The organism is Streptomyces sp. NPDC048639 (assembly GCF_043199075.1).
Lineage (GTDB): Bacteria > Actinomycetota > Actinomycetes > Streptomycetales > Streptomycetaceae > Streptomyces.
This window is the reverse complement of record NZ_JBICVP010000010.1, coordinates 1-55,874: the sequence shown is the minus strand read 5'-3', so window position 1 is coordinate 55,874 and position 55,874 is coordinate 1. Positions and strand designations below refer to the sequence as shown.

Sequence of the window (55,874 nt, the reverse complement as noted above, 5' to 3'; positions counted from 1 at the left end):
GCGTGCAGTTCGCCGCGGCCGGCGAGGATCAGCAGCGCGTCGGCTGCCGCGATCCGCTCTGCCACGGAACCGCAGCACCCGCTCGGTCGGCGCCTCGACGGTCACACCCTCATCCGTTCCACGGATCCAGGAACGAATCCGTCCGCAATATGCGGAAGGCTGAACCCATGACCGACCAGACCTGGAACCTCCACCTCCGAAACCGGCCGCTCGCCTGCCACCGGACCAACGGGCTGCGCCGGCACGCCGAACGTCCTCCGGCAGCGCCCGTGCTGCACATCCACCGCGAGCAGACCCACCATCCGGCCGAGGCGTGCCTGCCCCTCGACCACCACCGGCACACCCACCAGCAGACCCGGCAGGAGGCGAGCTGACATGGCCCGCGACATCCAGATCACTTTCGACTGCGCCGACCCGGCCGGGTTGTCCGCGTTCTGGGCCGAGGCGCTCGGCTACCAACTGCAGGATCCGCCCGAGGGCTTCGAGTCGTGGGAGCAGGCCCTCGATGCGATGGGCGTGCCGCCCGAGAAGCGCAACGACGCCTCAGCGGTGGTCGACCCCGAAGGCTCCGGGCCGCGGCTGTTCTTCCAGCGGGTGCCCGAGGGCAAGCAGGCCAAGAACCGCGTGCACCTCGATGTGCGAGGCGCCCCCGGGCTCGAGGGCGACGCGCGGATGGCCGCCCTGGAGGCGGAAGCCGAGCGGCTCGTCTCCCGCGGCGCCACCTGGCTCCAGCGCCACGAGCCCGCTCCCCCGCTCGGCGCCGGTCACATCGTGATGGCCGACCCCGAGGGAAACGAGTTCTGCCTCGACTGATCAGCCGCACGGCGGCGCCGGCGACATCAGCGCGGTCCGGACCGGGTTTCCCAGACGGTCCGGACCGGTTTCCCTCGCCCTCCGGACCGGGCTTCCCCGGGCCACGGGTGCTCAGGGGGTGGTGACGCGGCGGCCGCGACCATCCCCGCGGCCGGACACCACATTGCACGCACCGCACCCTTCTCTGGTCCGCACGGCGATCCAACGATGCCTAGCAGGCATGCGGCACTGTGCGGTCGCCTCCCGGAACGTGAAGGAACTCGTGGGCTCCACGCAGTCGCGTGCACACGCGGCTCTGTGTGGCGCGGCCGTCGAGGCGGACGTCGAGGGCCCCGGGCAGTAGGGAGTCGGCTCGCCGCCGGGCGGGCAGTCGAGAGACATCGAGCCCGTCGCGTTGGGCGATGAGAACGCCGAGGTCGTGACGGCTGATGGCATCCGCTCCGGCGAGGTGGAACATCCCCGCCTCGTCGGACATGGCGAGTTCTCGCAATGCGGCGGCCAGGTCTTCGACATGCACCGGGCAACGGATGACGTCGGTGAACAGACCACCGTCGTGCGGGTCTGCAGCCAGGGCGTGGACCATACGCTCGTGCACGGATCGGCCGTGCCCGATGATCAATGAGGTGCGTACGACGGCAGCGGCGGGCTCCAGGAGCCGTACAGCGGTCTCGGCGGCGGCCTTTGCCGCGCCGTACGGGGTCACCGGGTCAGGCAGGCAGGTCTCGTCGTATTGGATCCGGGAACCGGAGAACACCGCGTCGCTGGAGACATGGACCAGACGACAACCGTATTTGGTCGCGGCCATCGCCGCGCGGATCGAACCGTCAGCGGTGACCGCCCAGTCGCTCATTCCGCTGGTTGCGTTGATGACAGCGACGGGGGCGATCGCGGCCAGCATCTCGTCGATGTGCCCCGGGACGCGCAGCTCGAGCCGGTGCCACGAGGCTCCGGCAATGTTGCCGGGACGGGAGCGGTATGTCGCAGCCGTCTCCCAGCCCACAGCCACCGCCTGGCGCACCAGTTCGGTCCCCAGGAACCCGCTGCCGCCCATGATCAGGATCTTCATGGCGCCCTACTGTATGGACCCCGGTTCGGCTCGGGCACCGCTTGGCCGAGCATCAGCGAAGCACGGTCGGCACCGACCGCGACCATCCGCGCGGCCGGACTCCATCTCAGGCACCGAAAGAAACCGCCTAGCGGTCCTCCAGCGCGCTCCGGCTCTGCCGCCACGTCGCTCCCAGGGTGCCCAGCAGGGCGAGTCTGTCGGCGCTCCGGCTTCCCGGTTCCGCGTGGTAGATCACGACTTGCCGGCCCGGCGTGCCCCGTACGTCGAAGGACTGGAAGTCCAGCGACAGACGGCCCACGTCGGGGTGGAGCAGTTCCTTGGCGCCATGGGTCTTGCCCCGGACGGTGTGGGAGCGCCACAGTCCGTTGAACTCCTCGCTCTCCCCGGTCAGTTCCTCTACGAGCTCGTTCAGGAGCCGGTGGTCCGGGTGCAGGCCGGTGGACTCCCGCAGCGCTGCCACCGTCGAGCGCGCCGCGTCCTCCCAGCGGGAGTGGAAGCCGCGCGCCGCCGGATCGAGAAACGTCATACGGGCGAGGTTGTCCGCCCGCCGGAAGGGCGAGAACAGCGCGGTGGCCAGGTCGTTGGCCGTCAGGATCTCCAGGGCCGGGTCGAGGACGAAGGCCGGGGTGTGCACCCAACTGTCCAGAAGGCGCCGCAGATCGGGGCTCACCGTCTCCGTCGGGCCGGACCGTGCGCCGTGGTCCGGGACGGCTCCCGCGAGCCGGAACAAATGGGCGCGGGTTTCCTCGTCCAGCCTCAGCGCCCTGCTGATCGCTTCGAGCATCTGGGGGGACGGGCGGCGCTCGCGTCCCTGCTCCAGGCGGGCGTAGTAGTCGGTGTTCATGCCGGCCAGGACGGCGACCTCCTCGCGCCGAAGCCCCGGCACGCGGCGTCGGCCGTACGAGGCGAGCCCGGCGTCGTCGGGGCGTACGCGCGCACGGTGGGCCCGCAGGAAATCTCCGAGATCGTTGCCGGTCATGCCCTCCAGACTAAGGATCTCCGCACGGGCGTGCCTGGGTGTGTGACGTCCGGTCTCATCCCGTCCTGGTCGCTCGTCCGCGTCCGCCGCAGACTCCTCCGGTGTAGCCCAGGACGACTGGTGCGGTGAGGTGTTCGCCCCGCGGCGTTGCAACTCCCGTATCCCACACGGAGGTTGAGGACCATGAGCAAGGCTGTGCTGATCACGGGTGCGAGCAGTGGCATCGGGGAGGCGACCGCCCGCCGTCTGGCCGGGGACGGGCATCGCGTCATGCTCGGGGCGCGTCGTACGGACCGGCTGGAACGTCTCGTGCGGGACATCGGCGAGCTGGGCGGCACGGCTGCGTTCCGGCGCCTGGACGTCACGGACGCCGCCGATGTACGCGCCTTCGTCGCGGCGGCGCGGGCCGAGTTCGGGCGGGTCGACGTCCTGGTGAACAACGCGGGGGTGATGCCGCTGTCGCCGCTGGCGGCGCTGCGGACGGACGAGTGGGACCGCATGATCGACGTGAATGTGCGCGGTGTGCTCCACGGCCTGGCCGCCGCGCTGCCCGTGATGCGCGAACAGGGCAGCGGGCACATCGTCACCATCGCCTCCGTCGGCGCCCACGAGGTCTCCCCCACGGCCGCCGTCTACTGCGCCACCAAGTTCGCGGTGCGCGCCATCTCCGAGGGGCTGCGGCAGGAGTCCGACGGGACGCTCCGCGTCAGCGTGGTCTCCCCGGGGGTGACGGAGTCCGAACTCGCCGAATCGATCGGGGACCCGGAGGCTCGCCGCGCCATGCAGGCGTACCGCTCGGTTGCCCTTCCCGCCTCGGCGATCGCGGATGCCGTCGCCTACGCGGTCTCCCAGCCGCCCGAGGTCGATGTGAACGAGGTCGTCGTGCGCCCGGCCGCGAGCGCGCAGTAGCCCGTTCGCCCGTTCCGTCCACTGAGCAGCGGCCGCGGAACCGGGCCCGGGACCCGGCCCGCGCCCGCGCCCACGCTGAGAAGACCCCGTGCGGCGCGCGGGAAGACCGCGTGCAGCGTGCGGGGCGGCTGTCGCCGTCCCTGGGCAGGCGCCGCCCTCGGGGCCCGCGCGCACCACCGAGCCGGCGACGCCCTGCCGCGGAACTCCCTGGCCGGCACGTTCAGGCCGCCGGGTCGGCCACGTCGCACGCCGTGGCGCGGGGGGTGCGCAGGCCGGTGACGGCGGGGCGGACGGGCTCGTCCCGCAGTGGCCGGACACGGGCGTGCCGCGGTGGAGCCTCGCCCTCCCGCTCCTCCTGCTCCCCCCGCTCCGCGTCCCGGAGTTGGGTGTCGATACGGCGCTCGCGCCACGCGCCCAGGAGCGCCGGGAAAGTGACGGCGAGTGCGAGCGCGAGGACCAGGCCGGTCTCGATGACGAAGGTGCGTGTGATGTCGTCCATGTCCACACCCTCGCCCGTCCGTCACCACGACAGCAGTGGCAGGACTGTCGCCATACCTCGAATTACTGCCATGATGGGTGGGTGCTGACGAATGTGGCCGTGGCGCTCACCCACGGGGTCAACGCCTTCGAGCTCGGCGTGATCGCCGAGGTCTTCGGCATGGACCGCAGCGAGCAGGGACTGCCGGTCCTCGACTTCGCGATGGTCGCCGCCGAGCCCGCCCCCGTACGGGCCAGGCCGGGCTTCACCATCCACACCCCGCACGGGCTCGAACGCCTCGCCGCGGCCGATCTGATCGCCGTACCCGCGGGCGAGAACTACACAGAGCGCGACTTCCCGGACGAGCTGCTGGAGGCGCTCCGGGCGGCCGTGGACCGCGGTGCATGGGTGCTCAGCGTGTGCTCGGGCGCCTTCGTGCTGGCGGCGGCAGGATTGCTGGACGGGCGGCGCTGCACGACGCACTGGCTCCACAGCGACGACCTGGCGCGGCGGTATCCCACGGCACGACTCGAACCCGGCGTCCTCTACGTGGAGGACGGGCCGGTGATCACCTCGGCCGGCACGGCGGCCGGGATCGACGCCTGCCTGCATCTCGTACGGCGGGAGCTGGGCAGCAAGGCGGCCAACGCGATCGCCCGGCGCATGGTGGTACCGCCCCACCGCGAGGGCGGGCAGGCCCAGTTCATCGACCACCCGATGCCGCGCGACCACAGCGACGACGCCATCGGCCGGTCTCTGCAGTGGATGGAGGAGCATCTGCACGAGGAGATCACGATCGAACAGCTCGCGGCCCGTGCGCATCTGTCGCCCCGTACGTTCGCGCGCCGCTTCCGGCAGGAGACGGGGACGACGCCGTACCAGTGGATGCTGGGGCAGCGGCTGCTCCTGGCCCAGCATTTGCTGGAGGACACGGAGCTCACGGTGGACGGGGTGGCGGCGCGGGCCGGGTTCGGCAACGCGGCTGCTCTGCGGCACCAGTTCCTGCGGCGGCTGGGGACCACGCCGCACACCTATCGGCGCACGTTCTGCGGACCGCAGGAGCTGCTGGCCGCCCAGGCGGAGCGCTAGGAGAGACTCCGGGCGGTCTCGATCGCCGAGCGGGCGGGGCCCGGCGACACCGCGCCCTCGGTGGGGAGCCTCGACGGGCGCGGAGCCTCGACGACGGCGGGAATCGGCGTCGACGTCACGGCTGTTCCTGTTCCTGTTCCACCGCGCGCAACCCCTGGACCAGCAGACGCAGGCCGAACTCGAAGTGGCCGGTGAAATCGGTGCTGGTGAGGGTGGGCAGGCTCGCCGTCAGGTGCGGGAAGCTGCCTGATGCCACGGCCCGGCGCAGCCGTTCGGGGTCCGCGGAATCCTCGTTCCCCGGCTGAACGGCGGCCTGTTCCTCCAGGGTGTGGCCGACGGTGAAACCGGCCACGGTCATCAGGGCGCGGGCCGCGCCCTCGTCGCCGAAGCCGGCCTCGCGCAGCACACCGGTGACGGCTTCGGCGAAGCCGAGTGTGTTCACCCCGGTCGAGTGGGTTCCGGCGAAGACCCGGGCACCGTCGCGCCGGGCGAGCAGAGCGGTGCGCAAGTCCCGGGCCAGATCGGCCAGTTGCTCGCTCCAGTCACGGGCCGCCCCTTCCCCCGGCCCGTCCCCCGCCGCGGCCGGGACGCCGGCGAGCATCCGCTCCGCCATCGCGGTGAGCAGCTCCTGCTTGGTGGCGAAGTGCCGGTACAGCGCACCCGCCTGCACACCCAGGGCATCGGCCAGGCGCCGCATGGTCAGCGCGTCGAGGCCGGACTCGTCCAGCAGCCGCAGTGCCGTCTCGACGGTGCCCGGCCGGTCCAGCCGCGCCGGGCGGCCTCGTGCGCGAGTTGACGGGGAGCTCATGGATCCCAATATAGTGAACAACGTTCCTGTGAACGTTGTTCACTAATTCATGTGAACCCATGATGAGGAGGCATCTCTGGTGAACACCGACGTCATCGTCGTCGGCGCCGGCCCGACCGGCCTGATGCTCGCGTGCGAACTGGCACTGGCAGGCGTTCGGACCCGCGTCGTGGAGCGCCGCACCGCGCCGCAGCGCAACTCCCGCGCACTGACACTGCATCCGCGCAGCGTGGAACTGATGGATCTGCGGGGCCTCGCACCCCGCTTCCTCTCCCGCGGCACGACCAGACCCGGATGGCACTACGCGGGACTCGGCACCGAGCTGGACTTCGCCGCGCTGGACAGCCGGCACGGTTACACGCTCTTCCTGCCGCAGGCCCTCACCGAGGCGCTGCTGGAGGAGCGGGCGCGCGAACTCGGCGTGGAGATCAGCCGGGGGCACGAGAGCGTCGGGCTGACGCAGGACGCCGGCGGCGTCACAGTGGAAGTGCGCGGGCCCGGCGGCGACTTCGCGACCGTACGCGCCCGGTACGCGGTCGGATGCGACGGCGGGCGGAGCTCCGTACGGCATGAGGCGGGGATCGGCTTCCCCGGCACCGAAGAGACCCTGACCGGGATGCTCGGGGACTTCGCGGTCGTCCGTACGGATCCGGCCGGGCTCGCCGCGGCTCGCGAACACGGCGTGCTCGTCGTACCGCTCAAGGACGGGCTGACCCGCATCGTCTGCATGGACCCGGAGCGGATGCGGGTGCCGTCCGGTGAGCCGGTGACCCTGGAGGAGTTCCGTACCTCGCTGACCCGGATCTGCGGCTCCGACTACGGGATCGCCGAGCCGCGCTGGCTGTCGCGCTTCGGCAACGCCACCCGGCTCGCAGCCGCCTACCGCTCCGGTCGCGTCCTGCTGGCGGGCGACGCCGCCCACATCCACTTCCCGGCCGCGGGCCAGGGCCTCAACACCGGGCTCCAGGACGCGATGAACCTGGGCTGGAAGCTCGCCGCCGTCATCAACGGCTGGGCGCCGCCCGAACTTCTCGACACCTACGACGCCGAGCGCCGCCCGGTCGGCCGTGCCGTCACCGAGAACACCGAGGTCCAGACACTGCTCACGGAACTGACGCTCGTCCCCGCGTACGAGCGCCCCGGGTCCGCCCTGCGCAGCCTCCTCGACGAGCTGCTGGGCATGAAGGAGGTCAACCGCCATCTCGCCGGGCAGGTCTCCGCCCTGAGCACGGCCTATCCTCCCGCCATCGCCGCCGACCCCCTCGTCGGGCGGCGCATGCCCGACATCGGGCTGACCGCCGCCGGTTCGGACGCGATACGGGCGTACGAGCTGTTCCACGGCGGACGCTTCGTGCTCCTGGACCTCTCCGGGGATCCGGACCTGCCGGCGAGCGTCACCGCCGGGTGGGGGTCGCGCGTCACCGCTGCCACCCTGACCGTGCACGACGGGCATCCCGACCTCGACGGGGTGACCGAGGTGCTCGTTCGACCCGACGGGCACATCGCCTGGGCCACTCGCAGCACCGACCGCAGCACCGACGAGAACACCCGGCGCAGCGAACGTGCCGACGCCCTGTCCGCCTGGGCCGGGGCCCCTTCGGAAGGGAACAGCTCATGACCGTGACCCGCATCAATCCCCCCGGCCTGCTCAACCCGGCCGACCACATCGGTCAGGTCGTCAGGGCCGCCTCCGTGGGGTGAGCGGGGCCGGACCGGCCCGGGCACCGACGAGTGTCCGGGCCGCCCCGGCGCGTCGCCCCGACCGGCCGCTCAACTCACGGACCTGCGTGACGGTCATACTCGGCAGGGCGAAACGGGATGGCCGCGCGAGGCCGGTCGCGTACGCGACCGCGCCCGGCAGCCACCGGCTCGCACAGCTCGCACAGCAAGGAGTGGGGTACGTGCCCTGGGAGACCCCCGACGAGGAGATCGTGCGCCTCGCGGCCGAACGCCACGACTACAGCGTGGAGTTGAGCGAGACCGCCGCATCCGACACCGCCCGGCGCGCGCACCTGCGCGATTGGACGGAACGGCGTACGGCCCGGATCCGCGAACTGCACGACCGCAGGCCGCTGGGCATCCGGGCGGAGATCACCGTCGGCGCGGGCGCCTGCGTCTCCGCGGGAGCGGCCTGGCTGCCCGGATTGTGGTGGGGAACCGCTCCCCTCAGCCTGGTCGCCCTCGGTCTCGCCCAGGCAGCCCGGCCCGGCGCGCCGGCCATGCGGGCCCGTCGGTTCGTCCGCCGGCTGACACGCCGCCCGCACCCCGACGAGGCGTTCGCCGACACCTCCGGCGAGGAGGTCCGCTACGCCCCGCCCTCCTCGCCCCCCGTCCCCTCCTCCCCTTCGCCGGGGGGACCGGTCGGTCTCCTCGACAGCACTGGGCACGCCCGGGCGGGCAGCGCGGCGCAAAGGGAAGCCACGGGGTTCGACCGGCGCCGGGCCATCGAAGCCGAGCACGACGCGGTGCGCGAGGCGTACGGCAGCTACGTGATCGATGCCCTCGCCGTCCTGGACCGCCCCGCCCTCGACGACGTCACCGTGCCGCGGACCGCCGACTTCCTGCGCGCCATGGACGCGGCCGAGGACGCCCGTCGCGGCGGAGACCTCGACGCCTACCGTGCGGCCGTGAGCACCCTGAAATTGGCGTGGCGAGCCGCCGACGAGCACGCCCGCCGTACGGGCACGGGGCATCTGTCGCCCAGGGAGAGCGGCGCCGTCACCAAGGCCCGCGCGCTGCTGGAGCGAGCCGTCGACGGCGGAGGCGGAGAGCACGAGCGTCGCGCCGCCTACGCCAAGGCGCGCGAACTCCTCGACGGCGTCCTCGTCCTCCCGCGGCAGGCCGTCGCCCGGCTCGAAACCGAGCACCGGCTCTCCCTGCCCTGACGGACCCGGCTGCCCAGGCCGTAGGAGCCACGCTCACCCTGACCGTGGAAGCCACGCCCACCGGGCCCCGGAGCGAGAGAGACGGCCCACCAGTGTCCAGGCTTCAGGGGGTCCGGGCTTCAGGACGTCCCGGCTTCAGGACCGGTCGCCGAAAGGGTGCCCTACTCACGGTGCCGGGTACGAGCCCTCGGGCCGGCGATGGACCAGGTCCACGGTGTTTCTCCAGCGACATCAACTGCCGCACCCTTCCGCATGCCCTGAGTGCCGGATGACGTACGCGCCGTAACGCCGTGCGCGCGGGCGGCGTCCGGCTTCTCTCGGGGACGTCACGGCCGTTCGCCGGTTCTCGCACCGGGCTCACCTGGTTCCGGCGCCCGCACGGGCTCACCTGGTTCCGGCGCCCGCACCGCCGTGCCACGATCCTCGCGGTCCCCCATTGCTCACCCGTCCTGCACGCCCCACCCGTCACAAGCGCTCCGCCACGTGGCGGAGTCCGGACCGTGCAACGCCGACGACTCGGGCGGAGTCGCGCGGCCGCGGCTCGACGGGCCGCTCCGCATCGGCATCCGTGAAGCGCGTACGCGGCCGGATGCCCTCCGTGCACGCACCGCTCCCACCTGCGCGGAGGCCCGGCCGGGCCGGCGAGGAAGCCCGGGTTGCGCAGCCGGGGACGTCGGACCGGGGCGCCCGACATCTGGCCAGTTGGCGGATATAAAGCGCGCGGCGGAAATCCCAATCTGGGACGCGCCGCTCAACGAACTCGGGGCGACGAGATGGAGGTTCGCGGCACAAATTCACGACCGTCTGGATCTGCTGAAGAAATGGACGGATTCCAAACCGTGCCACGTTCTCGAAATCCACGACCTGCAAGGACCAGCGATCATTTCCACCACCGCCCGGATATCCACGGCGACCGGGCCACGGGCTCATCGGGCCGCACCAGCGACTCCGTCGTCGCCGGGCACTTCGCGCGAAGGAAGGCGTCTTCGCCGGTGCCCGCTCCCGTGGCATCCAGTGCCGAATATCGTGAATATTCCACGCCCGCCGAGGTCTCGACGGGACGGTCCGCTTATGGCCACAGTAGGAAGCACTCGACCTCTCCACGGTGAGAGCGAGATCGATCGGCAGCCGTACGGAGAGGAGTTCATCGGGAGAACCCGCAGACGGAACCGTAGGAACCGTGGTCCGCAGTACGGCGCGCACGGGGCTTCCCGGCTACCGAGCCGCACCCGTGGACACCATTGCCCGCACGGCGGGCACCGCAGACATCGCAGGCACCGGGACAGTCGCAGGCACCGAGGTCGGCTCGCAGGCCCGTCGTCCCCCATGGCCCCGGGAGGAAGTAGCGTATGAGCACGTCACGTTACGGCGGGCCGGGCCAGGCGACACGCAAGCTGACCATCCTGCCCGGCAGCCCTCTCGCGCCCTCCACTGCCCGTAAGTTCGTCCGGTCCTCACTGGCGGACTGGGCCGGTCTCTCTCCCGCGAACGCCCATCTCACGGGTCAGCTGACCGACGACGCGGTGCTCCTGGTCAGCGAACTCGTCACCAACGCCGTCATGCACGCGGGGACCATGGTGGAGTTGCGCCTCCACCTGGAGGGGCCGGAGGAGGACGCCCGCGCCTACAAGTGCCCGGCCGCCCTGGTCGTGGAGGTCTGCGACCGCGCCCCCAACTGGACGGCGGCCGACCATCAGCACGCTCCCGGTGAGCACGGCCGGGGTCTGCGCATCGTGGGAACGGTGGCCGAGAACTGGGGAGTCACCTACGGACACGAAATGAAGACCGTGTGGTTCCGGCTCGCGGTCCCCGCACCCGACGCCCTGGAGATCCCGCCCCTCACGCAACCCGATGTGACCCTGCCGCATCCGGAGCTGCCCACGGCCGTCTTCGTCCCCCGGCAGTCCACGGGCCACGAGCACATGCCTCCCCGGACGACCGTGGAACGCTGGTCCTTCCTCGCCGAGGCATCGGACCTGCTCGCGGGGCAGTTCGACGAGGACAAGCTGGCGTCACTCGCGGCACTCCTGCTCGTACCGCGGCTCGCCGACTGGTGCGCCATCTGGATCGACACACCGGCGGGCTCCGGGGCCGCCCCCCGCCTCGCCCGGGTGTGGCACGTCAGCGAGAGCCGCATCGGTGAACTGCGGGCCTCGCTGGAGATGAACGCCGCCGAACTCGTACGGGCAGGAGTGCAGTGGCCGGTCCCTGTGCCGTGGCCGTCCCTGGAGCCCTCACCCCTCAGTGCCGGCACCGGCGCCGCCGGCGGTGCGGCACTGGCCTGCCGTCTGACCGACGGCGGACAGCAGGTGGGCACGCTCGTCCTGGGGCGCCAGGGCGTGGCGAAGATGCCCGACGAAGTGACGGCCCTGGTCGGGGACTTCGCGCGGCGCTTCGCCAAGGCGCTCATGGGCGCTCGGGACTACACCCGCCAGATGGTCACCAGCACCGTGCTGCAACGCGGCCTGCTCCCCACCAGTCTCGCCTCGGTGCCCGGGGTGGACACGCACGTCGTGTACGAACCGGCGGGCGAAGGCGCGTGGGCGGGCGGCGACTTCTACGACCTCTTCCGCGCGGGCGACGGACGGTGGTGCTTCGTCCTCGGCGACGTCTGCGGCAACGGGCCCGAGGCAGCCGTCGTCACCGGACTCGTCAGGCCGCTGCTCAAGGCACTGGCACAGGAGGGGTACGGCGTGGCGCGAGTGCTCAACCGGCTCAACGGCATGCTCGTCGACGAGGCGCGGGCGGTGGAGGCCGCCGCGGCAGCCGTCGTCGCCGCGGGCCACCTCACGCCGGAGGCCGACGAGCCGTCCCGGTTCCTGTCGCTGCTCTTCGGCGAACTGGCCCTCACCGGGGACGGCAACCGCATCCGGTGCACGCTCGCCAGCGCCGGACACCCCCTCCCGCTCCTGCTCAAGCCCGACGGACAGGTACGGCACGCGGCGGAGCCGCAGGTGCTGCTGGGGGTCGTGGACAACACGACGTACCAGCGGCAGAGCTTCGAGTTCGAGCGCGGGGACACGCTCCTGTGCGTGACGGACGGCGTGACCGAGCGCCGCTCGGGACGCCATCTGTTCGATGACCACGACGGCTTGGCGAAGGTGCTGAGCACCTGCGCCGGGCTGAGGGCGGCCGGGGTCGCCGAGCGTGTCCGGCGAGCGGTGCACGCCTTCGGCGACGCTCCGCCCAGCGACGATCTGGCGCTGCTGGTGCTTCAGGCGCAGTGAGGCCGCCGGTGTCCGGACGCCGGCGGCCGGTTGTTGCCGGTCGGGAAGCCGGGGGCCGGTTGTTGCCGGTCGGGAAGCCGGCGGCCGGTTGTTGCCGGTCGGCTGTTGTCGGGCCGTTCGGCACCTTCGCGGGCGCCGCCGCCTGCCGCGTGGGGGCGCGGGCGGCGGCACCGCGTGCCGTCTTACGTGTCGCCGTCCTGTGTGCCGTACGGCTCAGGAGGAAACGGGGGCCGGGGCGGGGGTCGGGACCTGAGGCTCGGGCTCCTCCGTCGCCTGTGCCTCCCGCGCATAGCGCCTCAGGGCATCCTCCAGATCGCTGACGATCGGGCGGAAGAACTCCCTGCGCGCGCTGTCATCGGTCATGGTGCTGACCGCGAAGTTCGTCGCTCCGAAGCCCGCAAGCAGTGCCGCGCAACGCAGCAACGCCTGCGAGGCGCCGGGAATCATCGACGGCTCCGGCTTCTCCCCCACCCATGTCTCCACCGTGACCGGATCCACGGCGATCATGCCGAGGACCGTGAAGAAGGCGAAGACGGCCACGCCGACGACGGTGGCCTGGACGAGCTGACGAGTGGCCAGCACGGTCAGGACGTTCCGTGTCTGACGCCGCGTGAGCGTCACCTCGTCCACGGCATCGAGTTCGTCCCGCAGGTGACTGGCGCTGGCGGCCGTGGTCACCAGGGCGAACAGGCACATGACAAGCACAGTCCGCCCCCATGTGATGTGGGCGCCGAGTTGCCACATCTCGCCCGCGAAGAAGGCGAGGAAGGTGACGAAGAGCATGGTCGGCAGAGCGCGACCGTGCAGGCGGCCGGAGTTCCCGAGATCCCGCCAGGACTGCCTGAAGGCGATCCGGACCAGGGCGACAACGCCGAGTTGCACACCGGCGTAGCAGAGGAAGAGCCACACGAAGGCGCCGAGCGTGCAGGTGATCACAGCCAAGATCAAGATCTCGGACGGGAGAAACCCATCACCCTTGTCCTCGCTTGCCCAGCTCGGGTCATCCAGGTAGGAGAGCGCCACCAATGTCCCGGGAAGAGCAAGGAAGACGATCGTGATCAGGAGTGCCGCCCACCGGGGAAGAGTCCACCGGCGCCTTCTCAACCTGCCGCACAATCCCCACACGATCGCGGATACGCCCGCAGCGGGGAGGACCCCGCCCACATCTCCCACTGCGCCTTCGGGCGTGTACCCATACACCAATGCGAAAACCGGAAGGAAGGTCAGAGCCGGCAACATCCGCGGCAGCACATGAGTGCGTATGCTCCATCCAGGCACCAGTTGCGGCAATCCACTACGTATCAGGAATCGCTCGACGGCGAGCCTGTCCCTTCTGCTGTTCATGCGCGGCATTAGAGCACAAGCCCGTATGCGAGAAGCGGGGGCACACCCCGGGTACGGCGCGTGGCGGAAAGTTGAGTAGCGATTACTCCTGACGCTACGGGCATCTCTCCCTAAAATTCCGGAAGAATGGCCGAGCAGGCGCCAATGCGCCATGGGCTTTCGGTTCTTGTGCGCTCCGCTGGTCGCGACGGTTCGCGCAGCGTGAGGGTCCGGTTCGTGTCGACGCCGAACAAGGAGAAACCGGAACTCGTGAATCCCGTACCGAGGTCGCGCGCGCGAAATCTCCTGCTCGCGGGCGCCGTTGCCGGCTGCATGCTGACGGGAGGGACGGCATGCAGCAGCACCGGAATCGAGCCCGACACCGGATCCGCGGGAAGCGGCCGGTCCGGGGAGCTCACGCCGGTCGAGAAACGGCAGAGGGACCTCGTCGGATCTGTGCTGGCGGATCCCGATCCCGACGCGGTCTTTCCCGATGCCGAGCACCTCGGTTCGATGGTCGGCGCGAAGCGGGAGGGGCCGCTGCGCGCCGCGTTTCCCAGCGATCTGCGACCCGGCCAGGCCGTGAAGGTCGCCGTGGCCTGTACGGGCGGCGGTCAGGTGACGCTCAGCGTGGACTCCGGCGGCGGCCCGAAGTCGACCAAGGTGTCCTGCCAGCGGGACGACGCGGCCTGGCCGCAACCGTTCTTCTTCTCGCTCGGCGAACGTGACGTCATCGTCGGCATCACCGGGCACGGCACACGGGGCGCCATGGGGTTCATCGCCCACGGACTCGCCATGGACACCGGGAAGGCGCGCGACTCCATGCTGGCCAACCGTGCGCTGCGCACCCTCCCGGACCAGGACAAGGGTCCTGGCCTCGGTACGTCCTGGGGCAGCCTGCGAGACGGGCCCGGCGCCTCGGAGGTCGGTGTGCGGCAGGGGCAGCGGATCAACGTCCGGGCCGCCTGCGTGGGCAGCGGGTCCATCAAGATCGCGGCCGTATCGGGCAAGGCCAAGGCGTCGGAGCGTGTGCGCTGTTCCGGCAACGAAGCCGGTACGGCGGGCTTCCGGCTGACGACCGCCGACTCCGATCTGCGGGTGCACATCACCCGTGGCAAGGGCGCCTCGGGCGGCGCGGCCTACAGCATCCACCGGGAGAGCTGATCCGCCGGGGTCCGGAGGAAAATTCCCGCGCGGCGGCCGGGACGCCGCCTCATACTGAACGACATTTGCCGTGCGGGTGGCCCATGGCTCCACCTGTGATTCGACTGGGACGGTAGGGCGTCATGAGCGAGATGTGGATCGGCGAGAAAGTGCGCCTGCGCGGTGTCGAGCGGCAGGACTGGGAAGGCTTCCGCGAGTTGGCGCAGAACACCGTCGACGCCCGCAATGCCGATCTGGTGGAACCGCCGCGCTCGGACGAGAGTTTCCGGTCCTGGACGGCGGAATGTGCCGTCCGCACCCCGGAGAGCAGATCGTTCCGGCTCGTCATCGAATCGCATGCCGACGCCACATTCGCGGGCGCACTGACCGTCGGTGAGTCCGACCCCCGGGCGGGGCGGTTCAAGATGGGAATCGAGATCGTCCGCTCTCAGCGCGGGCAGGGTTTCGCGGCCGAAGCGACCACGATGATCCTCACCTACATGTTCGCCGAGCAGCGCTACAACAAATGCGAGGTCGAGGTCTACGCGTTCAACGACGCCTCACTCGCGCTCTACCACAAGCTGGGCTTCGTGGAAGAGGGCAGGCTCCGTCAGCACGAATTCTTCGCGGGCCGCTACCACGACTGCGTGCTGCTCGGGATCACCGCGGCCGAGCACTGGGCGACGCACCGGCATCCGTCGCTGCACTGAACTCCCGGGCGCTCAAGGGATGTTGGGCGGTCACCGGTTTCCGACCGACAGCCCGGTCGCGGGGCCGGCCGAGCGATGAACCGTCTCGTGGTCCAAGCCGCGCCTATGAGTCGTGCTGAGTTGAGTAATGGGAGGGGAGAACGCGTCCCGACCGTCTGTTGTCTCCTGAAGGTGAGCGACGTCCCGTGCGTTTCGAGCCGGGTCTTGCGGCGGCGATACACGAGAGGGAAAGACACGTTGACACAGGATCGGTCCGACTCGTTTGCATCCGTTCGATCCCGCGGCCAGCCCCCTCTTCCCGGCGCTGGAGCCTCTCTGGCTTCCGGCATTTCCCCGGCCGTGGGCGAGGGGCCGGGGCTTCCCTACCATCGGCTTGCTCGTACGAGTGTCCGGTACCGCTGGTGGCGCCCCCTGGTAGGGACTGGTGTCGCGCTGTTCGGCACACTCCTGATGATCCTCGTCACGAAGACGGGCGCCCACGTCGCGGGAGACCTGCTGAACCGTCCCGAGGAATCCGACGGATCTCCCACATGGGGCGTGGTTGGCGATGCGGCTGTAGGGCTCCTGGGTTTCGGCCTCATCATTCCGGTTGTGCTTCTGACCACCCGCTGGGTCGGCCGGCGCCCGGCGGGCACGGTGTCATCGGTGTCCGGGCGGGTGAGGTGGCGTTGGCTGATGGTGTGCCTCGCCGTGGCGCTGCCCGTGTCCGTGGGGACACTGATCATGATGGCCACATTGGCCAGCGACACGGGCGGCACGAACGATGTGGAGATGGCCAGTCCGTCCGTTTTCCTGCTCGGCCTTGCGATGGCTTGGATTCTGGTGCCCTTCCAGGCTGCGGGTGAGGAGTACATGTACCGGGGGTGGCTGCTGCAGGCTGCTGGATCCTGGCTTCGGTCGCCGTGGATCGCGATGGTTCCGCAAGCCCTCCTCTTCGCCGCCTCGCACGGATGGGGAACGCCCTGGGGCTTCATCGATCTCACGGTGTTCGGTCTGGTCACGGCATTCCTCGCGATACGTACGGGTGGGATCGAAGCCGGTATCGCATTGCACGTCTTCAACAACGTGCTGGCCATGAGCATCGCCGCTCTGAGCGCTGACGGACTCGTCCCGAAAGAGACCGCCGCCGATATGGGCTGGCTGAAGTTGGCCGCAGACGGGCCGATGGTGGTGCTGTACGCGTTGTTCGTGCTCTGGCTTTTCCGGCGGCGTGATCTCGACAGGGTGCGCATGCCCGCCGGCTGACTACATGTCACGCAATCCTGCGGCGCGGTCGGCTGCTGGAGCGTGGTGCCCCGTCGGCCGGCTGCGGTGCAGTGGTCCGACTCCTTGTGTTGAAAAATCTGGAGGGTCAAGACGTGAGTAACCGGGACGCCGAGACGGGCGCTGAGAGCATGAAGCAGAAGCAGTCGCCGGCAGAGGGGGCATGGGAGTTCTTGTGGGGATCTCCTGGCCTGTTCCTGTTCGTGTCAATGGTGCTGTTCATCATGCGGCGTAGTGAGAAGCAGGTGGAGGTGGCATGGAATCTCTATCTTGTTGCCTGGGCTCCCCTTGTCGTGATGGGCATAGTGAGTCTGTTGTTGCGGAAGAAGCCTCACATGTCCAGTCTCAAGGTCACTCTGGTGCTGCTCGTGGTGCTGGGGGCGTTCAATCTGCTGGTGCATCGGGACAGCTTCCCGTATTAGCAGGGTCTGTCGGTCCGATGGTGTAAGCGGGGTTGTCGCTCGCCCGGCATCGGGGCGTTCTGAGTGTGTCGACCAGGGTCCGTCTTCAAACGGATCTTGCCCAAAGCAGGAACGAGGGCAGGCAGACCGCTGCTTCAAAGGAGGTGGCGGTCTTGTTGTATCGGGTCGCAATGCCGCGAAAGCCCTTGAGGCGGTTCAAGCAGCGCTCGACGGTGTTGCGTTGACGGTAGATCTGTCGGTCGAGTCCTGGTGGCCTGCCACCGCGACGGCCACGGTTGTACCGGTGCCGTCGCTGGTCCGGCATCATCGCGCGCCGGTAGCGCACCGAACTCGTGCTGCCACGGCGCACGATCTGCTGCAGCCGCTGCCCTTCCTGGTCGGTCGGTCTGCGCACACGGACAGGCTCAGGCACCGCGCCTCCAGCGGACGGACGGACGTCACCGCACATCCAACTGCCAGCACCACCAACCCGGCGAACCTACGCGGTCACAGCACTAGCCGCGCATGACCTCCGGTTCGTGCCGGCGCAGCAGCCGGGCGACGGCGAAGCCGCAGATCATCCCGATCGCCAGCAGCACGCCGAGGTCGATACCCCACTGGGTCACGGTGTGGGCCCACAACGGGTCGACGTCGTCCGGCTTGTCCAGGCTCCAGGGCGGCATGGTGTGCGCGAGGTCGAGTGTGGTCCCTGCGCCGGCGACGGCCCAGCGGGCGGGCATCAGCCAGCCGACCTGTTCGATGCCCGGAGAGTCGAACAGCTTGAAGAGGACGCCGGTGAAGACGACTTGGATGACCGCGAACATCACCAGCAGCGGCATGGTCTTCTCCGGGGTCCTCACCAGCGCGGAGATGACCAGGCCGAACATCATGGAGGTGAAGCCGAGCGCGCTGATCACCACGCAGACCTCGACGGCCGTGGGCATGACCAGCCCCTGGGCGGGCAGTTCGCGGACGGAGAAGCCGATCGCGCAGATGACGGCGCCCTGCACCGCGGTGATCAGACCGAGGACGATCACCTTGGACATCAGGTACGCGGAACGGGACAGACCTGTGGCTCTTTCCCGTTCGTAGATCACACGTTCCTTGATCAATTCTCGTACGGAGTTGGCCGCGCCGGAGAAGCACATGCCGACGACGAGGACCAGCAGAATGGTTCCGGACTCCTGGTTGTAGCGGAAGCCGCTGTCGGGCGGTGGCGGCACGAGTCCGTACTTGGCCGGAACCAGACAGCTCACCCCGCCCAGCACGGCCGGGAGCAGCAGCATCAGGGCCAGGAAGCCCTTGTCGGAAGCGATGACCGACACATAGCGGCGGACCAGGGTCCACAACTGGCCGATCCAGCGCTGCGGTCGGGGCGGCAGGGCCTGCGGGGGCGGCTGCGACGGACGGGTGCCCGGCTCCTGCGGCGGTACGGCCGAGTCGATCTCCGCCGCGCAGAACTCGTACTGCCGGGAATTCCGCCAGCGCCCGCCCCAGTCCTCGTCGCGATGGTTCTCGAAGGCGGAGAAGACATCGGCCCACGTCTCGTGGCCGAAGAACTCCAGTGCCTCGTCCGGTGGCCCGAAGTACGCCACGGAGCCGCCGGGAGCCATCACCAACAGACGGTCGCAGAGGGACAGTTCGGCGACGGAGTGCGTGACGACCAGGACGGTGCGCCCGTCGTCGGCGAGTCCTCGCAGCAGCTGCATGACGTCGCGGTCCATGCCCGGGTCCAGGCCGGAGGTGGGCTCGTCGAGGAAGATCAGTGACGGCTTGGTCAGCAGTTCCAGGGCGACGGAGACCCGCTTGCGCTGGCCGCCCGAGAGCTTGGCGATCTTCTTGTCGCGGTGGATGTCGAGTTTGAGCTCCTGGAGCACCTCGTCGATACGGGCCTTGCGCTCGGCCGCCCTGGTGTCGCCGGGGAAGCGGAGTCTGGCGGCGTACTTCAGGGCGGTGTCGACGGTCAGTTCCTTGTGCAGGATGTCGTCCTGCGGGACCAGTCCGATACGGCGCCGCAACTCGGCGAACTGGGTGTAGAGGTCGCGGTTGTCGTAGAGGACGTCTCCGCGGTCGGCGGGCCGGTAGCCGGTGAGCGCGCGCAGGAGAGTGGACTTCCCGGAGCCCGACGGGCCGACCACCGCGACCAGCGACTTCTCCGGGACACCGAAGGAGACGTCGTCCAGAATGGTCTTCCCGCGTCCGACGGTCACCGTCAAGTTCCGGGCGGCGAAGGAGACTTCACCGGTGTCGACGTACTCCTCCAGCCGGTCCCCGGCGAGGCGGAAGGTGGAGTGCCCTACGCCGACGATGTCGTACGGGCCGATGATCCGGCGGTGCACCGGCTGCCCGTTGACATAGGTGCCGTTGTGGCTGCCGAGGTCGACGATCTCGAAGCGACCGTCGGGCATGGGCCGGAACTCCGCGTGGCGGCGGGAGACATACGGCCCCTCCACCACGAGTTCGTTGTCCTGCCCACGACCGATGCGCAGCCGCCGCCCCAGGACGAGAGGGTGGACTCCCGAGGGGTCGCGGTCGATGGAGAGGGCGGCGGCAGCTCCGCGGGGCGGGGCGGCGTCCCGGGCGTCGCGCGCCCCGGTGGGAGCGCCGGAACCGAAGCCAGCGGCGGAACCGGGGCCACCGGCGGGGCGGGGGGCGGTGTGCTGGGGAGTGGTGTGCTGGGGAGTGGTGTGCTGAGGGGTGGTGTGTGGGGTGGCGGTTTGCCGGGGGGCGGCGGGCCGGAACAGGCCGTCGCCAGAGGCGGCCTCGCGCTCGGGCCCCGCTTCCGGCGCCGCCCCGGGCCTCGGCTCCGGAAGCGATCGCGGCCGCGGGCTGGAGGCCGGTGCTGGGGCCGGATCCGTCGTCCGTGCAGGCATGGGTGCTGCTGCGGCCGGTGCGGTCGTCCCTGCAGTCGCCGGTGCAGTGTCCGGGGCCGCTGCCCCGGAGCCCGCCGCGCCTGACGGCCCTCCCGCAACTGCTGGCCCCGCCGGGCTCGTTGGGGCCGCCGGAGCGTCCTCGGCCCGGGGGGCCGACGCTCCCGGATGCGCGGCGGGGGTCGCCGACGTACCGCGCCCCGTGGCAGATCGGGCCTCCGGGCCGGCTTCGGCCGGGTGCGCCGCCGCGCGGCTCTGCGCGGCAGCCCGCGCATGATCGCCGCTCGCCGACACGTCCTCGGTGAAGTCCAGACGCATGCCGCTGGCCACGTTCCCCAGCCGGACGATCGACCCGTGGCCGATCTCGACCCGCTGGATACGACGCCCCTCCGCAAATGTGCCGTTCGCGCTGCCGAGGTCCTCGATGACCCACGTTCCGCCGTCGCAGCGGATCGTGACGTGCCGCCGGGACACCCGGCGGTCGATGCACGAGATGTCGGCCTGCTGGTCGCGCCCGACGGTGTAGCTCCGGGACGCGTCCAAGGTCCAGGTGCGTCCGTTGGCGTGCAGTACAAGTTCCGGCACTTCTGCCCCAAGTCGGTCGTGTGCACCGAGGTCGCCTGCGTGAGGACAGGCGATGCTCGGACGGCTCCTGCTGTTCCGGCGTGCGCTCGGGCATTCCGGGTGCACGGGCGTCAGCGGCGTGCGGCCCGCGGCAACAGACCGCCACCGCCCCGTAGTCGACCCGGCACATCGGCGGGCCGAGTACTAGCCGGCGAGGGCCGGAACGTCGTCGGTCGGTGTCCGGGGCGCGATAGGTGCCACCTGCGGCGGGGGCGCATAGGGGAAGGTCCGGATTCGCAGACGCATGGTGAGCCGATTCCCTTGAACTGAGCTGTTATTTTCCCGACGAACGTAACGGCCCGCACGCCGACGGTCGATGAGCAATTCATACTCAGGAGACAGGAGTTGAGTCGCGCTACCATGCCCGGCTCATGGTGCGGCGAAATGCACCGCAGCGCACTGCCGTTCCGTCGGTCGCGTATCCGTGGCCCCGCCGTGACACCTCTGTCGACGCATTCCGTCCCGCTCTCGCGGTGACCTCTCCGTGAATATCGCGGGCTCTCGCTCCGAGCGCCATTCCGGCCCTTCGACCGGTGGGCCCGGACGGCCCCGACGACCCCGACGGCCCGGACGCTAGGAGGCGATCGCGTTCAGCGCTGTCTCGGCGAGGTCCGGCCAGCGGCCGGCGTGGGCGACGGGCACGGCGACCCAGTCCTTGAAAGGGCGACCATTGCCCGAGGGGTCGAAGAGTTCCGCACCGGGCAGATCCAGCGCGGCCCGGTGCGCGGCGGTTCCGTCACCGAGCTTGACGGCGAGCAGCTCGCCCTTGAGGCAGGCGAAGGCCTTTCCCTGCGCCTTGATGGCGCGCTTGCCGAACATCGCGCCGGCGACCGCGCCCCGTGGGGCGAGATCCTCGGCGATGCGGTCGAAGTGTTCGTCGGGTGTCACGGCGGTGTCCTTGTGGGGGTTCGGTGAGCCGGTGTGCGACCCGGCCGGGCACGCCGGCGCGTACGGTCGTGGACGGCATGGAAGAGGGCGCGGGGCGTGACGGGGTTGCGTGTCATGGCGGGGAGCCGGAGATCCCGCCGCCGAGCCGCGTCCGGCCGACCTACCGCATCCTGCCCTCGTACCGCGTCGGGCCGTCGTACGGCGTGCCGCCGACGGTGCCGTGTACGGGATCGGGTCCGGGCCGGAACGGGCCGTCCAGCGCCGCCCATTGGAGCAGCATGATGGTCTTGGCGTCGGCGATCGCCCCGTGGCGCACCATCTCCAGCGCTTCGTCGAAGGGCAGTTCCACGGTGGTGATGTCCTCGCCCTCGGCGGCGACTCCGCCGCCGTCGCCGGTGGCGGTCGACGGGCCGTAGGGGGCGGCGAAGAAGTGGAGGCGTTCGGTGACCGAGCCGGGACTCATGTAGACGGTGAAGACCTGCTCGGCCGTGCCCACGAAGTGCCCGGTCTCCTCGGCCGCTTCCCGGCGGATTGCCTCCTCGGGCCCTTCGCCGTCCAGCAGACCGGCCGCGGTCTCGATGAGCATGCCGTCCGGGTGCCCGTTGACGTACGCGGGAAGGCGGAACTGACTGGTGAGGAGCACGGTCCGCCGGTGGGTGTCATGAAGCAGGATCGTGGCGCCGTCGCCCCGGTCGTAGGTCTCGCGCTGCTCACGGCTCCACCGGCCGTCGTTGTGGCAGTAGTCGAAGGTGGTCCTGCGCAGGACGTACCAGTCGCAGGAGAGCACCTGCACGTCGGTGATCCGCACCCGGGGGTTGCCGGTCAGATCGCGTCCGTGGAGGTCCAGGCCCGTGCGTCCGCGGCGGTCGGGGGTGTCGATGCCGGCGGTCATCGGGCCGGGGGCACATCCACGAGATCGGTGTAGACGCTCTTGCCCCCCGCGCGGGCGAGGGCGACCATCCGGTCCGCCCCTTCGGAAGGGCCGCCGATACGGAGGACGGCGTCGCAGCGCGCGAGCAGTTGCACGGCGACGGGGTGGAAGATCTCGTCGAAGACCGCGTCGCCGGGACCGGTGCTTCCGGCGGTCTCCACGAGCGGCAGGGCGAGGGCCTCGCCGGTGACGGGGAGGTGGCCGTCGCGGAAGAGTGTCAGCGCGGCTTCGTTCATGGCCCGTACGTTGGCGCCGAGTTCGACCGGGTCGTCGCCCGTGCCCGAGCGGTACGGGCCGGCGACGAGAATCATCAGGGACGAGGGCGGTGCACTCACGGCGACTCCTCAGGGTGGGGTGAAAGGTGTTCAGGCCAGGCGGGTGTCGACACCCGCTTCTCGTAGGGCCTGGAGTGTCGGGGGGCCGCCGGGGTGGGTTCCGGCGTCTTCTGCGGCGGTGTCGGTGACGAAGGCGTCGACCGCGCCGAGGGGCGCGACCTGGCTGAAGGCGCGGACGCCGAGTTTGGTGGCGTCGGCGACCCCGATGGTGTGCGCTGCCTGGGCGAGACCGGCCTGTTTGACGGCGGCGTCGTCCAGGGAGAACTCCGACCAGCCGTGCTCCGCGTGCACGCCCCCGATGGACATCACGAAGCAGTCGAAGACCAGGGACTCCAGCGTGCGCAGGGCCAGGGGGCCGACGAGGGAGCGCTCGCCCGGGCGGGAACGCCCACCGACGACGAGGAGTTCGATCCCCGGCCGGTCCGCGAGGCGGACGGCGGTCTGGATGCTGAGCACCGCGACGGTGAGGGGTGCGCGGGCGGCGAGGTGCTCCGCGACGTGGACGGTGGTGGTTCCCGCGTCCAGCAGCACGCGCGATCCGGTTTCCACCATGGCGGCGACGGCCGCACCGAGCCGGTCCTTCGTCGCGGTCTGCCAGGGCTCGCGTGCGGCGAACCCGGCACCCTCCTCGCGGGAGCGGGTGGCGACCGCGCCACCGTGGATGCGGCGGACGAGGCCCTGGCGTTCGAGTGCGTCGAGGTCCCGGCGCACGGTCATCTCCGAGATCCCGAGGCGGCGGGAGAGCTCCGACACGGAAACCCGGTCGGAGCCCTGCACCAGCCGCAGGGTCAGGTCCAGACGGTTGGCGACACCCATGGCCCATTTCTAACACGAGGTGTTGGAAACGAACATGGATGTGTGCGAATTCAGGGTGCACCCAGGGGCTCTCACCGGTACCTCAGGATCCATGGACCGCGTCATGCCACCTCATACCATCGCGAAACGCCCCTACCTGTCGAAGTTCGCGGTGGCGGTGGCGGTGGCGGTCACCCGGACGAAACAGCGGGCGGGGCAGCGGCGGACGTTCGCACAGGGATGGTGTTCGAACGGACACCGTCAGCCGGAAGCGTGGCGTCTACGCGGTGACGACGAAGAGGATCAGCCCGACGAGCATCAGCACGATCTGCCCGCGGAGCAGCGCCGACCGTCCGGCGCGCCCCACACCGCGCGTGGGGAGCAGCAGTGCGGCGAGACCGACCACACCGGAGAGGCCCACAAGCCATCCCCCCGCGGTGCCGAGCGCGGACACCCCACGGCCGCTCCCGTCGAGAGCCTCGTCGACGACAAACAGCAGCGCCACGAAGAAGACGGTGGGCAGCAGCGCGAGCGCGATGCCCGAGACGAGGCGCATCTCGCGGTGGGAGAGCCCGTGCGAGCCTCCTTCGGCTCCGGTTCTGTTCGCGGTCACGGCGGGGAGTCAAGCACCGTGGTTCGTCCCGATGGAACGGGCAATTCCTACTCAGCTCCGGGGCGTGGCCGACAGGCGACGTTCCGCATGCGCCCCTCGGCGACCCCCATCGGAGAGCGGGCGCCGTGGCGGTGAATCTCCGCCGAGTCCGCACACGCCGTCGACCGACTGTCGGTCACCTCCATCCCGACCAGTGACCAGTGACACCGACCACCGACCACCGACCACCGACCACCGACCACCGACCACCGACCACCCATAGGATCACCCCGCTTCGGGCGAAGGCTCAGCCTGTACGCGCACTCCACCCGCACACGCGAAGGGTGGACCGGCCACGGCCCGGCCCGCCGCCCGATGACTCAGGTCGAGGCGGCTTGGCACGCGGCCCGCAGCCTCTCGGCGAGATGAGCCTCCCGCTCGGCGAAGCGCTCGGCGGGCACCGGCATGGAGATCGCCGCCACCGGCACGCCGTCGCGGGTCACCACCGCGCCGATGGCGGCGATGCCGGTGGTGTGCTCCTCGCGATCGAACGCCATGCCCGTTTCGCGCACGCTCACCAACTCCGCGAGCAGACGTTCCTTGGACGTGATGGTGGCGGGCGTGAGTCCCTCCAGCCGGGAGGGCAACAACCGCTCGGCGGCCTCGTCCGGCAGGGCCGCCAGGAACGCCTTGCCGTTGGCCGTGCAGTGCAGCGGAAACGCAGCCCCCACCGCGGAGACCGCTCTGAGCGCCTGGGTGCTCTGCACCTGATCCACGAAGCGGGCCGCATTACCCTCCAGCACGGACAGATCCACGGTCTCGTCCACGGCCTGCTGCAACTCCTTGATCGTCGGCCGGAGTTCGTCGACAAGTCCGGTGGCGGCGGCGCCCGCGAGAGCGCTGAGCGCACTGCCCAGCCAGATACGCCCGTCGGCGTCGATCCGCAGCAGCCGCTCCTCGGCGAGGGCGTTGACGATGCGGTGCGTCGTGGTCTTGGCGAGACCCACCACGTCATCGAGGTCCGCGAGACGCAGCGCGCCGTTGCGCGCGCCGACCGCGCCGAGGATTCCCGCTGCCCGACGGATGACCTGGATGCCCGACCTGCCGGCCTCTGGTGATGAAGACATGCCCCGAGTATAGTCCACATCGTAGATCCAAGGATCCACAATGCAGATCAGACGACAGATCGAGGGACGGCGGGTCGGATGGAACTCACGGGCGCGGTGTTCGAGCGGGACGCGGCGGGATATGAGGAGGCGCGGCGCGCCACTGTCTGGAACGCCCGGATCCCGGACCGTTTCCCCGACCTCATCGTGCAGGCCGCGTCGGTGAGCGACGTCCAGGCGGCGGTGCGCCACGCCAAGGCCCACGGCATGCGGGTCGGGGTCCGCTCCGGCGGCCACAGTTGGGCCGCCAACCATGTGCGCGACGGAGGCCTGCTCCTCGATGTCTCGCGGCTCAACGACATCGAGGTCGACCGCGATGCGATGACCGCGACCGTGGGCCCCGGCAAGAAGGGCCACGAGATGTGCGAGGACCTCGCGGTGCACGATCTCTTCTTCCCCGCCGGGCACTGCAAGGGCGTCGCCGTCGGCGGCTATCTGCTGCAGGGCGGTTACGGCTGGAACAGCCGCATGCTCGGCCCGGCCTGCGAGAGCGTCCTCGGCATCGACGTCGTCACCGCCGACGGCGACCTCGTCCATGCCGGCCCCGAGGAGAACGCCGAACTGTACTGGTCCGCGCGCGGAGCGGGCCCCGGCTTCTTCGGCGTGGTGACCCGGTTCCATGTGCGGGTCCACGCACGGCCCGCCGTCTGCGGATCCAGCCTCTACGTCTATCCGCTCGAACTGCTGGAGGAGGTCTACCGCTGGGCTCACGCCATCGGCCCCGAGGTCGACCGCCGCGTGGAGATGCAGATCCTCATGTCCCGGGACTTCGAGGAGCTCGGTATCGACCTCCCCGCGATCGTCATCGCCTCACCGGTGTTCGCGGACTCCGAATCCGAGGCGCGGGAGGCCCTGTCCGTCCTGGAGACCTGCCCCGTACGCGACCAGGCGCTGATCGCGGTGCCGTTCGCACCGGCGCAACTGCCCGACTGGTACGCGGCGGTGATGCAGGCGTACCCCGAGGGCCGGCGGTACGCGACCGACAACATGTGGACCTCGGCCCCGTTCGACGATCTCCTTCCCGGCCTGCGACGTATCGCCGAGAGTCTGCCACCGGCGCCGTCGCACTGCCTCTGGCTCAACTGGGGCCCCGCGCCTCGGCGTCAGGACATGGCGTACTCGATGGAGGACCAGACCTATATCGCCCTCTACACCGTCTGGTCCGACGCGGCCGACGACGACGCGTACGCCGACTGGGCCCAGTCCCGCATGGAGGCCATGGCCCCGTGCGCGACGGGCATCCAGCTCGCCGACGAGAACCTCGGCCGGCGCCCCGCACCGTTCGCCACCGGTGCCGCCATGGACCGCCTCGACCGAGCACGTGCCGCCTACGATCCCGACGGCCGCTTCCACTCCTGGATGGGCCGGGTATGAGCGCGCGACGGCGCCCGGTGCGCGCGGGCACGCCCTACCTCGGCTACCGGGCCGGTGACGCCGACACTCCGTTCGGCTCCTACTTCGACCCGGAAATGGCCCCCCTGGCGCCCCACGTGGTCGAGGCGCTCCACACCGGTCCGCAGCCCATGCCTCTTTTCACTCCGCTGGAGAAGGCCGGTTCGCTGCTCGACGGAGACCGGGAACCCGTCGAGACGGGCTACGCACTCGGGAGCGACGGCTCCCTGTGCGTCGCTGTGCACACCTCCATGCCCGAGGTCACCCCCTCGATGTGGGACTGGTGGTTCGGCTGGCACGGTGACGACACGCGCAAGTACAAGCTCTGGCACCCCCGGGCCCACGTCTTCGCGCAGTGGGCCGACGACCCGGTCCATCACGGCCCCCGGGCGTACGTCGGCCGCACCTCGTTCGTCGACGAGTACATCGGGTCCACGCTCACGCGCGCGGCGATTTCCTTCGTCCCGCCCTCTCGACTCGGCCTGGACGAGGCGCGCTTGGCCGATCCCGGTGAGGCAACGGCGATCTGCGCGCGCGTCGGGCTGTCGAACCACCCGCTCGACGCCGGCTATCTGCTGCACCATGTGCGGCGGACTCCCGCGGGTTCCGAGATGCGTTCGCGTTTCTGGATCGGCGGGCGTCATGCCTCACCCCGCACGCGTATCGGCGCTTTGGACCGCCCGTTGCCGTCCCTCATCGGCCGTATGGCCGCCAGAACGGACCGGGACGCCGCCGATCTGCTGGTGCACTGCGCCCAGGAGATGGCGCATCTCGCGTCGTTCCTTCCCAGGATGTGGGAGGAGTTCGCGCGAGAGGACTGAGCGGGGCAGCGGATACCGCATCGCCAAGGGTTCGCGTCCGGGCCGGAATTCGGTCAGGAAGACGTCCGTATGCGCGGCCGGCTTGCCCGGCGCCCCGTGAAGCAGGCTCGCCTTCATCTGTCGTGACGGCCCGCCGGATGTTCGGCGGGCCGTTTCGGCTGTTTCGGCTGTTCCGGTGTTCGGCTGTTCCGGCCGCTCTGCTGTTCCGCTGTTCATGGGCGGGCCGGTGGCCGCCCGGCTTCACGCGGGGCGGGCGCCCGTGATCACCAGCGTCGGGCCCGCGTTGGCGGAGCGACCCGAGGAGGAGAAGCATGGAGAACGGGCCCTTCACGCGAAATGTTGGGAGAGCCGGGATGACGACCGGAGACCTGCCCGAGGTGGTGTCGCGCGAGGAGTGGCTGGCCGCCCGCAAAGAGTTGCTGGCCGAGGAGAAGGAGCTCACCCGGGCATGCGACCGGGTCAACGCCCACCGGCGGCGGCTGCCGATGGTGCTCATCGACAAGCCGTACACATTCGAGGGCCCGGACGGGACAATCGGCCTGCTCGACCTCTTCGAGGGGCGGCAGCAGCTCTTCGTGCACCATTTCATGTGGACCTACGACATCGACGCCCACGGCACCGAGCACCCCCATGACCACGGCTGCTCGAGCTGCTCCTCCGCGGCCGACCGGATCCGCATCCCCGACGAGTACGAAACCTGACGGATACGCCTCCCTGGGCCAGGCCTCCACCCCACACCCACGGTCACGTGAACCGGTCGGCCGTCCGCCACTCCCGTACGGGCATGATGCGCACCGTCAGTTCCGCCCCGCGCGCTCACCAGGTCCGCCCCGCGCGCTCACCAGGTCCGCCCCGCACGCTCACCAGGTCCGCTCCGCGCACCGGTCAGTTCCGCCCCGCGCGCCCGTCAGCCCGTCCGCCCCGCCCGTCGGTCCCCTTCCCGTTCTCGTCGCCCGACCGCTGGAGGAGCGGCGACAGCCGGTAGTCGACCAGCTTGCTCATGATCAGCGCCGTAGTCGTCCGCTCCACCCCGGGGCTGGCCAGCACCCGCCCCGCGATCCGGTACAGATCGTCCGCATCCTCGGCGACGACCCGCACCAGGAGGTCCGCCTCCCCACTGAGGCCCTCGACCTCGACGACCTCCGGGATACGACCGAGCACCTCGGCGACCTCCTCCAGCCGGTTCTGCGTCACCCGCGTCGTGATGACCGCCGACAGCGGATAGCCCAGCGCGGCCGGATCGATCCGCCGCTCGAACGACCGCAGCACACCGCGGCGGTCCAGCTTCGCCAGCCGGGCCTGGACGGTGTTCCGGGAGAGTCCGAGCCGCTGCGCCAGCGCCAGCACGGGAGCGCGGGGCTCCTCGGCGAGAGCGAGCAGCAGCCTCGCGTCGACGGCGTCGAGGGGCTCCTCGCCTGTCACAGTGCTCAACCTCGCTATGTCCCGGAGCCGCATTACCGAGCAGATTGCTCAATACAGGAGGGCATGCTTGTGCGATCATCATGGCTCTGTTGTCATGCGGATGCAATCTGTTGACATCCAAGACCGGGACGGACTGCATGAAGACCACGGACCCCATGGCGAGCACGGCCGCGTCGGCCCTCTCGGAGACCCGGCCGGCTCCTGCCGGCCTCGACGCGCTCCGAGCCGTGGAGCAGCGCGTCCTGTGGCTGTCGACGGCGATCATCGACCACGCCAACCGCGTCCGCCCGAATCCGGGCGGCCTCAAGGTCGGCGGGCACCAGGCGTCGAGCGCCTCCATGACGTCGATCATGACGTCCCTGTGGTTCCACGAGCTCGGCCGGGACGACCGCGTCTCGGTCAAGCCGCACGCCTCCCCCGTGCTCCACGCGATCAACTATCTCCTCGGCGAGCTGGACGAGTCGTACCTGACGACGCTGCGCAGCTTCGGCGGCCTGCAGAGCTACCCGAGCCGGGAGAAGGACCCCGACCCGGTCGACTACTCCACCGGCTCGGTGGGCATCGGCGCGACCGCCCCCATCTGGGGCGCGGTCGCCCGCCGTTACGTCAACGCGCACTTCGAGGGCGGCACCACCGGGCGCCAGTACTCCCTGGTCGGGGACGCCGAACTCGACGAGGGTGCCTGTTGGGAGGCGATCCTCGACCCCGGCGTGGCCGAGCTGGGCGAGGTCGTCTGGATCGTGGACTTCAACCGCCAGTCGCTGGACCGCATCGTCCCCAACATCTCCGCGACCCGCCTGCAGGGGATGTTCGCCGCAGCCGGCTGGCAGGTCATCACCGTCAAGTACGGCCGCCTGCTGGAGGATCTGTTCGCCCGGCCGGGCGGTGACGCGCTGCGCGAACGCATCGACGGGATGACCAATCCCGAGTACCAGCGCCTGCTGCGCTGCACCCCCGACGAGCTCCGCGAGCGCCTGCCCGGCCAAGGGCCGGGGCGCGAGGCGGTCTCCCGGCTGCTCGCGGACCTCGACGACACCGCTGTCGATGCGGTCATCCGCAATCTCGGCGGCCATGATCTCGGCGCGCTGCTGGACGCGTACGCCTCCATAGACGACACCCGGCCGACCGTCGTCTTCGCCTACACGGTCAAGGGTCACGGCCTGCCGACGGCCGGTCATCCGCAGAACCACTCGTCCCTGCTGACCGGCGAGCAGATGACCGAACTCGCCGCCCGCGTCGGCATGGACACGGAGCGGCCGTGGGCCCGCTTCCCCCAGGGCAGCACCGAAGCCGAGCTCTGCGACCGTACGGCCGCACGGCTGCGCCGCCCCGCGACACCGGACCAGGCTCCTCCGGCGCTGCCCACGGACATCGGACGCACCCCGTCGGGCAAGGGCACGACGCAACAGGCGCTCGGCCGGGCGCTGCTGGACCTGACGCGCGAGGCGCCGGAGGCCGCGGGCCGTGTCGTCACGGTCAGTCCCGACGTCGCCTCGACGACGAACCTCGGCGGCTGGCTGAACAAGGTCGGCACCTGGTCCCCCACGGAGCGCCGGGACTGGTTCGCCGACGACGCCGAGACGATCCTGCACTGGCGGGAGCAACCCAGCGGCCAGCACATCGAGTTGGGGATCGCCGAGACCAACCTGGTCGGTCTGCTGGGGGAGTTGGGGGCGACCTGGAGCCGCTGGGGCAGGCCGCTGCTGCCGATCGGCGTGGTCTACGACCCGTTCGTCGGCCGTGCCCTGGAACCGTGGGCGTTCGGGATGTACGCGGGCGGGCAGTCGATCCTCGTCGGCACACCCTCCGGGGTCAGCCTCGCCCCCGAGGGCGGCGCCCACCAGTCGGTCATCACCCCGTCCATCGGCCTGGAGCAGCCCGGCTGCACCGCCTACGAACCCGCCTTCGCGATCGACGTGGAGTGGTGCCTGCTGGCCTCCCTGGCCCAGCTCGGCAAGCCCGGCGGCAGCTCCACGTATCTGCGGCTGTCCACCCGTCCGGTGGACCAGTCGCTGGCCGCCGTGCCCACCGATCCCGCGGCGCGTGAACGCCGCCGCAAGCAGGCCGTCGCGGGCGGCTACCTCCTGCGCCGCCACAGCGATCCGGCCCTGACCATCGCGGCGGCGGGAGCGATGGTGCCGGAGGCGCTGGCCGCGGCCGAGCGGCTCGACGACCTCGGCTTCGGTGCCGACGTCGTCTGCGTCACCAGCCCCGACCTCCTCTTCCGCGCCACTCGCGCGCGGCAGGGGCTCCAGGAGGGCGCGGACTGGATCCTGGACCAGGCGTTCCCCCGCGAGCGGTCCCGGCCGCTGGTCACCGTGCTCGACGGGCACCCGCACACGCTGGCGTTCCTGGCCGGAATCCACCAGGTGCGCAGCCGCGCCCTGGGCGTCACGGGCTTCGGGCAGTGCGGCACGCTCGAGGACGTGCACCGCTATCACGGGATCGACGCGGACGGCATCGTCACGGCGGCGCTGGACCTCACGGACTGAGGCCCGGATCCCGGCTCGTTCCTGCCCGCCGGCCTGTGCGGACCGGGTCGCTGTCCGGTCCGCACAGGCCGGCGGCCAGGTGCTGCGTGCACGCTGTACGCGTTCGCCGAGCGGGGCCCGTAGGGGGCGGAAGCGGATCCGGGGCCGTGGGTCCGGGTGGGTCCGAGGTGGGTCCGGGTGGGTCCGGGTGGGTCCGAGGTGCCGTCTACTCCCCCACGCGCCCGTCGATGCGTTCGCGCAAGAGGTCGGCGTGCCCATTGTGGCGGGCGTACTCCTCGATCATGTGCACCAGCACTTCGCGGAGTTGGATGGGCTTGCCACCCTTGCTGCCGGTGACGCCGAGATCGGCCGCCTCGGCCACGAACCGTTCGGCGTACGCCACTTCGGCGCGCCAGGTGGCCCACGCCTCGGCGACCACGTCCGGGTCGCCGACGGCGTCGGTGAACTCCGCGTTCGGGTCGGCCTCGGTGCGGTAGTGCCGGGGGACGTCCTGGCCGGCCATGACGATGCGGAACCAGCTCATCTCGACCACGGCCATGTGCCGTACGAGCCCCAGCAGTGACAGTTCCGACGGCTCCACCGAGCGCCGGGCCAGCGACGCGGCGTCGAGACCGGAGCACTTCATCTCCAGCGTGAGCCGCTGATCCCGCAGATACCCGGTGAGCGTGGCGCGCTCACCGTCGAACCCGCCCTCGGACCGCGGGTCGTCGTCGGGGTGCACGAACATGTCCGACCAGCCGAAGCGCCGCTCCGGCAGGGAGTCCGACGGTCCTCGACCGTCCGGTCCCTGGCCGTTCCGTTCCGTGACGGACCGATTCTCCGTGTGATCACCCATGCCGCACAGCATCGGCGTTCCCGGCCGCGTCCGCCACGCGTTTTCCGTACGGCGACCGGCCCGCGTCCGGGTGCCATGTGTTCGGCATGCGGACCGTGGCGGTGACCGTGCACCGGACAGTGGCGGTGACCGACCTGCGGACGGTGGCGGTGACCGGCGCGGCCTCGGGCCCTCACGCGCGGCTCCCCTGACCCCGACGCCGGCGGCCGCGCTGGTGAGCCCCGTCGACCGGTGACACCCTGGTCGTGTGATGGGCCTGGAGATCACGGTCGTCGTTCTGGCCGCGGTCCTCTTCTTCACCTGGGCGGCCCGGCGGCTCCGGGTCAGCGAGCCCGTGCTGCTCCTCTTCGGCGGCTGTCTCATCGGTCTCACCCCGGAATTCGACTCCGTGAGGCTGCCGCCCGAGGTCGTCCTGCTGCTGTTCCTCCCGGCGCTGCTCTACTGGGAATCGATCAAGACGTCCCTGCGCGAGGTCCGCGCCAATCTCCGCCCCATCATCCTGCTCGCCACCAGTCTGGTGCTGGTGACCGCGGTGACCGTCGCGGCCACCGCCCACGCGTTCGGGCTGTCCTGGCCGGTCGCCTTCATGCTGGGCGCCGCGGTCGCCCCGACCGACGCCGTGGCTGTGGCCGCGGTCTCCCACGGCATGCCGCGCCGTGCGGTCACCATGCTGCGCGCCGAGAGCCTGATCAACGACGGTACGGCGCTGGCGCTCTTCGCGGTGGCGGTGGGCATCGCCACCGGTGAGCACACGTTCTCCTGGTCGGACACCGCGCTCCGGCTCGGGTGGAACTACGCGGGAGGTGTGGCGATCGGCGCGGTCATCGCCCTCCTCTCGCTCGCCGTCAGACGCCGGGTGCACGAGCCGATGCTGGGCGCCGGGCTGTCGGTGCTCGTCCCCTTCGCCGCCTATCTGCCGGCCGAGCTGGCCCACGCCTCGGGGGTGCTGGCCGTGGTCACCTGCGGGCTGATCACCAGCCAGGCCAGTCCTCGCCTGATCGATGCCAGGATCCGCGTCCAGGCCACTCCGTTCTGGGACGTGAGCTGCTTCATCCTCAACGGCGCACTGTTCGTCCTCGTCGGCATGCAGCTCCCGTCCGCCGTGCGCGGGCTGGAGTCGATCTCGCTCTCCTACGCGCTGTGGGCGGCTCTGGCGGTCAGTGGTGCGGTCGTGTTCACCCGCCTCGCGTGGTCGTACACCATGCCGTATGTGATCCGGGCCCTGGACCGGCGCCCGCAGCAGCGCGCCCGGCGCGTCGGCTCCCGGCAACGGCTGCCGCTGGCGTGGGCGGGCGTACGGGGTGCGGTCTCGCTCGCCGCGGCCCTCGCGGTGCCGACCGTCACCGTTGACGGGGGCCGGCTGGTGGGCCGTGACGCGATCGTCTTCATCACCGTCGGGGTCATCCTGATCACCCTGGTGCTGCTCGGGCAGACGCTCCCCGCGGTCGTACGGTGGGCCAGAATGCCCCCGGATCCGGCGGACGACGAGGAACAGCTCGCGCGCCGTCGCCTGTCCGCGGCAGCCCTGGAGGCGCTGCCCACGCATGTGGAGCGGCTCAACGTCCCGGACGAGGTCGCCGACCGCACCGCCACGGAACTGCGCGGTCTGGCCGCGCGCGGAGCCGGGGGCGACGAGGACGAGGAGGTCGATCCCTATGCGGTGTCGGCCTCGCTGTCACGGGCGATCCTGCAGGTCAAACGGGCGGAGCTGATCCGTCTCCGAGATGAGCGCCTGATCGACGGGACGGTGCTGCAGCGGGTCCAGGCGCTGCTGGACGCGGAGGAGGTCCGGCTCGATCTCTCGTTCCCGGACCCGGCGTCCACCGCCGACCCGGATCCGCGGGGCGGCACGGACGGGGACCGCCGCGGCGACGACACCTGACCCGGCCGTCGCCGCGCGACGGCCCGGCCCATGCTGTCGCATGCCGCTCGCGGTGCGCCCGTGTCCGATCAGAACTCGGCCCGGGCGACGGCGAGTTCCAGCTCGCGGGCCCTCTCGTCGCCCGCCACGGGAACGGTCGCACCGGTGACGGTGAAGCCGGCCTTCTCGTAGCACGCCCTGGCGCGGGTGTTGTGCTCGTGCACGTACAACCGCACACGTGTGACGCGGGGTTCGTCCAGCGACCAGGACCAGGCGACCGCGGATTCGAGAAGGGCTCGTGCGATGCCCGTACCGCGCCGTTCCGGACGGACGAACACGCCGACGAGGTGTGTCTGATCGGCTTCCGGCATGCCGCCGAATACGGTGTCGGCACCGGCCCGTTCGACGAGCGCCGTCACCGAGCCGGTCCACCGGCCGTCGGGCTCCTCGGCGACGAACTGCCGTGTCCTCAGAAGCCCGCGGCTGCCGGCGGCACGCTCCCGCCAGTGCTCGTCCGGTTTCGCCGCTGCCTGTACGTATGTCTCCAGGAAGGCGATGGATGCCATCGGATCCCGGAGCGCGGCGAGCCGCAGCTCCTTGCACTTCGGCCAGTCCTCGGGCCGCACCGCACGAATGAGCGCTTCCATCCGGCGATCCTGGCCACCCAGGCGCCGTACCCGCAACGAGATTTGCGCGCCCCGTCCGTAACGGCACATGAACGGGCCGCCGGGAAGAATCCGGATGACGGGGACACCAGCACCTGACTAGGTTCATCCGTCATGGTCAGCACGCGTACGCGCCCCTTCCGACAGGACGACATCCCGGCTGCGAGCGCGCTGCTCGCGGCCCGGTACGGCCATGACCCCGATGCCTGCGCGCCACTGCTTCGCGACGCGTGGGCGGCGGGCGCGCGGGGTGCCCTCACCGAGTCGCCCGAGGGCACGCCGACGGGCCATCTGCTCGCCGTGGAGGGCGACGACACCAGGGGCCGTCACATGTGGAGCGGCCCGGGCCAAGCGGCCGGTGACGCGGACGCGCTGTGCCGGCTGTACGCGTCGCTGGCGGGCGACTGGCTCGCAGAGGGCAGAGACCACCACTACGTCGTGGCGTCTGTGGCGGACGTCCCGGTCTGGCAGTCGCTGTGCTTCGGCCAGGAGCAGGTCCACGGGCTGATGGAGTTGGGCGCAACGGAGCACCGGGGAGCGGATGCCCTTACCGGGCGGGGAGTTGGGCCGGAGGCGGACGCGCGAACCGCAGGGCCGGAGGCGGTCGCCGGCGACGGCCGGGCGCAGCCGGTCGAGGGGTTCGCGAGCCGCCCGACCTCGGCCTTCCGCATCCGGGCGGCGGGGCCGGGCGATCTCGACCGGCTGGCACCTCTCTTCCCGCTGATCGCCGACGCGCACGCCGCGGCGCCCGTCTTCGCCTGCGTCGACGCCGACTTCTACGCCGGTCTGCACCCCGGCCACCGGGAGCTTCTGCGGGACCCCACGGTGGCGTACTGGATGGCCGAGGGCTCTGATGGAACCGCTCTCGGGTTCTGCGTGATGCGTCCCGTGGGCGATGACGAGGTGAGCCCGCTCAAGCCGCGCGGCTCGGTGGAGCTCGCGCTCGCCGCGACCGCGCCCGAGGCGCGCGGCACCGGCGTGGGCCGCACACTGGCCGAACACGCCCTGACCGACGCCGTACGCCGTGGCTTCCGCGTCTGCGTCACCGATTGGCGCGCGGCGAACCCGTTCTCGTCGGGCTTCTGGCCCCGCCGGGGATTCCGGCCGGTCGCCCACCGGCTGCACCGCATCCTCGACCCCAGGCTGACCGAGCGGGCCGCTGCGCGGGCCGGACGACGCGGCGGGGAGGCGCGGACCGAGGCCTGACCGCCGCTGGGTCAGGCGGGGACGGCCTCCGGGTCCTCGTGCGCGGTTTCCCGTGCGCAGACGGCGGCCAGTTCGTCGAGGGAGATCTCCAGGGCGCCCGCCAGAGCGGCGACGGTGAAGAAGGCCGGGGTCGGCGCACGGCCGGTCTCGATCTTGCGCAGGGTCTCGGCCGACAGGCCGGCCGCCGCGGCGACCTCCACCATGCTGCGGTCACCGCGGGCCTCGCGCAGCAGGGCGCCGAACCGCTCTCCACGCCGGCGTTCCGACGGAGTCAAAGGCGTTCTCACCATGCCGTGATACTAATACCGGTATAGTTATTGGGTACAGCCGGGCATCACGACGGGGGCGCAGCCATGGTGGAGATCAAGACCGATGCCGCACTGGAGGCCATGCGGGAGGCGGGGCGGGTGGTCGCCCAGGCCCTGGCGGCGGTCCGGGAAGCAGCCGGCATCGGGGTGCCCCTGCTCGAACTGGACGCGGCGGCGCGTACCGTTCTGCGGCGCGCCGGAGCGGGCTCGCCGTTCCTCGGCTACCGTCCGTCGTTCGCCCCGGCCCCCTTCCCCGCCGTGATCTGCACGTCGGTCAACGACGCCGTGGTCCACGGAATCCCCACCGACTACCGCCTGCGCGACGGGGATCTGGTCAGCATCGACTGCGGTGCCGAACTCGACGGCTGGACCGGCGACGCCGCCATCAGTTTCGCGGTCGGCACTCCGCGCCCCGCCGACCTCGACCTGATCGACGCGACGCAGCGTGCCCTCGACGCGGGCATCGCCGCGGCCACCGTCGGGAGCCGCATGGGCGACATCTCGCATGCGATCGGCGACGTCGCCCGGCGTGCGGGCTGCGGCATGCCGCGGGACTTCGGGGGACACGGCATCGGCCGCCGTATGCACGAGGACCCCGAGGTCCCCAACCGGGGTCGTCCGGGCCGGGGCTTCCCTCTCCGCCACGGCCTGACCCTCGCCATCGAACCGATGCTGATGGCCGGCGGGCGCGACGACTACCGGACGAGCACGGACGGGTGGACCCTGCACACCGCGGACGGCAGCCGGGCCGCGCACATCGAGCACACCGTCGCGATCACCGCGGACGGACCGGTGATCCTTACGGCACCGTGACGCCCCTGGCGCCTCACGCCCCGGCGCGCTGATCCCGCAGCCCTGTTTCCGGCCCCTGGCTGACCGGTTTCCGCTGCGTGACAGCCGGATGAGAGTCGTCTGGGAGCAGCTTCTCGAAGGATGTTCCACGTCCCGTTGAGAAGTTCAATCCCAGGAGGACGCCGAGGACGACTGCGTCCCGGCGTCAGGTGCCATGTTGACGAAATCGGACTGCCCCCCGAGCCTCGCGGCGCGATTCCAGCAGGGCGACGAGCAAGCGATCAGCGAGATGCACCGGCTCTTCGCCGACTCGATGTTCGTCACCGCGTTCAGCCTGGTCGGCGACCGCGATCTGGCCGGCGACGCCGTGCAGCAGGCCTTCATCCAGGCCTGGCGGGCGGCGGGGCGGTTCGACGCGAGCCGGGACCTCAAGCCGTGGCTGTATGCGATAACGCGCCGTACGGCGATAGACGTCTACCGCAGCACACGCCGGTCCATGGGCAATGTCCCGCTCGACCTGGTGCAGGAAGCCAGCATGTCCGTCGAGCCGCAGACCTTCGAAGTGGCCTGGCACGCCTGGCAGGTGCGCAAAGCACTCGACCAACTCGCGACGAGAGAACGCGAGGTGCTCCGCCTCACCTACTACGAGGACCTGACGCAGAGCGAGATCAGCCGTCATCTGCAGGTGCCCCTGGGGACGGTGAAGAGCCGGTCGGCACGCGCGCACAGGAAACTCGCCGCGCTGCTGGCCCACCTCACCGAAGACTCGGCCGGGAGCGCAACGCAGGAGAAGTGACCTGCCGCACCGGGACGCCACTCTCCCACTTCCGCGCACACGTACACGGGCACGTACACGGGCACGCCGCGTACTCGCGTACGCCACGGACACGGGTACGCCACGTGCCGCGAGTCCGTCGCATGGAGGCACGTCACGGACGCAGGCACGCAGAACCGGCCCGAGCCGGGGCGGCTCGGGCCGGTCGGGTGGCGTCGACCTCTATGCGGCAGCCTGCGCGGCCTGCGTCAGGACGGCTTCGAGAGAGGCGGAGTCGAGATAGGTGTCCTTGTGCTCGACCCGGCCGTCGGCGACGGTGACGACATCGACCCCGTCCAGGCTCGCCTGCTCCTTCGAGCCGGGAAGCGTCGCGGTCATGCGGTACTCGAAGGTGAAGCTGGAGGCGGCGGCGAAGAGCCGGACCTCGTGGAACGCAAGGTCCGGGGCCATGGCGAGGAGGCCCTCGAACGTCTTCCGCACCTCGTCCGCGCCTTCGCTCCGCGGCGTTCCGTTGTGGATGCAGAAGGTGGTCCCCGGAGCGTGCAGATCCATGATCGCGTCGACGTCACGGGTGGCCCACGCGGCCTGGTAGCGCCGGACGAGATCGGTGACGGCGGCTGTCGGGTCGGGCTCGTTCACTGCGGACATGGGCGGTTCCTCTCCGAAGAACATCAGAAGTCGGGGAAATTCGGGAATGAAGAAAGGGAATGCGGAGCGAGAAGGCAGCCGAGGGACCACCGGCCCGATCCATGGCCCGTGCGCGGTCGTGAGTGACCGGGTGTGGTCAGGGGTGTCGGCATCGGCCGGGATCCCGCCGGACCTCGCGCCCGCCCGCGCGGAGGTCGTTCGGGAATCGGCGGACAACCGTACTCGGCCATGTCGGCGAACTCCGGCCGTGGCAACGGACGTCCGCCGGTGAGCCGGACGCCGAACCGGAAGGACGGACGCCGAACCGTGGGCCGGAGGTCAGCCCGCGAGTGCCGCCTTCTCGGCGACGACGCGCTCGAGTTCCGACGAACGCGCCATGGACGGCTCGATCGCCACCCACAGCGGGTGGGAGTCGAAGTAGGCCTGGATGTAGGCGGCCTTGTCGCCGCGCAGGACGATCTTGTCGACGACCGGCCAGGACGTGGCCTGTCCGGCGACCGTCGCATGGACCGTCGAGTCGATGTAGAGGACGTCGCCGCGCGACGCCCAGTCGTTGGGGGTCAGATGGATGTCCGGGGCTCCGGCGAGGACGGTCGTCATGTAGTCCGCGACCTCGCTACGGGTGAGCGGCCTCGGCATGCCCGGGTGCAGCAGCGTCGCGTCCTCGTGGTAGAGCTCCGGGAATCGCTCGGCCTTGGGCCGGGCCCAGATCTCGGTGAAGTGCTCCAGAAATCGCTCGACATGAGTCGGCATGGGTACCTCCACAGGTTCGTCCGATGGTCCTGACGGCCTTGCGACCGACAGCCTGCACGTTACAGACAGGCTGTATGTGAGGTCAACGGAGAAGTCCGGATGCGGTGTGCGGATAAGGTGCCGACGATGAGCGCTCAACCGAAGAGCCGACGGGCCGAGGCGACCGAGGCGACCCGCGAGGCCCTGGTGGAGGCGGCGCGCGAACTGTTCGCGGGGCGCGGCTACAGCGCGGTTCCGACGGAGGAGATCGTGCGTCGCGCCCGGGTCAGCCGAGGCGCGCTGTATCACCACTTCACGGACAAACGCGACCTTTTCCGGGCCGTGTTCGAGCAGGTCGAGCTCGAACTCGTGGCGGTTTTCGGCGCGACTCTCAGCGGCGGCGATCTGTGGGCCGATCTGATGGCCTGCGTCGAGGCCTTCCTCGACGCCTGCGCCGGTGACGAGACCGTCCAGCGGATCGTCTTCCTGGAGGCGCCCGCCGTACTCGGCTGGTCGGAATGGCGCGAGCTGGACGCGAAGTATGGGCTCGGCGTCGTCACCGGAGCTCTCGACGCGCTGATGGAGCACGGGATCCTGGAGCGGCGACCGGTCAAGCCACTTGCCCATATGCTCCTCGGCGCGCTCAACGAGGGTGCCCTGCTCGTCGCCCACGCGAGCGACCCCGACGCGACCCGGGCCGAGGTCGCCGACACTTTCACGTACCTGCTCGAACGCCTCCGCGTACGGTCCGCCTGAACGTCCGTGCCGTGGCGCCCGGTTCACCTCGACCGGAAGCCACGGCACAGGGGACTGCCGGGGTACCGCACACCCCCGAGACCCCTACGGAGCCGGCGCGTACGTCAGTCGGCCACGCGCCCGTCGCCGCCCGCCTCCTCGGCATGTCCCCCGTCGTGCCCCTCGTCGATCCACTCGCGGATCCGGCGGGCGATCACTTCACCGTCCCGGACCCAGCGGAAGTGGGGCGAACCACCGCGATCGGGAAGCGCGCAGTGGTGGCGGTCCACCCGCGCGGACGGCAGCTTGCCGCACAGCCCGTCCACCGCGGCCGGCGGCGCCAGGTCGTCGCCCTCGATGGATATGGCCAGCACCGGGATGCGGACGCCGGGAAGCAGGCTCTCGTAGTCCACTCCGGCACCCGTCGGCTGCCACCTGCCCGTACGGGCGGTGCGTGCCCAGTCGCGGACGAGACGGGCCGACTGGCGTCCGCCGAAGCCGAGTTTGTCCCCCGGCCAGTAGCCCAGCACGGCGGCGATGAGCGAGATGAGCTGCGAACCCACCAGCACCCGCAGCCGTGCGAGCCCCGTGTAGCAGCGGTAGTGGACGGAGCCGGAGGCCACGAGCACCATGCCGTCGACGGACTCGGGCCGGCGCGCCAGATGCAGCAGGGACATCTGGCCGCCGAGGCTGTGCCCGAGGGCGTACAGCGGCGTGTTCTGCCCGAAGGCCTCCCGGGCGGCGGCGATCACCTGCGGCCAGTCCTGGGTGGCGACATCCTCGTACCCGTAGCGATGGCCGCGCCCCGCTTCCGGCACGCTGTCGCCCTGGCCCCTGAGGTCCACCGTGACGACACCGATGCCCTTGGAGGCGAGGTCGGCGCCGAACCCGTCGTAGTGCGATGCCTTCACGCCCATGGCGGGCCAGAGCACGATCACGGCAACCGGGGCCGTACGGGGGCGGGACACCCGAGCGGTGAGGGCGAATCCCTGGGTTCGGACGGTGATGAACTCGTCGATCTCGGGATGTGGGGTGGTCGTCACGTCTTTCCTCTCGACCGTGGTGTCAGGGGTATTCGTCCTCGGCACGGGAAGAGCCCGCCGATTGCGGCTCCGGCCCTTCCTATGCCGTGACGCGCCGGCAGTCCACGCTGGGGCGGGGTGGCGCTCGTCTCAAGGGAGTTGTCCGTGAGGCGTGCCACGCGCGCCGAACGCGCCCCGCTGCCGGGGTATCCGCCGCCCCCGGCCGGGGCGGCGGCCGAGGACAACGAATCCGGGTCCCGCGGGACTGCGGGAAACGCCGGCCTCATCAGGCGGAGGGAGCCCTCTCAAGGACCGGCGACATTGTCACCGGCAGCCCTGGGGAGGCCGTCGCACACTCCTGTACGGGCCGGCCGGCGGCATCGGTTCCCGGCGATCTCCGGCGGACGCCACCGCACGCGCGTCCGCCACCGCTCGCAAGTCCGCCGACGGACTCAGCCGTCCGCTTCGGCGTCGCGGCGGACAGCGTCCAGAGTGGCCTGCATTCCGGCCCGGTTGAGCTGCACCCTGGCGTCCGGGGAGGTTCCGGTGAAGATCACGCCCAGCGCATGCGCGAAGCGCGCCGAACGGCCCGTGCGGAGGTCCTTCCAGGACTCCGTCAGACGTGTGCCGTCGCCGTCGGCGGAGACGCGATAGCCCCATTCCGCAATGGGTACGCCGAAGGCGTCGACACGGAAGGCGAGGCTCCGGTCCTCCGTCCACTCCGTGACCCGGCAGCGGGTGAACCACACGAAGAAGCGCTTCCTGTTGAAGCCCAGGAAGACCGCACCCACGCGTGACGGGGCGCCGAAGGGAAGCACGCCCATGCACTCGGGGCTCCATCGCTTCATGTTCCGCACATCGGAGACGAGTCGGAAGACGCGTTCCGGATCGGCACGCACGTGCGTGCTCTCCTCGAGGTGCGTTGCTCGTTCCATGACCGACCTCCGGGTTGGGGTTCGACGGGTACTGGATATCGCCCGGGCCGCCGGAGTCGGTGCACGTGGCTCCGGACCGGGCTCCGGGTACGGAGATACCTCTCCTCCACGCCCATACGGCGGCGGCTCCGGTTTCGGTTCTCGTCCGGCCCGGGTGCGTACGGAGCGTCGGCGCAGCGTACAGGCGGTGCGGACCGGTCGCGCCACCGGCCCGGGTTCGAGCCGCTACGGGCCCGGCAGCCCCCGGCTCCGCGGGTTTCGGCTCAACAGACCGCGGCTCCACAGCCGGCCCGGTGGCTACCCGCCGCCGTCCTGGCTCCGTGCCGACGCGCCCTGCCCGTCCCCGGCGGACCGGGCCAGCACATGGGTGGACTCCACGGCCAGATCGAAGACGGCCGTGAGGTCGGCACCCCGCCAGCAGGAGCGCACGTCCTCGGCGCCGGACGGGCCCAGTCGTCGCCGGGACTCCTCCACCGACCGCTCGATCGCCGCGAGTTCGGGCCCGTAGACCCTTGGTGCGGCGGTGGAGGAGGTCATCGCCGCGTGGACGGCGACCGCCCGCTCGTCCTCGCCGCGGCCCGACAGCAGCGGGATGAGGTTGCGGATCGTGACCCACAGCTGGGTCCGGTTGCCGTGGTCGTGCCAGTGCCGCAGGGTGTGGCCGTAGAAGACGAAGCTCGCGGCCGTCGGGGCGTGACGGGCCCGGAGGGTCGCGAAGCTCGTCTTCGCGACGCCGGCGACGAACGTGGCTCCGATCCTGGAAGCGATGTCGTAGCTCCTGCGCAGTTCGGCGAGGGCCCGGTCCGGATCGTGGGGCATCACCGCCTCACCGGTGAAGTACGCCGCGTAGGCCGCCACCAGGGCCGAGGAACTCCGGTCCCGGCACCGCCGGCAGCATTCGATCCACTCCTCGGCGGCGGCCCTGTCCCCGGCGTAGCTGAGGCAGATGGCGGCGATGCCGGCCACCTCCACCTCGTTCACGGAGTCCCCGCCTCCGCCGGAGCGCACCGTCGGCCACATCTTCTCGCAGATCTCCACCGACTTGGCCGGGCGCTCGGTGAAGAGCAGGCAGTGCGCGAGGATCGTCAGGCCGGGCAGGGCGGAGCGCTCGGAGCCGGCGACGCGGATGGCCTCCTGAGCGCGCTGCTCGGCGAGTTCCAGCTCGCCGCGGCCCAGGGCGGCGAGGGCGGCCGAGCCGTAGATGTGGGGGTGGAGCGGCGGTTCGTCCGCACCCGTCTGCTCCAGCGCCTTCTCGGCCCAGCCGAGGATCTCGTAATCGGCGCGGATGAAGCCGTACCGCATGAGGGCGGACGAGAGTTCGAGCGCCAGCGGACGGTCGTGGCGCAAGGCCCAGTGCTGGGTGGCTCGGAGATCGCTCGCACCGGCGCTGAGCAGGGCGATCGACTGCTCTTCCTCGCGGCCGCCGGCGATCATCCCGGCCGCCTGGACGGCCCAGCTCACCGTGTGCCGGGCGTGCGCGCGGCGGAACCGGTCGAGCTCCCCGGCGGCGTCGCAGCGCTCCTCGGCGAAGCCGGCCACGGTGGCCAGGAGGCGGTGCCTGCGCCCGCCCTCCAGCGGGAGCGGCCGCCGCACCACGAGGGACTTGGCCACCAGGGAAGCGAGGGTGGGGGCCACGCGGTCGCGCGGCAGGTCGCCGCCCGTGCACACCTCTTCCGCCCATCCCACGGAGAACCACCCGGGGAAGGCGGCGAGCCGGCGCAGGAGGGCCTTCTCCTCGCCGGTGAGCAGGTCGTAGGACCACATCAGGAGTTCGCGGAGGTCCTGGTGGCGCGGGTGGGCGGTGCGGGTTCCCCCGGTCATACCGAGCGGGTTGACCCCGTGGACGACGGCTTCGAGCCCGAGCGAGGCGGCCGTCGCGGCGGCCAGTTCGATGGCGAGCGGCAGGCCGTCCATGCGGCGGCCGAGGAGATGGGCGCGATCCCAGGTGGCCGGATCGCGCAGATCGACCTCGAATCCCGCGGCGGACATCCGGTCGACCAGCAGGCGTACGGCTTCCGAACTGCCGTCGTCGGACGAGAGGGACAGGGGCGGGATCGCGATGACCTGTTCACCGTCGACGGCCAGGCGCTCGCGGCTCGTCGCCAGGAACCGCACTCCGGGGCAGGACTGGGCGATCCGCGTGATCGTCTCGGCGACACCGTCGACGACGTGCTCGCAGTTGTCGAGGATGAGCGTCAGATCGCGCCGGCGCAGGACGATCGTCAGGGCGTCGAGCGCTGTGCCGGTGGGCGGGTCCGGTACGCCCAGGGCGTCCAGACAGGCGTGGGGAACGAGCTCGGGGTCGCGGACCGAGGAGAGTTCAACCCACCGGAGCGCGCTGTCCTCCGCGAGTCGCGGCGCGGTCTCCATGGCGAGGCGGGTCTTCCCGACACCGCCCGGCCCGACGAGGGTCACCACGCGCCGGTGGGAGAGGACGTCGAGGACGCGCTGGATCTCGTCCTGGCGGCCCACGAAGGTGCTGAGCGATGTCGGCACGGCCGCGACGGGGTGGGACGGGGCCGGCGGGTGAGGCGAGTCCGCAGCAGTCGGAGCAGGCGCAGACGCCGGGGCCGACGCAGGGGGCGCGGCGGTCGTACGAGTGGGGTCCGCAGCGGAGTGCGGATTCGGGGCGCACGTCGAGGACAGGGTGGGCGGGCGGGTCGGGGGCTCGGGAACGGGCGCGATCTCGCCGCGCAGCAGCTGCACGTACAGGTGGCGGACACCGGCCGACGGCTCGGTCCCGTACTCCTCCGCGAGCTGCCGGCGCAGGTGCTGGTAGGCGGCCAGCGCGTCGCTGACCTGATCGGCGAGAGCCAGCGCCCGCATGCGCAACGCGTAGGCGCTCTCGCGCAGCGGGTGTGCGGCGATGACCGATTCGGCCTCCTCCGTGGCCCGGCTGTAGGCGCCGGTGCCCAGCAGCAGGCCGATCCGTTGCTCGGCGGCGGTGACCCGCATCTGCTCGAGCATGATCGCCTGGGGGCGGGCGAAGCTCTCCGCGAACTCGGCGAACGCCGGGCCCCGCCACAGCGCCTGAGCCTGCTCGAAACCGCCCAGGGCCGCGGGTACGTCGGTGGCCCGGGCGCGTCGCGCCTCGGCGACCAGCCGCTCGAACTTCAGGGAGTCGACCTCGTCGCCGTCTGCACGCAGAGCGTAACCGGCGCTCGATGTGGCCAGGGAGCAGCGCAGAGGACCGAGGGTCTTCCGGAGGCGGGATATGTGGTTCTGCAGAGCGGAATGCGGATGATCCGGGATGATCTCCTCGTCCCAGGCGCAGGCGATGAGGACGTCCGGCGTGACGATCTGCCCCGGGCTCAGTAGAAGGCGCGCCAGGATCGCCCGCTGCCGGCGGCTCTGCACGAGCAACGACTGACCGTCATGTTGGACGTCCAAGGTGCCCAGGACTCCGAAATGCGCCTTCATTCCGCCTCGTATACACCATGGTGGCGCGCCCTCCCAGGCAATTTCCCAGGTCGTCCCGAGAGTGCCGGGAACCGGCGCATACGCGGCCACGCTAGTGGCCTTGCACTCCCCCGTCACGCCCGAACGAACCGTCGGACGGTTCGCGGCCCGGTCCGCGCGCCCCGGCGGGGCGGCCCGCACGCCCGCACCCGCCGCACGGGCACTGCGGTGCGGCTCACGGGCGTACGGGCTCGCGGGCGTACGGGCTCGCGGGCGTACGGGCTCGCGGGGGAAGCGGGTACGTGGGGGTAGCGGGTACGTGGGTGGGCACGTCGGTGCCGAAGGAGGACACCGTGGCGGCGGTCCACGGACGGACGCATCCAGGAAGATCCACAAGCCGGGCCACGGACCCAACCCTCATCGGACGCCGGGCCAGGGGGAGTTGGCCAGGGAACCCCCGCAACTCGGCGTGAAATTACCCATTTACGCAGCCTGCACCCCCACCGGGCAACCTCGATCGGCATGTTCCACGGAAAAATGCCCGAACTGCTTTGCGGACTCAGCACGTTCGGTAACGTGTTCGTCACCCGCTGCCCCGTCGGCGGGCCACACCGCACGTGCCGGGAGGGGAGTCTTTGTCGTGCCCGGAATCGAGGAATGCCTGCTCAAGGCCATGGCCCTGCCGGGGGCACGCGGCGCCGCCGTGGCCGACTGCACGAGCGGGCTCGCGCTCGGCACGATCGGGGACTCCCCCAACGGCGACCACGAGGCCAGCGTCGCCGAGACGGCCGAACTCGCCCGCGTGGCCACCGATCAGCCCACCTTCGCCCCCGCGAGCGACGGGGGCCAGGCCGGCGGAAGAAGCACCCCTGTCGAGGACGTCATCGTCACCACCCGGTCCGGATACCACCTGCTGCGCTTCGTCGAGACCACCTTCGACTCCAGCGTGTTCATCCATGTGTGGCTCGACCGCGAGGAGGGCAATCTGGCCCTCGCCCGGATCGGGCTCGCCGGTCTCGCCGAACGGCTGGTGCTCGGGTGAGCGGCGTGGCCTTTCCCACCCTCGCCCGTCTCGCCTCCGAGCGCGCGACCGGTGCCCTCCTTCGCGACACCGGCACGCTCTACCTCATCGACGGCGAGATCGTGCACGCGGAGAGCCCCGTGGCTCCTGGCATAGACGTCCTCCTCACCACCGGCGGCCGGCTTCCCGCCGCGGGCTGGCAGGACGCCGTCGACCGTGCCGGCGCCCGCGGCCAGGTCGGCCGCTACCTCGTCGAGAGCGGTCAAGTCTCCTGCGGCGAGCTGGAGATATGCCACCGGGGCGCACTCTTCGACGCCGCGTTCTTCGCGCTGGCTGGCGCTACCGGCCCCGCGCGCTTCCGCCGCGGCGCCGCGCACTGGCTCGGCCCCGTCGTACCCGTCCCCGTCGATGCCGTCGCGCGGGAGACCCAGCGCCGCCGGGATCTCCTGGAGAGCCTGTGGCCCCGTCCGGAGGTCGACACCGCACCGGTCGTACGGCGTCCGGCCGCGCACATCCCGGCCCTCGTACCCCGCCAGCGCGCCCTGCTGGACCGCGCGGACGGCATGCGCACCCCCGCCGATATCGCCAGGCTCCTGGGCCGGCCGGCCTTCCACACCCTCATCGACGTCCGGCGACTGGCCGCCGCCGGCCACATCGAGACGCCCCGCACAGGGACCGCGCCCGAACAACCCCCGGTTCCCACCTGGGTGTCCGACATATCCGCCGACCCCGACACCGCACTGCTGCGCCGGATCCGTGATGCTCTGGAGGCTCGTCTGTGATCCCCCCGTCCGTCCATCTGGCCCCGGCCGCACCCTCATGAGGCGCGTGATGAAACAACGCGCCGGGAGAAGACAGATGATGGCCTCCAGCCCCGAAGTCCTGGACGAGCTCAAGGGTTTGCTCGCCCGCGTCCCCCATCTCACCGGAGCCCTCGCGGCCAGCGTCGACGGTCTCGTCCTCGCCGAGAGCACCGGTTCGGAGGCGGAGGCCGAAGGCACCGCCGCCCTCACCGCGGCAGCCCTCGGAGTCGCCCTGCGCCTCACCGACGCCACCGGCCGCGGGGACTTCCGCGAGCTGGTGATCCGGGGTGAGCAGGGCTACGTCGCCACATACGCCGCGGGCACCGGAGCGGTCCTCACCGTCCTGGCAGGGCCGCGCGCCAACGTGGGCCGGCTCCACCTGGAAGCCCGCCGGTCCAGCGCCCGTATCGGCGATGTCGTCGCCGGCGCACTCGAACGGCGGGAGACCACCTGACCTCGTAATGAAGCCCCACTGAATCCGACCCTCAACAAGCCCCTCCGCAACGGCGTGGGCCGGGCTCGACGTGCCCGGAACCGCGCGGACGATCCACCCACTGGAAGGAAGCACCACGATCATGGCCAACATTGAAGCCGCCCTCAAGGAAGCGATGACCAGCATCGAGGGCACCATCGGCGTCGCGCTCGTCGACTACGGCAGCGGCATGGCGCTCGGCACCGTCGGCGGCGGCAAGGAACTCGACCTCACCGTGGCCGCCGCGGGCAACACCGACGTGGTCCGCGCCAAGGTGCGCGCCATGGAGCTCCTCAACATCAAGGACTCCATCGAGGACATCCTCATCACCCTCGGCGGCCAGTACCACCTCATCCGGCTGCTCAAGGGGCGCGGCGGTGCCGGGCTCTTCATCTACCTGGCCCTCGACAAGACCCGGGCCAACCTGGCCATGGCGCGCCACCAGTTGAAGACGATAGAAGGCAGCCTGGAGGTCTGAAGGCGGACGGGCGCCCGCGGGGAACCGAGTGTTCCCCGCATCGGGCGCCGCGGACCCGGGCGCGCCTCCCGGCCGCGCGGAAGCGGTGGCTGATCCCCCGTCAGTGGCCGTGGGCCGATGGGGGTCCGGGGGCTGAGCGCATGGGGCGATCGGGTGATCGACCGCCTACGAGTCCCCGCCTGTGTCGATCCTCGGTGCGAGTGTGTGCCCATGCCCGCGGGATCCGCCGACACGGAGCCGTACGGGTGTGTGCCGTGCCCGCGGGCTCCGCGGGCGGAGCCGCGCGGGGTCTTCTGCGAAGCCACGGGCCGTTGTTCACTGAGAGTTTTGGTGCGCGGCATCCGGCACCGGTAGCAACGGGAGGCCGCCACCGACAACGGGGGCGGCCCGAGCGGCACTTGACGCAGAGAACCGTTCGCGCGAGACACGGGAGGCACGGCATGGAGCAGGAGTCCGGGAGCGGCATCGGACGGCGGTCCGTACTGCGGGGCGGGGCGTTGGCGTCGGCGGGGCTCGCGGTCCCGTCGGCCGGGCTGACGGTCCCGGCGGTGCTGTCGGCGTCCGGGCCGGCCGTCGCGCAGACACGGTCGGGACGGCCCGCGGCCCGGTGGGGCGTGCAGGTCGGGGATGTGACCACCTCGTCGGCGCTGGTATGGGTCCGGTCGGACCGCCCGGCCCGGATGATCGTGGAGACCTCGGCCACGGAGGCGTTCCGCACGGCGCGGCGGACCTACGGGCCGCTGATCGGCCCCGGCACCGACTTCACCGGAACGGCCGCGCTGCGTGGTCTGCCCCCGGGAGAGCAGGTGCACTACCGCGTGCTGCTCGCCGACCCGGACGACCCGCGGCGCACGAGCGAGCCGGTCCACGGCACGTTCCGTACGGCCCCGACGCGGCGGCGCCAGGGCGTACGGTTCGTGTGGTCGGGCGACCTCGCCGGGCAGGGGTGGGGCATCAACCCCGACCGCGGGGGCTATCCCGTCTTCGAGGAGATGCGGCGCAGGGACCCGGACTTCTTTCTCTTCAGCGGGGACACGATCTACGCCGACGGGCCGCTGACCGGGAGCGTGACGCTGCCGGACGGGCGTTTGTGGCGGAACGTCACCACGGAGGAGAAGGCGAAGGTCGCCGAGACGCTCGCCGAGTTCCGGGGCAATTTCCGCTACAACCTGCTGGATCAGAACCTGAGGCGGTTCAACGCCCAGGTCCCCGCCATCGTGCAGTGGGACGACCACGAGGTCCTCAACAACTGGTATCCCGGGGAAATCCTGGACGACGCCCGCTACACGGAGAAGTCGGTGGACGTCCTGGCGGCGCGGGCCAAGCGGGCGTTCTCCGAATATTTCCCGGTGCCGACGCTTCGCCCCGGCCGCACCGAGGGCCGGGTGCACCGGGTGGTGCGGCACGGCCCGCTGCTGGACGTCTTCGTGCTGGACATGCGGACGTACCGGAACCGGAACTCCCCGAACGGGCAGCCGGAGGACGACCGGGGCATCCTCGGCCGCGAGCAGCTCGCGTGGCTGAAGCGCGAGCTTGCGCGATCGCGGGCGGTGTGGAAGGTGATCGCCTCGGACATGCCGCTGGGGCTCGTCGTGCCCGACGGCGCAACGGACTTCGAGGCGGTGGCGAACGCCGATCCGGGCGCGCCGCTGGGCCGTGAGCTGCAGATCGCCGAACTGCTGCGGCACATCAAGCACCGCCGGATCACCGGCACGGTGTGGCTGACGGCCGATGTCCACTACACGTCGGCGCAGCACTACGACCCCGCGCGTGCGGCGTTCGGCGACTTCGCGCCGTTCTGGGAGTTCGTGTCGGGGCCGCTGAACGCCGGTGCGTTCCCGGCGACCGCACTGGACTCCACGTTCGGCCCCGAGCGGGTCTTCATGAAGGCCCCGCCGAGGGCGAACGTCTCCCCCGCCGAGGGCTACCAGTTCTACGGCGAGGTGGACATCGACGGGGAGAGCGGCGAGCTCACGGTCCGGCTGCGCGAGGAGGGAGGCGCGGTGCTGTTCACCCGGGTGCTCCAGCCCGGACGTGTCGGGAGTTGAGGACGGGGACCGGCTCTGCCGCAGATACGCACGCCGGGAGGTGACCGCCGTGTGAGCGGCCCCCGACCGCACGCACTACCGCGAGCCGCGGCGGCCGGACCGTACGAGAAGGGGTCCGGCCGCCTCTCCACGCTGCTCTCCGTCTGGCCGAAACAGGCCCGTGGGCTGGGTTGTTGAGGTGTGCTCCGGGCCCCGGCGGGCACGGAGGGATGCGGCTGATTTACCCGTCTTGCGACGGTGACGGCCGTACGGAATCGTCCCGGCTGCCGAGCCGGGCCCGCGGCTCCGCTCCACCGAGGCGGCCGCGGTGTCGGCCGCGCGCGCGTCCGCGCGCAGCTCGGGCAGCGCCACCGGGAGACCCCCGCGAGGGCGCCGGTCCGGGCCCTCCGTTAAATGGTCGAAAACAGACCGAAGATGATCATAGTCTCCCTTAACTCATCGGTCACAAAGCGTTTGTGATCACGCAACACCTGTCAGGGAGGGTGAATCCCATGACTCACATGTCCTCGTCGAAACACGCCCGCCGCCCGCACCACTGGCGGCGGGACCTCGTTGAACTCGCGGCCCTCTTCACGGCCGTGGCGGTCGCCGACGCGGCCGCCAACACGATCGTCCACGGTCCGGACGGGCCTGTGCTCCTCGGCGTCTCGGCCGCCGTCATGGCCGCCACGGCGGGCTTCCACACATGGTGGGCACGGCGCCACAGGCACGACGCACCGCCGGGCCCCACCCCCGATACCAGCCATACCGGCCACGGCGCCGCTCCCTCGCCGGCACCGGCCCGCTCCGCGACCGCGGGCCAGGACGCGAACGGGACGACGCTGTGGCGCCTCCGCACCACCGTCCGGGACGTGCCCGGCAGCCTCGCCGGGTTGTGCACGGTGCTCGCGCGCAGCCGGGTCGACATCCTGACCCTGCAGACCCACCCGCTCTCCGACGGCACGGTCGACGAATTCCTGCTGCGCGCCCCGGCCGCGCTGACGGCCGCCGATCTGAGCAGGACCATCGCCGCCGCCGGCGGCCGCGGCACCTGGGTCGAGCGCGCCGACGCCCACGATCTGGTCGACACCCCGACCCGGGTGCTGAACCTCGCCACCCGGACCGCCCTCGATGCAGCCGAACTCCCCCTGGCCCTGCGGCAGTTGCTCGGCCGCTGCACGATCCACTCGCTCCCCGCGACCTCCCTCGGCGGACGGCCCCTGGCCGAGTCGGTCCCGGAGGAAGGCGTCCTGGAGGACACCGTGATCCGGCTACCCGACCCTTCCGGCGGGGTCATCACGGTCGAGCGGCCGTATCTGCCGTTCACCCCGACCGAGTTCGCGCGCGCCCGCGCCCTGGTGGAGCTGGACTCCCGGCTCGGGCCGCGGGTGCCGGGCAGCCGAGACGTGTTCACCCTCCCCGAGGGCAACGAGATCACCGTACGGCGGGCCGACACCGACGACCTCGACGCCGCCCGCGCGATGCACGAGCGCTGCTCCGCACACACCCTCGGCCTGCGCTACCACGGCCCGGTCCACGACGCCGACCGCTACCTCGGCCACCTGCTCAGCCCCCGCTACGGCCGTACGCTCGCCGTGCAGACTCCCTCCGGCCGGCTCGTCGCCCTCGGGCACCTGCTCTGGGACGGCGACGAGACCGAGGTGGCGCTGCTCGTCGAGGACGACTGGCAGCGCCGCGGTATCGGCGCGGAACTGCTGCGCCGCCTCGTCGCGATGGCCGTGGAGGCGGGCTGCGACAGCGTGTACGCCGTCACCCAGGCGTCGAACACCGGGATGGTCGCCGCCATGCGCGGCCTCGGCCTGCCGCTGGACTACCAGGTCGAGGAGGGCACCCTCGTCGTCACCGCCCGGCTGGCGCCGACACCCGTCGTGACCCATGGGCCGCATGGCCCGAGGGAACAGAAGAGGGAAGAGCAGGGGTCGTACGGGGCGGCGTAGCCCCGGTCGGCAACGCGCCTCCCACCCCGGCCTCGGCGCCCTCCCCGTCCTCGCGGAGAGCGGGCGGGGCGCCGAGCGCGCCGTCGAGATCGCGCCACAGATCCTCGACGTCCTCAAGACCCACCGACATCCGGAGCAGCCGGTCGCTCACCCCGGACGAGTGGCGGTCGCCCTCGTCCACGATGCGGTGGCTGATGGAAGCGGGGTGCTGGATGAGTGAGTCGACACTGCCGAGGCTGACCGCCGGGGTGATCAGCCGCACTCCGGCGATCACCTCGTGCGGGTCCCCGTGCACCTCGAAGGCGACCATCGCGCCGCCCAGCTTCGGGTAGTGGACGCGGGCGATCCGCGGGTCGTCCGCCAGCCGCTCGGCGAGGCGCGCGGCGGACTCGGACTGGGCCCGTACGCGGACGGGCAGCGTGGACAGACCGCGGAGCAGCATGTAGCCGGCGAGCGGGTGCAGGACGCCGCCGGTGGCGAACCGCACCTGCCGGAGCTGCCGGGCGAACGCCTCGTCGCAGGCGACGATTCCGCCGAGCACGTCGCCGTGCCCGCCCAGGTACTTCGTCGCGCTGTGCAGCACGATGCGCGCACCCTGTTCGGCGGGGCGCTGGAGTACGGGTGTGGCGAAGGTGTTGTCGGCCAGCAGCGGTACTTCGCCGCAGCCATCGGCGATGGCCCGCAGATCGAGCTCGGCGAGTGTCGGATTGGCCGGGGACTCGACCATGACCAGCCCGGTGTCGGGGCGGATCGCGTCGGCCACCCTCCCCCTGACTACGTCGGGGGCGCCTCCACCCGGGTCCACCCAGGTGACCTCGGTACCGAGCACTCCGGCGGTGAGCAGATGGTCGCTGCAGCCGTAGAGCGGACGGACGGCGACGACATGGCGCAGGCCCATGGCCGACCGCGCGAGCAGGCAGGCGGTCAGGGCGGCCATTCCGCTGGCGAAGGCGACCGCGCTCTCGGTGCCCTCGAGACGGGCGAGGGCCGTCTCGAAGCGGGCCGTCGTCGGGTTGTCGAGCCGTGCGTAGACGGGCGGCCCGTCGAGGCGGGCGCCGGTCGCAGCGAACGCGTCGATGCGTTCGGCCTCCGCCCTGCTGTCGCGCGAGGGGTAGGTGGTGGACAGGTCCAGGGGCGGAGCGTGCAGGCCCAGATCGGCGAGGTCTTCGCGTCCGGCGTGCACGGCCTCGGTGGCGAGCGAGTGGGTGGGCTCGATGGCTGTCGTGTCCATGGGTCGATGCTGAACACTCGACGGGTCTCAGCGGGAATGGCCCGTGTTATGTTCGGCCCATGGCCGATTCCGTACCTCTGGATCCGGTCGATCTGCAGATTCTGCGGCTTCTGCAGAACGACGCCCGGACCACGTACCGCGACCTCGCGGCAGAAGTCGGAGTCGCTCCCTCGACCTGTCTGGACCGGGTGGCACGTCTGCGGCGCGCCGGGGTGATCCTCGGCCACGAGCTGCGCCTGGACCCGGCGAAGCTGGGGCGTGGCCTGGAAGCCCTGCTGCTGGTGCAGGTGCGGCCGCACCGCCGTGAGCTCATCGGCCCGTTCGTGGAGCGGATCCGTGGGCTGGCGGAGTCGCGGGCGCTGTTCCATCTCACCGGCCCGGACGACTATCTGGTCCATGTCGCGGTGACCGACACCGCCGATCTGCAGCGCCTGGTGCTCGACGAGTTCACCTCGCGGCGGGAGGTCGCCCGTGTCGAGACGCGGCTCATCTTCCAGCAGTGGGAGTGCGGGCCGCTGCTGCCACCGGGGCCGGACACGTAACGGCGTCCAGCGACAGACCCGTAGCAGCGTCCTCAAGACGGACGCGTCACTGCTTTCGCGCGGCGGACCCCTGGGGTTTGCGCGTCGGGCGAAACCGCAACGCGGCAGGTGGTGGTGACGCGACGCCCGGTCACGTACGAGGATGAACCCATGTCCGACAACATCAGCAGCCCGCTGCCCCGCCAGGTCGCCGACGCATATGTGGACGCGCTCATCGACCTCGACCCGATCACCGGCACCTACCTGGGCGACGCCGAGAGTTCGACCCGGCTTCCGGACTTCTCCCCAGCCGGCCAGGAGGCCCTTGCCGCTCTGGCGCGTACGACACTGGACCGGCTGACCGAGGCGGAGGCCGGACCGGGCGGCGACAGCGACGCCGAGCGGCGCTGCGCCCGGCTGCTGCGCGAGCGGCTCACCGCGGAACTCGCCGTGCACGAGGCCCATGAGGGCCTGCGGGCCGTGAGCAACATCCACTCCCCCGTGCACTCGATCCGTACGGTCCTCACGGTGACGCCGACGGAGACGACGGAGCACTGGGCCGCCGTCGCCGAGCGGCTGCGCGCCATCCCCGCCGCCCTGGAGGGCTACCGCACCGCGCTGGCCGAAGGCCTGGAGCGGAAGCTGCCCGCCGGACCGCGCCAAGTCGAGACTTTCATCGGCCAGTTGGACGAGTGGGTGGGCAAGGACCGTAGCTGGTTCGCGGAGTTCACCTCGACCGGGCCGAAGGAGCTGCGGACCGAACTCGACACGGCGGCGGCCGTCGCGACCGCCGCGTTCGAGGATCTGCGCACCTGGCTGCACGACACGTACGCCCCGGCCGTCCAGGGCGCCCCGGACGTCGTGGGCCGCGAGCGCTACGCCCGCTGGTCCCGCTTCTGGAACGGCACGGACCTGGACCTGGACGAGGCATACGCCTACGGGTGGTCGGAGTACCACCGGCTGATGGCGGAGATGCGCACGGAGGCCGAGAAGATCCTCCCCGGCGCGGCCACCCCCTGGGAGGCCATCAAGCACCTGGACGAGCACGGCAAGCACATCGAGGGCGTCGAGGAGGTGCGGGTCTGGCTGCAGGGGCTGATGGACGAGGCGATCGAGTCGCTGGACGGCACGCACTTCGAACTCGCCGAGCGCGTCAGGAGGGTGGAGTCGCGCATCGCCCCGCCGGGCGGCGCGGCGGCTCCGTATTACACGGCGCCGACCGTGGACTTCTCCCGGCCGGGCATCACCTGGCTGCCGACGATGGGTGAGACCCGCTTCCCGGTCTACGACCTGGTCTCGACCTGGTATCACGAGGGCGTGCCCGGACACCATCTGCAGCTCGCGCAGTGGGTGCACGTGGCCGAGCGCCTGTCGCGCTACCAGGCGACCGTCGGCGGGGTGAGCGCGAACGCCGAGGGCTGGGCCCTTTACGCGGAGCGGCTCATGGACGAACTGGGCTTCCTCACCGACGCGGAACGGCGGCTCGGCTACCTCGACGCGCAGATGATGCGCTCGACGCGGGTGATCGTCGACATCGGCATGCACCTGGAACTGGAGATCCCCGCGGACTCGCCGTACCACCCGGGTGAGCGCTGGACGCCCGAGCTGGCGCGGGAGTTCTTCGGAATGCACAGCGGCCGGCCGGACGACTTCGTCGACAGCGAGCTGATCCGCTACCTGGGCATGCCGGGGCAGGCCATCGGCTACAAACTGGGCGAGCGCGCCTGGTTGAAGGGGCGGGAGGCGGCGCGTGCGGCGCACGGCGACTCCTTCGACCTGAAGACGTGGCACATGGCGGCGCTGTCGCTGGGCTCGCTGGGCCTGGACGACCTGGTGGAGGAGCTTTCCCGGCTCTGATGCGCCGAGTTCCGCTCCCGGCGCCTCGGGGCCGGACAGTCGTGGGGGGCGGGGGGGGGGGGGCGGGGCCCCCCCCCCCCCCGCCCCCCGGGGGGGGGGGGGCGGGCGGGGGGGGGGGGGGGTGGGGGAGGGGCGTATGAGAGGGGGTGGGGGGGGCGGGGGCGGAGGGAT

The 55,874-nt window shown here is 71.2% G+C and carries 51 protein-coding genes and 1 pseudogene; 28 read left to right on the top strand and 24 right to left on the bottom strand.

Features of this window, described 5'->3' with window-relative positions; translation table 11 throughout:
* Positions 1-167: 167 nt before the first annotated feature.
* Positions 168-374 carry a hypothetical protein gene (locus tag ACGFNH_RS26175; protein WP_393657686.1) on the top strand — a complete coding sequence of 69 codons (207 nt, stop codon included), beginning with the start codon at positions 168-170 and terminating at the stop codon, positions 372-374.
* Between the two features lies 1 nt (position 375).
* Positions 376-813 carry a VOC family protein gene (locus ACGFNH_RS26170; protein WP_393657684.1) on the top strand — a complete coding sequence of 146 codons (438 nt, stop codon included), beginning with the start codon at positions 376-378 and terminating at the stop codon, positions 811-813.
* Positions 814-1,024: 211 nt separating this feature from the next.
* Here the strand turns inward: ACGFNH_RS26170 and ACGFNH_RS26165 are convergent, their stop codons facing one another.
* Both ACGFNH_RS26165 and ACGFNH_RS26160 read right to left on the bottom strand, forming a co-directional pair.
* Complete coding sequence (locus ACGFNH_RS26165) at positions 1,025-1,879, bottom strand: SDR family oxidoreductase (RefSeq protein WP_393657682.1); 855 nt, start codon at positions 1,877-1,879, stop codon at positions 1,025-1,027.
* Between the two features lie 127 nt (positions 1,880-2,006).
* Complete coding sequence (locus tag ACGFNH_RS26160) at positions 2,007-2,858, bottom strand: helix-turn-helix transcriptional regulator (RefSeq protein WP_393657680.1); 852 nt, start codon at positions 2,856-2,858, stop codon at positions 2,007-2,009.
* Between the two features lie 183 nt (positions 2,859-3,041).
* On the opposite strand from ACGFNH_RS26160, the gene ACGFNH_RS26155 reads away from it, so the two are divergent.
* The gene (locus ACGFNH_RS26155) at positions 3,042-3,767 is read left to right on the top strand and encodes an SDR family oxidoreductase (protein WP_393657678.1); all 726 of its coding nucleotides are present in this window, start codon (positions 3,042-3,044) and stop codon (positions 3,765-3,767) included.
* A gap of 220 nt (positions 3,768-3,987) precedes the next feature.
* Here the strand turns inward: ACGFNH_RS26155 and ACGFNH_RS26150 are convergent, their stop codons facing one another.
* Positions 3,988-4,266, bottom strand: a complete 279-nt coding sequence (locus ACGFNH_RS26150; protein ID WP_393657676.1) for a hypothetical protein — start codon at positions 4,264-4,266, stop codon at positions 3,988-3,990.
* A gap of 81 nt (positions 4,267-4,347) precedes the next feature.
* Between ACGFNH_RS26150 and ACGFNH_RS26145 the strand changes: the two genes are divergently transcribed.
* A complete protein-coding gene (locus ACGFNH_RS26145) occupies positions 4,348-5,334 on the top strand; it encodes a GlxA family transcriptional regulator (RefSeq protein ID WP_393657674.1) in 987 nt (328 codons plus the stop codon).
* On the opposite strand, the gene ACGFNH_RS26140 is transcribed toward ACGFNH_RS26145, so the two are convergent.
* Positions 5,331-5,453: a hypothetical protein gene (locus ACGFNH_RS26140; RefSeq protein WP_393657672.1), complete on the bottom strand. Its 123-nt coding sequence runs from the start codon at positions 5,451-5,453 to the stop codon at positions 5,331-5,333. The two genes, ACGFNH_RS26145 and ACGFNH_RS26140, sit on opposite strands and share 4 nt — an antisense overlap.
* Positions 5,450-6,142 carry a TetR/AcrR family transcriptional regulator gene (locus ACGFNH_RS26135; protein WP_393657670.1) on the bottom strand — a complete coding sequence of 231 codons (693 nt, stop codon included), beginning with the start codon at positions 6,140-6,142 and terminating at the stop codon, positions 5,450-5,452. The genes ACGFNH_RS26140 and ACGFNH_RS26135 overlap by 4 nt, the downstream gene beginning before the upstream one ends.
* Positions 6,143-6,221: 79 nt before the next feature.
* On the opposite strand from ACGFNH_RS26135, the gene ACGFNH_RS26130 reads away from it, so the two are divergent.
* From ACGFNH_RS26130 to ACGFNH_RS26120, 3 genes are all read left to right on the top strand, one after another.
* Positions 6,222-7,760 (top strand): monooxygenase, encoded by a 1,539-nt coding sequence (locus tag ACGFNH_RS26130; RefSeq protein ID WP_393657668.1) that lies wholly within the window; start codon positions 6,222-6,224, stop codon positions 7,758-7,760.
* Between the two features lie 283 nt (positions 7,761-8,043).
* Positions 8,044-9,027, top strand: a complete 984-nt coding sequence (locus ACGFNH_RS26125) for a DUF2786 domain-containing protein (RefSeq protein WP_393657666.1) — start codon at positions 8,044-8,046, stop codon at positions 9,025-9,027.
* A gap of 1,349 nt (positions 9,028-10,376) precedes the next feature.
* Positions 10,377-12,254: a SpoIIE family protein phosphatase gene (locus tag ACGFNH_RS26120; protein ID WP_393657664.1), complete on the top strand. Its 1,878-nt coding sequence runs from the start codon at positions 10,377-10,379 to the stop codon at positions 12,252-12,254.
* Between the two features lie 213 nt (positions 12,255-12,467).
* On the opposite strand, the gene ACGFNH_RS26115 is transcribed toward ACGFNH_RS26120, so the two are convergent.
* Positions 12,468-13,202, bottom strand: a complete 735-nt coding sequence (locus ACGFNH_RS26115) for a hypothetical protein (RefSeq protein ID WP_393657662.1) — start codon at positions 13,200-13,202, stop codon at positions 12,468-12,470.
* 612 nt (positions 13,203-13,814) lie between these two features.
* Between ACGFNH_RS26115 and ACGFNH_RS26110 the strand changes: the two genes are divergently transcribed.
* The 4 genes from ACGFNH_RS26110 to ACGFNH_RS26095 all read left to right on the top strand — a co-directional run bounded on the left by ACGFNH_RS26110 (position 13,815) and on the right by ACGFNH_RS26095 (position 17,115).
* The gene (locus ACGFNH_RS26110; protein ID WP_393657660.1) at positions 13,815-14,741 is read left to right on the top strand and encodes a hypothetical protein; all 927 of its coding nucleotides are present in this window, start codon (positions 13,815-13,817) and stop codon (positions 14,739-14,741) included.
* 122 nt (positions 14,742-14,863) lie between these two features.
* Positions 14,864-15,430 carry a GNAT family N-acetyltransferase gene (locus tag ACGFNH_RS26105; protein WP_393657658.1) on the top strand — a complete coding sequence of 189 codons (567 nt, stop codon included), beginning with the start codon at positions 14,864-14,866 and terminating at the stop codon, positions 15,428-15,430.
* 450 nt (positions 15,431-15,880) lie between these two features.
* Positions 15,881-16,675, top strand: a complete 795-nt coding sequence (locus ACGFNH_RS26100) for a CPBP family intramembrane glutamic endopeptidase (protein ID WP_393657656.1) — start codon at positions 15,881-15,883, stop codon at positions 16,673-16,675.
* A 149-nt stretch (positions 16,676-16,824) separates the two neighbouring features.
* A complete protein-coding gene (locus ACGFNH_RS26095) occupies positions 16,825-17,115 on the top strand; it encodes a hypothetical protein (RefSeq protein WP_393657654.1) in 291 nt (96 codons plus the stop codon).
* A gap of 301 nt (positions 17,116-17,416) precedes the next feature.
* Here the strand turns inward: ACGFNH_RS26095 and ACGFNH_RS26090 are convergent.
* The 8 genes and pseudogenes from ACGFNH_RS26090 to ACGFNH_RS26055 all read right to left on the bottom strand — a co-directional run.
* Positions 17,417-17,527, bottom strand: a pseudogene (locus ACGFNH_RS26090) (IS630 family transposase); the annotation flags it as partial.
* 82 nt (positions 17,528-17,609) lie between these two features.
* Positions 17,610-20,549: an FHA domain-containing protein gene (locus ACGFNH_RS26085; protein WP_393657652.1), complete on the bottom strand. Its 2,940-nt coding sequence runs from the start codon at positions 20,547-20,549 to the stop codon at positions 17,610-17,612.
* Positions 20,550-21,161: 612 nt separating this feature from the next.
* Complete coding sequence (locus ACGFNH_RS26080; RefSeq protein WP_393657650.1) at positions 21,162-21,476, bottom strand: hypothetical protein; 315 nt, start codon at positions 21,474-21,476, stop codon at positions 21,162-21,164.
* A 160-nt stretch (positions 21,477-21,636) separates the two neighbouring features.
* Positions 21,637-22,368: an NUDIX domain-containing protein gene (locus ACGFNH_RS26075; RefSeq protein WP_393657648.1), complete on the bottom strand. Its 732-nt coding sequence runs from the start codon at positions 22,366-22,368 to the stop codon at positions 21,637-21,639.
* A complete protein-coding gene (locus ACGFNH_RS26070) occupies positions 22,365-22,718 on the bottom strand; it encodes a DUF4406 domain-containing protein (RefSeq protein WP_393658026.1) in 354 nt (117 codons plus the stop codon). The genes ACGFNH_RS26075 and ACGFNH_RS26070 overlap by 4 nt, the downstream gene beginning before the upstream one ends.
* 54 nt (positions 22,719-22,772) lie before the next feature.
* Positions 22,773-23,558, bottom strand: coding sequence for a DeoR/GlpR family DNA-binding transcription regulator (locus ACGFNH_RS26065; protein WP_393657646.1), 786 nt, complete (start codon positions 23,556-23,558; stop codon positions 22,773-22,775).
* 259 nt (positions 23,559-23,817) lie between these two features.
* Positions 23,818-24,150, bottom strand: a complete 333-nt coding sequence (locus tag ACGFNH_RS26060; protein WP_393657644.1) for a hypothetical protein — start codon at positions 24,148-24,150, stop codon at positions 23,818-23,820.
* 359 nt (positions 24,151-24,509) lie between these two features.
* Complete coding sequence (locus ACGFNH_RS26055; protein WP_393657642.1) at positions 24,510-25,256, bottom strand: IclR family transcriptional regulator; 747 nt, start codon at positions 25,254-25,256, stop codon at positions 24,510-24,512.
* A 78-nt stretch (positions 25,257-25,334) separates the two neighbouring features.
* On the opposite strand from ACGFNH_RS26055, the gene ACGFNH_RS26050 reads away from it, so the two are divergent.
* From ACGFNH_RS26050 to ACGFNH_RS26040, 3 genes are all read left to right on the top strand, one after another.
* Entirely contained in the window at positions 25,335-26,669 is a 1,335-nt protein-coding gene (locus ACGFNH_RS26050) for an FAD-binding oxidoreductase (protein ID WP_393657640.1), read from the top strand.
* Positions 26,666-27,508, top strand: a complete 843-nt coding sequence (locus ACGFNH_RS26045) for a DAPG hydrolase family protein (protein ID WP_393657638.1) — start codon at positions 26,666-26,668, stop codon at positions 27,506-27,508. Before ACGFNH_RS26050 ends, ACGFNH_RS26045 begins: the two co-directional genes overlap by 4 nt.
* 353 nt (positions 27,509-27,861) lie before the next feature.
* Positions 27,862-28,209 carry a DUF899 family protein gene (locus tag ACGFNH_RS26040; protein WP_393657636.1) on the top strand — a complete coding sequence of 116 codons (348 nt, stop codon included), beginning with the start codon at positions 27,862-27,864 and terminating at the stop codon, positions 28,207-28,209.
* Positions 28,210-28,393: 184 nt separating this feature from the next.
* Here ACGFNH_RS26040 and ACGFNH_RS26035 read toward each other — a convergent pair whose 3' ends face one another.
* On the bottom strand, positions 28,394-28,963 hold the full coding sequence (locus ACGFNH_RS26035) for an Lrp/AsnC family transcriptional regulator (protein WP_393657634.1): 570 nt from the start codon (positions 28,961-28,963) through the stop codon (positions 28,394-28,396).
* A gap of 122 nt (positions 28,964-29,085) precedes the next feature.
* Between ACGFNH_RS26035 and ACGFNH_RS26030 the strand changes: the two genes are divergently transcribed.
* Complete coding sequence (locus ACGFNH_RS26030; protein ID WP_393658024.1) at positions 29,086-31,422, top strand: pyruvate dehydrogenase; 2,337 nt, start codon at positions 29,086-29,088, stop codon at positions 31,420-31,422.
* Positions 31,423-31,627: 205 nt separating this feature from the next.
* On the opposite strand, the gene ACGFNH_RS26025 is transcribed toward ACGFNH_RS26030, so the two are convergent.
* Positions 31,628-32,149 carry a DinB family protein gene (locus tag ACGFNH_RS26025; protein ID WP_393658022.1) on the bottom strand — a complete coding sequence of 174 codons (522 nt, stop codon included), beginning with the start codon at positions 32,147-32,149 and terminating at the stop codon, positions 31,628-31,630.
* Between the two features lie 358 nt (positions 32,150-32,507).
* On the opposite strand from ACGFNH_RS26025, the gene ACGFNH_RS26020 reads away from it, so the two are divergent.
* Positions 32,508-34,139: a Na+/H+ antiporter gene (locus ACGFNH_RS26020; RefSeq protein WP_393658020.1), complete on the top strand. Its 1,632-nt coding sequence runs from the start codon at positions 32,508-32,510 to the stop codon at positions 34,137-34,139.
* A 68-nt stretch (positions 34,140-34,207) separates the two neighbouring features.
* On the opposite strand, the gene ACGFNH_RS26015 is transcribed toward ACGFNH_RS26020, so the two are convergent.
* Positions 34,208-34,765, bottom strand: a complete 558-nt coding sequence (locus ACGFNH_RS26015) for a GNAT family N-acetyltransferase (protein WP_393657632.1) — start codon at positions 34,763-34,765, stop codon at positions 34,208-34,210.
* A 132-nt stretch (positions 34,766-34,897) separates the two neighbouring features.
* On the opposite strand from ACGFNH_RS26015, the gene ACGFNH_RS26010 reads away from it, so the two are divergent.
* Positions 34,898-35,989: a GNAT family N-acetyltransferase gene (locus ACGFNH_RS26010; RefSeq protein ID WP_393657630.1), complete on the top strand. Its 1,092-nt coding sequence runs from the start codon at positions 34,898-34,900 to the stop codon at positions 35,987-35,989.
* Between the two features lie 11 nt (positions 35,990-36,000).
* Here the strand turns inward: ACGFNH_RS26010 and ACGFNH_RS26005 are convergent, their stop codons facing one another.
* Complete coding sequence (locus ACGFNH_RS26005) at positions 36,001-36,279, bottom strand: helix-turn-helix domain-containing protein (protein ID WP_393657628.1); 279 nt, start codon at positions 36,277-36,279, stop codon at positions 36,001-36,003.
* Between the two features lie 63 nt (positions 36,280-36,342).
* Between ACGFNH_RS26005 and map the strand changes: the two genes are divergently transcribed.
* Both map and ACGFNH_RS25995 read left to right on the top strand, forming a co-directional pair.
* Positions 36,343-37,110: a type I methionyl aminopeptidase gene (map, locus tag ACGFNH_RS26000; protein WP_393657626.1), complete on the top strand. Its 768-nt coding sequence runs from the start codon at positions 36,343-36,345 to the stop codon at positions 37,108-37,110.
* A 193-nt stretch (positions 37,111-37,303) separates the two neighbouring features.
* Positions 37,304-37,885, top strand: coding sequence for an RNA polymerase sigma factor (locus ACGFNH_RS25995; RefSeq protein ID WP_393657624.1), 582 nt, complete (start codon positions 37,304-37,306; stop codon positions 37,883-37,885).
* Positions 37,886-38,086: 201 nt separating this feature from the next.
* On the opposite strand, the gene ACGFNH_RS25990 is transcribed toward ACGFNH_RS25995, so the two are convergent.
* Together ACGFNH_RS25990 and ACGFNH_RS25985 are read right to left on the bottom strand one after the other, a co-directional pair.
* Positions 38,087-38,512 carry a nuclear transport factor 2 family protein gene (locus tag ACGFNH_RS25990; RefSeq protein ID WP_393657622.1) on the bottom strand — a complete coding sequence of 142 codons (426 nt, stop codon included), beginning with the start codon at positions 38,510-38,512 and terminating at the stop codon, positions 38,087-38,089.
* A gap of 318 nt (positions 38,513-38,830) precedes the next feature.
* A complete protein-coding gene (locus ACGFNH_RS25985) occupies positions 38,831-39,265 on the bottom strand; it encodes a nuclear transport factor 2 family protein (RefSeq protein ID WP_393657620.1) in 435 nt (144 codons plus the stop codon).
* Between the two features lie 126 nt (positions 39,266-39,391).
* Here ACGFNH_RS25985 and ACGFNH_RS25980 point away from each other — a divergent pair, with 126 nt between their 5' ends.
* The gene (locus ACGFNH_RS25980; RefSeq protein WP_393657618.1) at positions 39,392-40,000 is read left to right on the top strand and encodes a TetR/AcrR family transcriptional regulator; all 609 of its coding nucleotides are present in this window, start codon (positions 39,392-39,394) and stop codon (positions 39,998-40,000) included.
* A gap of 104 nt (positions 40,001-40,104) precedes the next feature.
* Here ACGFNH_RS25980 and ACGFNH_RS25975 read toward each other — a convergent pair whose 3' ends face one another.
* From ACGFNH_RS25975 to ACGFNH_RS25965, 3 genes are all read right to left on the bottom strand, one after another.
* A complete protein-coding gene (locus ACGFNH_RS25975; RefSeq protein ID WP_393657616.1) occupies positions 40,105-41,022 on the bottom strand; it encodes an alpha/beta fold hydrolase in 918 nt (305 codons plus the stop codon).
* Positions 41,023-41,453: 431 nt separating this feature from the next.
* On the bottom strand, positions 41,454-41,936 hold the full coding sequence (locus tag ACGFNH_RS25970) for an SRPBCC family protein (protein WP_393657614.1): 483 nt from the start codon (positions 41,934-41,936) through the stop codon (positions 41,454-41,456).
* Positions 41,937-42,233: 297 nt separating this feature from the next.
* Positions 42,234-45,356 (bottom strand): BTAD domain-containing putative transcriptional regulator, encoded by a 3,123-nt coding sequence (locus ACGFNH_RS25965; RefSeq protein ID WP_393657612.1) that lies wholly within the window; start codon positions 45,354-45,356, stop codon positions 42,234-42,236.
* A 619-nt stretch (positions 45,357-45,975) separates the two neighbouring features.
* On the opposite strand from ACGFNH_RS25965, the gene ACGFNH_RS25960 reads away from it, so the two are divergent.
* From ACGFNH_RS25960 to ACGFNH_RS25935, 6 genes are all read left to right on the top strand, one after another.
* Positions 45,976-46,377, top strand: a complete 402-nt coding sequence (locus tag ACGFNH_RS25960) for a hypothetical protein (protein WP_393657610.1) — start codon at positions 45,976-45,978, stop codon at positions 46,375-46,377.
* Positions 46,374-47,138: a transcriptional regulator gene (locus tag ACGFNH_RS25955; protein ID WP_393657609.1), complete on the top strand. Its 765-nt coding sequence runs from the start codon at positions 46,374-46,376 to the stop codon at positions 47,136-47,138. The genes ACGFNH_RS25960 and ACGFNH_RS25955 overlap by 4 nt, the downstream gene beginning before the upstream one ends.
* Positions 47,139-47,175: 37 nt before the next feature.
* A complete protein-coding gene (locus tag ACGFNH_RS25950; RefSeq protein ID WP_393657607.1) occupies positions 47,176-47,613 on the top strand; it encodes a roadblock/LC7 domain-containing protein in 438 nt (145 codons plus the stop codon).
* A 121-nt stretch (positions 47,614-47,734) separates the two neighbouring features.
* Positions 47,735-48,109 (top strand): hypothetical protein, encoded by a 375-nt coding sequence (locus tag ACGFNH_RS25945; RefSeq protein ID WP_393657605.1) that lies wholly within the window; start codon positions 47,735-47,737, stop codon positions 48,107-48,109.
* Positions 48,110-48,549: 440 nt separating this feature from the next.
* Positions 48,550-50,157 (top strand): alkaline phosphatase D family protein, encoded by a 1,608-nt coding sequence (locus ACGFNH_RS25940; protein ID WP_393657603.1) that lies wholly within the window; start codon positions 48,550-48,552, stop codon positions 50,155-50,157.
* 500 nt (positions 50,158-50,657) lie between these two features.
* Positions 50,658-52,094: a GNAT family N-acetyltransferase gene (locus tag ACGFNH_RS25935; protein ID WP_393657601.1), complete on the top strand. Its 1,437-nt coding sequence runs from the start codon at positions 50,658-50,660 to the stop codon at positions 52,092-52,094.
* Here the strand turns inward: ACGFNH_RS25935 and ACGFNH_RS25930 are convergent.
* Positions 51,997-53,325 (bottom strand): trans-sulfuration enzyme family protein, encoded by a 1,329-nt coding sequence (locus ACGFNH_RS25930; protein ID WP_393657599.1) that lies wholly within the window; start codon positions 53,323-53,325, stop codon positions 51,997-51,999. The genes ACGFNH_RS25935 and ACGFNH_RS25930 overlap by 98 nt on opposite strands.
* Positions 53,326-53,384: 59 nt before the next feature.
* Here ACGFNH_RS25930 and ACGFNH_RS25925 point away from each other — a divergent pair, with 59 nt between their 5' ends.
* Positions 53,385-53,867: an Lrp/AsnC family transcriptional regulator gene (locus ACGFNH_RS25925; RefSeq protein ID WP_393657597.1), complete on the top strand. Its 483-nt coding sequence runs from the start codon at positions 53,385-53,387 to the stop codon at positions 53,865-53,867.
* A 150-nt stretch (positions 53,868-54,017) separates the two neighbouring features.
* Positions 54,018-55,703 (top strand): DUF885 domain-containing protein, encoded by a 1,686-nt coding sequence (locus ACGFNH_RS25920; RefSeq protein WP_393657595.1) that lies wholly within the window; start codon positions 54,018-54,020, stop codon positions 55,701-55,703.
* Positions 55,704-55,874 lie beyond the last annotated feature (171 nt).

Coding starts and splice junctions, on each gene's coding strand:
- ACGFNH_RS26175 (WP_393657686.1), top strand. CDS start 168: ATGACCGACCAGACCTGGAACCTCCACCTCCGAAACCGGCCGCTCGCC.
- ACGFNH_RS26170 (WP_393657684.1), top strand. CDS start 376: ATGGCCCGCGACATCCAGATCACTTTCGACTGCGCCGACCCGGCCGGG.
- ACGFNH_RS26165 (WP_393657682.1), bottom strand. CDS start 1,879: ATGAAGATCCTGATCATGGGCGGCAGCGGGTTCCTGGGGACCGAACTG.
- ACGFNH_RS26160 (WP_393657680.1), bottom strand. CDS start 2,858: ATGACCGGCAACGATCTCGGAGATTTCCTGCGGGCCCACCGTGCGCGC.
- ACGFNH_RS26155 (WP_393657678.1), top strand. CDS start 3,042: ATGAGCAAGGCTGTGCTGATCACGGGTGCGAGCAGTGGCATCGGGGAG.
- ACGFNH_RS26150 (WP_393657676.1), bottom strand. CDS start 4,266: ATGGACGACATCACACGCACCTTCGTCATCGAGACCGGCCTGGTCCTC.
- ACGFNH_RS26135 (WP_393657670.1), bottom strand. CDS start 6,142: ATGAGCTCCCCGTCAACTCGCGCACGAGGCCGCCCGGCGCGGCTGGAC.
- ACGFNH_RS26120 (WP_393657664.1), top strand. CDS start 10,377: ATGAGCACGTCACGTTACGGCGGGCCGGGCCAGGCGACACGCAAGCTG.
- ACGFNH_RS26105 (WP_393657658.1), top strand. CDS start 14,864: ATGAGCGAGATGTGGATCGGCGAGAAAGTGCGCCTGCGCGGTGTCGAG.
- ACGFNH_RS26100 (WP_393657656.1), top strand. CDS start 15,881: ATGATCCTCGTCACGAAGACGGGCGCCCACGTCGCGGGAGACCTGCTG.
- ACGFNH_RS26095 (WP_393657654.1), top strand. CDS start 16,825: ATGAAGCAGAAGCAGTCGCCGGCAGAGGGGGCATGGGAGTTCTTGTGG.
- ACGFNH_RS26075 (WP_393657648.1), bottom strand. CDS start 22,368: ATGACCGCCGGCATCGACACCCCCGACCGCCGCGGACGCACGGGCCTG.
- ACGFNH_RS26070 (WP_393658026.1), bottom strand. CDS start 22,718: ATGATTCTCGTCGCCGGCCCGTACCGCTCGGGCACGGGCGACGACCCG.
- ACGFNH_RS26065 (WP_393657646.1), bottom strand. CDS start 23,558: ATGGGTGTCGCCAACCGTCTGGACCTGACCCTGCGGCTGGTGCAGGGC.
- ACGFNH_RS26055 (WP_393657642.1), bottom strand. CDS start 25,256: ATGTCTTCATCACCAGAGGCCGGCAGGTCGGGCATCCAGGTCATCCGT.
- ACGFNH_RS26050 (WP_393657640.1), top strand. CDS start 25,335: ATGGAACTCACGGGCGCGGTGTTCGAGCGGGACGCGGCGGGATATGAG.
- ACGFNH_RS26045 (WP_393657638.1), top strand. CDS start 26,666: ATGAGCGCGCGACGGCGCCCGGTGCGCGCGGGCACGCCCTACCTCGGC.
- ACGFNH_RS26040 (WP_393657636.1), top strand. CDS start 27,862: ATGACGACCGGAGACCTGCCCGAGGTGGTGTCGCGCGAGGAGTGGCTG.
- ACGFNH_RS26035 (WP_393657634.1), bottom strand. CDS start 28,963: ATGCGGCTCCGGGACATAGCGAGGTTGAGCACTGTGACAGGCGAGGAG.
- ACGFNH_RS26030 (WP_393658024.1), top strand. CDS start 29,086: ATGGCGAGCACGGCCGCGTCGGCCCTCTCGGAGACCCGGCCGGCTCCT.
- ACGFNH_RS26025 (WP_393658022.1), bottom strand. CDS start 32,149: ATGTTCGTGCACCCCGACGACGACCCGCGGTCCGAGGGCGGGTTCGAC.
- ACGFNH_RS26020 (WP_393658020.1), top strand. CDS start 32,508: ATGGGCCTGGAGATCACGGTCGTCGTTCTGGCCGCGGTCCTCTTCTTC.
- ACGFNH_RS26015 (WP_393657632.1), bottom strand. CDS start 34,765: ATGGAAGCGCTCATTCGTGCGGTGCGGCCCGAGGACTGGCCGAAGTGC.
- ACGFNH_RS26010 (WP_393657630.1), top strand. CDS start 34,898: ATGGTCAGCACGCGTACGCGCCCCTTCCGACAGGACGACATCCCGGCT.
- ACGFNH_RS26005 (WP_393657628.1), bottom strand. CDS start 36,279: ATGGTGAGAACGCCTTTGACTCCGTCGGAACGCCGGCGTGGAGAGCGG.
- map (WP_393657626.1), top strand. CDS start 36,343: ATGGTGGAGATCAAGACCGATGCCGCACTGGAGGCCATGCGGGAGGCG.
- ACGFNH_RS25995 (WP_393657624.1), top strand. CDS start 37,304: ATGTTGACGAAATCGGACTGCCCCCCGAGCCTCGCGGCGCGATTCCAG.
- ACGFNH_RS25990 (WP_393657622.1), bottom strand. CDS start 38,512: ATGTCCGCAGTGAACGAGCCCGACCCGACAGCCGCCGTCACCGATCTC.
- ACGFNH_RS25985 (WP_393657620.1), bottom strand. CDS start 39,265: ATGCCGACTCATGTCGAGCGATTTCTGGAGCACTTCACCGAGATCTGG.
- ACGFNH_RS25980 (WP_393657618.1), top strand. CDS start 39,392: ATGAGCGCTCAACCGAAGAGCCGACGGGCCGAGGCGACCGAGGCGACC.
- ACGFNH_RS25970 (WP_393657614.1), bottom strand. CDS start 41,936: ATGGAACGAGCAACGCACCTCGAGGAGAGCACGCACGTGCGTGCCGAT.
- ACGFNH_RS25965 (WP_393657612.1), bottom strand. CDS start 45,356: ATGAAGGCGCATTTCGGAGTCCTGGGCACCTTGGACGTCCAACATGAC.
- ACGFNH_RS25950 (WP_393657607.1), top strand. CDS start 47,176: ATGAGGCGCGTGATGAAACAACGCGCCGGGAGAAGACAGATGATGGCC.
- ACGFNH_RS25945 (WP_393657605.1), top strand. CDS start 47,735: ATGGCCAACATTGAAGCCGCCCTCAAGGAAGCGATGACCAGCATCGAG.
- ACGFNH_RS25940 (WP_393657603.1), top strand. CDS start 48,550: ATGGAGCAGGAGTCCGGGAGCGGCATCGGACGGCGGTCCGTACTGCGG.
- ACGFNH_RS25935 (WP_393657601.1), top strand. CDS start 50,658: ATGTCCTCGTCGAAACACGCCCGCCGCCCGCACCACTGGCGGCGGGAC.
- ACGFNH_RS25930 (WP_393657599.1), bottom strand. CDS start 53,325: ATGGACACGACAGCCATCGAGCCCACCCACTCGCTCGCCACCGAGGCC.
- ACGFNH_RS25925 (WP_393657597.1), top strand. CDS start 53,385: ATGGCCGATTCCGTACCTCTGGATCCGGTCGATCTGCAGATTCTGCGG.
- ACGFNH_RS25920 (WP_393657595.1), top strand. CDS start 54,018: ATGTCCGACAACATCAGCAGCCCGCTGCCCCGCCAGGTCGCCGACGCA.